The organism is Litorihabitans aurantiacus (assembly GCF_030161595.1).
GTDB classification, from domain to species: Bacteria; Actinomycetota; Actinomycetes; order Actinomycetales; family Beutenbergiaceae; genus Litorihabitans; species Litorihabitans aurantiacus.
In genome coordinates this window covers 1,607,708-1,663,705 of record NZ_BSUM01000001.1, presented here as the reverse complement: position 1 = coordinate 1,663,705, position 55,998 = coordinate 1,607,708, and the positions used below count along the sequence as shown (strand labels likewise).

Annotated in this window: 60 protein-coding genes, 1 other RNA gene and 1 pseudogene (1 of these 62 running past the window's edge); 18 read left to right on the top strand and 44 right to left on the bottom strand. The window is 71.3% G+C overall.

All coding sequences use genetic code 11. The features are described 5' to 3' along the window. Positions 1-59 precede the first annotated feature (59 nt). The 4 genes from QQK22_RS07845 to QQK22_RS07830 all read right to left on the bottom strand — a co-directional run bounded on the left by QQK22_RS07845 (position 60) and on the right by QQK22_RS07830 (position 9,262). Positions 60-3,122, bottom strand: a complete 3,063-nt coding sequence (locus tag QQK22_RS07845; protein ID WP_284250429.1) for a S8 family serine peptidase — start codon at positions 3,120-3,122, stop codon at positions 60-62. 397 nt (positions 3,123-3,519) lie between these two features. Next, positions 3,520-7,377, bottom strand: a complete 3,858-nt coding sequence (locus QQK22_RS07840; RefSeq protein WP_284250428.1) for a S8 family serine peptidase — start codon at positions 7,375-7,377, stop codon at positions 3,520-3,522. A gap of 206 nt (positions 7,378-7,583) precedes the next feature. Then, a complete protein-coding gene (locus QQK22_RS07835) occupies positions 7,584-8,318 on the bottom strand; it encodes an ABC transporter permease (RefSeq protein ID WP_284250427.1) in 735 nt (244 codons plus the stop codon). Further along, the gene (locus tag QQK22_RS07830; protein ID WP_284250426.1) at positions 8,315-9,262 is read right to left on the bottom strand and encodes an ABC transporter ATP-binding protein; all 948 of its coding nucleotides are present in this window, start codon (positions 9,260-9,262) and stop codon (positions 8,315-8,317) included. The genes QQK22_RS07835 and QQK22_RS07830 overlap by 4 nt, the downstream gene beginning before the upstream one ends. A gap of 157 nt (positions 9,263-9,419) precedes the next feature. Here QQK22_RS07830 and QQK22_RS07825 point away from each other — a divergent pair, with 157 nt between their 5' ends. The 10 genes from QQK22_RS07825 (at position 9,420) to QQK22_RS07780 (ending at position 17,802) form a co-directional block, all read left to right on the top strand. Then, on the top strand, positions 9,420-10,151 hold the full coding sequence (locus QQK22_RS07825; RefSeq protein ID WP_284250425.1) for a helix-turn-helix transcriptional regulator: 732 nt from the start codon (positions 9,420-9,422) through the stop codon (positions 10,149-10,151). Next, the gene (gene sufB / locus QQK22_RS07820) at positions 10,148-11,584 is read left to right on the top strand and encodes a Fe-S cluster assembly protein SufB (protein ID WP_284250424.1); all 1,437 of its coding nucleotides are present in this window, start codon (positions 10,148-10,150) and stop codon (positions 11,582-11,584) included. Before QQK22_RS07825 ends, sufB begins: the two co-directional genes overlap by 4 nt. After that, positions 11,584-12,795: a Fe-S cluster assembly protein SufD gene (gene sufD / locus QQK22_RS07815; RefSeq protein WP_284250423.1), complete on the top strand. Its 1,212-nt coding sequence runs from the start codon at positions 11,584-11,586 to the stop codon at positions 12,793-12,795. The genes sufB and sufD overlap by 1 nt, the downstream gene beginning before the upstream one ends. A gap of 31 nt (positions 12,796-12,826) precedes the next feature. Beyond that, positions 12,827-13,174, top strand: a complete 348-nt coding sequence (locus tag QQK22_RS07810) for a non-heme iron oxygenase ferredoxin subunit (RefSeq protein WP_284250422.1) — start codon at positions 12,827-12,829, stop codon at positions 13,172-13,174. Positions 13,175-13,203: 29 nt separating this feature from the next. Next, complete coding sequence (sufC, locus tag QQK22_RS07805) at positions 13,204-13,962, top strand: Fe-S cluster assembly ATPase SufC (RefSeq protein ID WP_284250421.1); 759 nt, start codon at positions 13,204-13,206, stop codon at positions 13,960-13,962. A gap of 63 nt (positions 13,963-14,025) precedes the next feature. Beyond that, positions 14,026-15,333 (top strand): SufS family cysteine desulfurase, encoded by a 1,308-nt coding sequence (locus QQK22_RS07800; protein WP_284250420.1) that lies wholly within the window; start codon positions 14,026-14,028, stop codon positions 15,331-15,333. Continuing rightward, positions 15,330-15,818: a Fe-S cluster assembly sulfur transfer protein SufU gene (gene sufU, locus QQK22_RS07795; protein ID WP_284250419.1), complete on the top strand. Its 489-nt coding sequence runs from the start codon at positions 15,330-15,332 to the stop codon at positions 15,816-15,818. Before QQK22_RS07800 ends, sufU begins: the two co-directional genes overlap by 4 nt. A 20-nt stretch (positions 15,819-15,838) precedes the next feature. Further along, positions 15,839-16,168, top strand: coding sequence for a metal-sulfur cluster assembly factor (locus tag QQK22_RS07790; protein ID WP_284250418.1), 330 nt, complete (start codon positions 15,839-15,841; stop codon positions 16,166-16,168). A 5-nt stretch (positions 16,169-16,173) separates the two neighbouring features. Next, on the top strand, positions 16,174-17,058 hold the full coding sequence (locus QQK22_RS07785) for a Nif3-like dinuclear metal center hexameric protein (RefSeq protein ID WP_348525536.1): 885 nt from the start codon (positions 16,174-16,176) through the stop codon (positions 17,056-17,058). Between the two features lie 9 nt (positions 17,059-17,067). Next, complete coding sequence (locus tag QQK22_RS07780; protein WP_284250417.1) at positions 17,068-17,802, top strand: zinc ribbon domain-containing protein; 735 nt, start codon at positions 17,068-17,070, stop codon at positions 17,800-17,802. Between the two features lie 298 nt (positions 17,803-18,100). Here QQK22_RS07780 and QQK22_RS07775 read toward each other — a convergent pair whose 3' ends face one another. Continuing rightward, positions 18,101-18,910, bottom strand: a complete 810-nt coding sequence (locus QQK22_RS07775) for a YaaA family protein (protein WP_284250416.1) — start codon at positions 18,908-18,910, stop codon at positions 18,101-18,103. Positions 18,911-19,040: 130 nt separating this feature from the next. Then, positions 19,041-19,319 (bottom strand): annotated as a pseudogene (locus tag QQK22_RS07770) (OsmC family protein); the annotation flags it as partial. Positions 19,320-19,364: 45 nt separating this feature from the next. Here QQK22_RS07770 and rnpB point away from each other — a divergent pair. After that, positions 19,365-19,750: RNase P RNA component class A (gene rnpB, locus QQK22_RS07765), an RNA gene on the top strand. A gap of 697 nt (positions 19,751-20,447) precedes the next feature. Here the strand turns inward: rnpB and QQK22_RS07760 are convergent. The 13 genes from QQK22_RS07760 to QQK22_RS07700 all read right to left on the bottom strand — a co-directional run bounded on the left by QQK22_RS07760 (position 20,448) and on the right by QQK22_RS07700 (position 33,772). Further along, positions 20,448-21,644 (bottom strand): chymotrypsin family serine protease, encoded by a 1,197-nt coding sequence (locus QQK22_RS07760; RefSeq protein ID WP_284250415.1) that lies wholly within the window; start codon positions 21,642-21,644, stop codon positions 20,448-20,450. 165 nt (positions 21,645-21,809) lie between these two features. Further along, positions 21,810-22,163 (bottom strand): hypothetical protein, encoded by a 354-nt coding sequence (locus QQK22_RS07755; protein ID WP_284250414.1) that lies wholly within the window; start codon positions 22,161-22,163, stop codon positions 21,810-21,812. Between the two features lie 6 nt (positions 22,164-22,169). Next, complete coding sequence (locus tag QQK22_RS07750; RefSeq protein ID WP_284250413.1) at positions 22,170-22,442, bottom strand: hypothetical protein; 273 nt, start codon at positions 22,440-22,442, stop codon at positions 22,170-22,172. 20 nt (positions 22,443-22,462) lie between these two features. Continuing rightward, positions 22,463-22,894, bottom strand: a complete 432-nt coding sequence (locus tag QQK22_RS07745) for a hypothetical protein (RefSeq protein WP_284250412.1) — start codon at positions 22,892-22,894, stop codon at positions 22,463-22,465. 3 nt (positions 22,895-22,897) lie between these two features. Continuing rightward, positions 22,898-23,848 carry an N-acetylmuramoyl-L-alanine amidase gene (locus QQK22_RS07740; RefSeq protein ID WP_284250411.1) on the bottom strand — a complete coding sequence of 317 codons (951 nt, stop codon included), beginning with the start codon at positions 23,846-23,848 and terminating at the stop codon, positions 22,898-22,900. Further along, on the bottom strand, positions 23,848-24,069 hold the full coding sequence (locus QQK22_RS07735; RefSeq protein WP_284250410.1) for a hypothetical protein: 222 nt from the start codon (positions 24,067-24,069) through the stop codon (positions 23,848-23,850). Before QQK22_RS07735 ends, QQK22_RS07740 begins: the two co-directional genes overlap by 1 nt. An 11-nt stretch (positions 24,070-24,080) precedes the next feature. Continuing rightward, positions 24,081-26,342, bottom strand: a complete 2,262-nt coding sequence (locus tag QQK22_RS07730; protein WP_284250409.1) for an SGNH/GDSL hydrolase family protein — start codon at positions 26,340-26,342, stop codon at positions 24,081-24,083. Positions 26,343-26,420: 78 nt separating this feature from the next. Further along, positions 26,421-27,170 (bottom strand): hypothetical protein, encoded by a 750-nt coding sequence (locus QQK22_RS07725; protein ID WP_284250408.1) that lies wholly within the window; start codon positions 27,168-27,170, stop codon positions 26,421-26,423. 181 nt (positions 27,171-27,351) lie between these two features. Further along, positions 27,352-27,801 (bottom strand): hypothetical protein, encoded by a 450-nt coding sequence (locus QQK22_RS07720; protein WP_284250407.1) that lies wholly within the window; start codon positions 27,799-27,801, stop codon positions 27,352-27,354. A 16-nt stretch (positions 27,802-27,817) separates the two neighbouring features. Beyond that, a complete protein-coding gene (locus QQK22_RS07715; protein ID WP_284250406.1) occupies positions 27,818-28,945 on the bottom strand; it encodes a hypothetical protein in 1,128 nt (375 codons plus the stop codon). Further along, positions 28,945-29,748 carry a hypothetical protein gene (locus QQK22_RS07710; RefSeq protein WP_284250405.1) on the bottom strand — a complete coding sequence of 268 codons (804 nt, stop codon included), beginning with the start codon at positions 29,746-29,748 and terminating at the stop codon, positions 28,945-28,947. The genes QQK22_RS07715 and QQK22_RS07710 overlap by 1 nt, the downstream gene beginning before the upstream one ends. A gap of 347 nt (positions 29,749-30,095) precedes the next feature. Beyond that, positions 30,096-30,761, bottom strand: coding sequence for a hypothetical protein (locus tag QQK22_RS07705; protein WP_284250404.1), 666 nt, complete (start codon positions 30,759-30,761; stop codon positions 30,096-30,098). After that, positions 30,761-33,772, bottom strand: coding sequence for a tape measure protein (locus QQK22_RS07700; RefSeq protein ID WP_284250403.1), 3,012 nt, complete (start codon positions 33,770-33,772; stop codon positions 30,761-30,763). The genes QQK22_RS07705 and QQK22_RS07700 overlap by 1 nt, the downstream gene beginning before the upstream one ends. Positions 33,773-33,797: 25 nt before the next feature. Between QQK22_RS07700 and QQK22_RS07695 the strand changes: the two genes are divergently transcribed. Continuing rightward, positions 33,798-34,106 carry a hypothetical protein gene (locus tag QQK22_RS07695; protein WP_284250402.1) on the top strand — a complete coding sequence of 103 codons (309 nt, stop codon included), beginning with the start codon at positions 33,798-33,800 and terminating at the stop codon, positions 34,104-34,106. Here the strand turns inward: QQK22_RS07695 and QQK22_RS07690 are convergent. The 18 genes from QQK22_RS07690 to QQK22_RS07605 form a co-directional block, all read right to left on the bottom strand. Further along, a complete protein-coding gene (locus QQK22_RS07690) occupies positions 34,087-34,293 on the bottom strand; it encodes a hypothetical protein (RefSeq protein WP_284250401.1) in 207 nt (68 codons plus the stop codon). The two genes, QQK22_RS07695 and QQK22_RS07690, sit on opposite strands and share 20 nt — an antisense overlap. A 35-nt stretch (positions 34,294-34,328) precedes the next feature. Beyond that, positions 34,329-34,853, bottom strand: coding sequence for a DUF7426 family protein (locus QQK22_RS07685; RefSeq protein WP_284250400.1), 525 nt, complete (start codon positions 34,851-34,853; stop codon positions 34,329-34,331). Between the two features lie 108 nt (positions 34,854-34,961). After that, positions 34,962-35,633: a phage tail tube protein gene (locus QQK22_RS19245; RefSeq protein WP_431310145.1), complete on the bottom strand. Its 672-nt coding sequence runs from the start codon at positions 35,631-35,633 to the stop codon at positions 34,962-34,964. Then, positions 35,519-35,938, bottom strand: coding sequence for a minor capsid protein (locus QQK22_RS07675; RefSeq protein WP_284250398.1), 420 nt, complete (start codon positions 35,936-35,938; stop codon positions 35,519-35,521). The genes QQK22_RS19245 and QQK22_RS07675 overlap by 115 nt, the downstream gene beginning before the upstream one ends. After that, positions 35,935-36,279 (bottom strand): hypothetical protein, encoded by a 345-nt coding sequence (locus tag QQK22_RS07670; RefSeq protein WP_284250397.1) that lies wholly within the window; start codon positions 36,277-36,279, stop codon positions 35,935-35,937. Before QQK22_RS07670 ends, QQK22_RS07675 begins: the two co-directional genes overlap by 4 nt. Before the next feature lie 25 nt (positions 36,280-36,304). Then, positions 36,305-36,499, bottom strand: coding sequence for a hypothetical protein (locus QQK22_RS07665; protein WP_284250395.1), 195 nt, complete (start codon positions 36,497-36,499; stop codon positions 36,305-36,307). A 128-nt stretch (positions 36,500-36,627) separates the two neighbouring features. Further along, positions 36,628-37,035 (bottom strand): hypothetical protein, encoded by a 408-nt coding sequence (locus QQK22_RS07660; RefSeq protein ID WP_284250394.1) that lies wholly within the window; start codon positions 37,033-37,035, stop codon positions 36,628-36,630. A gap of 200 nt (positions 37,036-37,235) precedes the next feature. After that, complete coding sequence (locus QQK22_RS07655; RefSeq protein WP_284250393.1) at positions 37,236-37,544, bottom strand: hypothetical protein; 309 nt, start codon at positions 37,542-37,544, stop codon at positions 37,236-37,238. Beyond that, complete coding sequence (locus tag QQK22_RS07650) at positions 37,541-37,975, bottom strand: hypothetical protein (RefSeq protein ID WP_284250392.1); 435 nt, start codon at positions 37,973-37,975, stop codon at positions 37,541-37,543. Before QQK22_RS07650 ends, QQK22_RS07655 begins: the two co-directional genes overlap by 4 nt. Before the next feature lie 87 nt (positions 37,976-38,062). After that, a complete protein-coding gene (locus QQK22_RS07645; protein WP_284250391.1) occupies positions 38,063-39,010 on the bottom strand; it encodes a major capsid protein in 948 nt (315 codons plus the stop codon). Between the two features lie 15 nt (positions 39,011-39,025). Beyond that, positions 39,026-39,781 carry a hypothetical protein gene (locus QQK22_RS07640; RefSeq protein WP_284250390.1) on the bottom strand — a complete coding sequence of 252 codons (756 nt, stop codon included), beginning with the start codon at positions 39,779-39,781 and terminating at the stop codon, positions 39,026-39,028. Between the two features lie 296 nt (positions 39,782-40,077). After that, positions 40,078-41,154: a phage minor capsid protein gene (locus QQK22_RS07635; protein ID WP_284250389.1), complete on the bottom strand. Its 1,077-nt coding sequence runs from the start codon at positions 41,152-41,154 to the stop codon at positions 40,078-40,080. 125 nt (positions 41,155-41,279) lie between these two features. Then, positions 41,280-41,765 (bottom strand): hypothetical protein, encoded by a 486-nt coding sequence (locus QQK22_RS07630; RefSeq protein ID WP_284250388.1) that lies wholly within the window; start codon positions 41,763-41,765, stop codon positions 41,280-41,282. Next, positions 41,762-42,868, bottom strand: a complete 1,107-nt coding sequence (locus tag QQK22_RS07625; protein WP_284250387.1) for a hypothetical protein — start codon at positions 42,866-42,868, stop codon at positions 41,762-41,764. The genes QQK22_RS07630 and QQK22_RS07625 overlap by 4 nt, the downstream gene beginning before the upstream one ends. Positions 42,869-42,885: 17 nt before the next feature. Then, entirely contained in the window at positions 42,886-44,124 is a 1,239-nt protein-coding gene (locus QQK22_RS07620) for a PBSX family phage terminase large subunit (RefSeq protein ID WP_284250386.1), read from the bottom strand. After that, positions 44,121-44,624, bottom strand: a complete 504-nt coding sequence (locus QQK22_RS07615; RefSeq protein ID WP_284250385.1) for a hypothetical protein — start codon at positions 44,622-44,624, stop codon at positions 44,121-44,123. Before QQK22_RS07615 ends, QQK22_RS07620 begins: the two co-directional genes overlap by 4 nt. Positions 44,625-44,649: 25 nt before the next feature. Next, on the bottom strand, positions 44,650-45,168 hold the full coding sequence (locus QQK22_RS07610) for a hypothetical protein (protein WP_284250384.1): 519 nt from the start codon (positions 45,166-45,168) through the stop codon (positions 44,650-44,652). Positions 45,169-45,282: 114 nt separating this feature from the next. Continuing rightward, positions 45,283-46,236: a hypothetical protein gene (locus tag QQK22_RS07605; protein WP_284250383.1), complete on the bottom strand. Its 954-nt coding sequence runs from the start codon at positions 46,234-46,236 to the stop codon at positions 45,283-45,285. A gap of 46 nt (positions 46,237-46,282) precedes the next feature. On the opposite strand from QQK22_RS07605, the gene QQK22_RS07600 reads away from it, so the two are divergent. Then, positions 46,283-46,993, top strand: a complete 711-nt coding sequence (locus tag QQK22_RS07600) for a DUF8453 domain-containing protein (RefSeq protein WP_284250382.1) — start codon at positions 46,283-46,285, stop codon at positions 46,991-46,993. Between the two features lie 32 nt (positions 46,994-47,025). On the opposite strand, the gene QQK22_RS07595 is transcribed toward QQK22_RS07600, so the two are convergent. Then, the gene (locus tag QQK22_RS07595) at positions 47,026-48,144 is read right to left on the bottom strand and encodes a crossover junction endodeoxyribonuclease RuvC (protein WP_284250381.1); all 1,119 of its coding nucleotides are present in this window, start codon (positions 48,142-48,144) and stop codon (positions 47,026-47,028) included. Continuing rightward, entirely contained in the window at positions 48,141-49,241 is a 1,101-nt protein-coding gene (locus QQK22_RS07590) for an AAA family ATPase (RefSeq protein WP_348525535.1), read from the bottom strand. The genes QQK22_RS07595 and QQK22_RS07590 overlap by 4 nt, the downstream gene beginning before the upstream one ends. Before the next feature lie 57 nt (positions 49,242-49,298). Between QQK22_RS07590 and QQK22_RS18680 the strand changes: the two genes are divergently transcribed. Continuing rightward, the gene (locus tag QQK22_RS18680) at positions 49,299-49,592 is read left to right on the top strand and encodes a hypothetical protein (RefSeq protein WP_348525534.1); all 294 of its coding nucleotides are present in this window, start codon (positions 49,299-49,301) and stop codon (positions 49,590-49,592) included. Positions 49,593-50,058: 466 nt separating this feature from the next. On the opposite strand, the gene QQK22_RS07585 is transcribed toward QQK22_RS18680, so the two are convergent. Continuing rightward, positions 50,059-50,595 (bottom strand): bifunctional DNA primase/polymerase, encoded by a 537-nt coding sequence (locus QQK22_RS07585; protein WP_284250380.1) that lies wholly within the window; start codon positions 50,593-50,595, stop codon positions 50,059-50,061. Then, complete coding sequence (locus QQK22_RS07580; protein ID WP_284250379.1) at positions 50,592-51,389, bottom strand: DNA-methyltransferase; 798 nt, start codon at positions 51,387-51,389, stop codon at positions 50,592-50,594. Before QQK22_RS07580 ends, QQK22_RS07585 begins: the two co-directional genes overlap by 4 nt. A 63-nt stretch (positions 51,390-51,452) precedes the next feature. On the opposite strand from QQK22_RS07580, the gene QQK22_RS07575 reads away from it, so the two are divergent. The 4 genes from QQK22_RS07575 to QQK22_RS07560 all read left to right on the top strand — a co-directional run bounded on the left by QQK22_RS07575 (position 51,453) and on the right by QQK22_RS07560 (position 54,008). After that, complete coding sequence (locus tag QQK22_RS07575) at positions 51,453-52,223, top strand: hypothetical protein (protein WP_284250378.1); 771 nt, start codon at positions 51,453-51,455, stop codon at positions 52,221-52,223. Beyond that, entirely contained in the window at positions 52,223-53,125 is a 903-nt protein-coding gene (locus QQK22_RS07570; RefSeq protein WP_284252619.1) for a YDG/SRA domain-containing protein, read from the top strand. The genes QQK22_RS07575 and QQK22_RS07570 overlap by 1 nt, the downstream gene beginning before the upstream one ends. Positions 53,126-53,128: 3 nt before the next feature. Next, complete coding sequence (locus QQK22_RS07565; RefSeq protein ID WP_284250377.1) at positions 53,129-53,575, top strand: hypothetical protein; 447 nt, start codon at positions 53,129-53,131, stop codon at positions 53,573-53,575. Between the two features lie 211 nt (positions 53,576-53,786). After that, positions 53,787-54,008 carry a hypothetical protein gene (locus tag QQK22_RS07560; protein WP_284250376.1) on the top strand — a complete coding sequence of 74 codons (222 nt, stop codon included), beginning with the start codon at positions 53,787-53,789 and terminating at the stop codon, positions 54,006-54,008. A 134-nt stretch (positions 54,009-54,142) separates the two neighbouring features. Here the strand turns inward: QQK22_RS07560 and QQK22_RS07555 are convergent, their stop codons facing one another. The 3 genes in view from QQK22_RS07555 to QQK22_RS07545 are tightly spaced (each overlapping or abutting the next) and all read right to left on the bottom strand, a layout consistent with a single transcriptional unit that may run on beyond the window. Next, complete coding sequence (locus tag QQK22_RS07555; RefSeq protein ID WP_284250375.1) at positions 54,143-54,817, bottom strand: hypothetical protein; 675 nt, start codon at positions 54,815-54,817, stop codon at positions 54,143-54,145. Continuing rightward, entirely contained in the window at positions 54,787-55,689 is a 903-nt protein-coding gene (locus QQK22_RS07550; RefSeq protein WP_284250374.1) for a hypothetical protein, read from the bottom strand. Before QQK22_RS07550 ends, QQK22_RS07555 begins: the two co-directional genes overlap by 31 nt. Further along, on the bottom strand, positions 55,689-55,998 hold the 3' portion of the coding sequence (locus tag QQK22_RS07545) for a hypothetical protein (RefSeq protein WP_284250373.1). It continues 44 nt past the right edge of the window; 310 of the gene's 354 nt are visible here — the last part of the coding sequence; its start codon lies beyond the right edge, outside the window — the gene reads right to left on this strand; it ends in the stop codon at positions 55,689-55,691. The genes QQK22_RS07550 and QQK22_RS07545 overlap by 1 nt, the downstream gene beginning before the upstream one ends.

The window sequence follows — 55,998 nt, the reverse complement described above, 5'->3', positions numbered from 1 at the left end:
GAAGTCCAGGTCGGCGACGGTGTCGTACACACCGCCGTCGGCCAGGAAGGAGGTGCCGCTCACGCTGTAGGTGAACGAAATGTCCCCCGCCGCGATCTGCGCCGGTGTGAAGCCCAGCGACTCGGCCGACACGGGCAGCAGGGCCGCCGCCGAGTCGAAGGAGTTGGTGTCGATCGACGCCGGGACGTCGTTGATGAACTCCAGACCGGTGTTGGCCCCCGCCTCGTTGTAGACGAGCACGAGAGAGAGGTCGTACCGGTCGATCCCGTCGTAGTACTTCTGCACGACGACCTCGTACGGACCCTGGGGGTGTCGACCTCGATCAGCAGCGAGTTCGAGGCTCCGAGAGTCGCCCACGGGCCGTGGGTCTCGACGCCGAAACCGATGTACGGGGTGTCCGCGTCGAGGTAGTACTGCGAGGTGCCGACAGCCTTGATGTCGGCGGCCTGGAGGCTGGCGTCCGCGTCGGCGTCGAGCAGCGGGGACTCCGCCGCGAGGTTGAGCGGGACGGTGGCGGAGAGGTAGCCCTCCTGGTCCACACCACGACCGGCGAGGCCGACGTGGGTGGAGGTGGCGACGTCGGACCCGAAGACGATCGGACCGGCGGCGACGGCGCTGGAGGGCTTGACCGCGGCGCTGACCGGAACGCGCAGCGTCTCGACCTCGGGGGCACCCGTGAGCTCGATCCAGCCCTGCGGGATGGTCAGGAACTCGCGCGGCAGGCCGGCGACCTGGGACGGCGCCATGGACGGGTCCAGCGTGCGCGCGACGGCGGCGGGGTCAGCCACCGACAGCGTGACGTCGACCTCGGCGGTGCCGCCGGCCGGGACGGTGACGGAGGACGCGGACAGCGTGTACTCCACCCCGGGCACCGTGGTCTGCGCGGTGTAGCCGACGCCGAGCGTGACCTCGGCGTCGCCGGTGTTGAGCATCTCGACGGTGCGCGTGATCGAGGTCGCGCGCGTCGGGTCGAGCTCGACGACGCCGAAGCCGACCGAGACGCCGTCGGAGTTGCCCTTGTCGTAGGCGATGACGGTGTTGTTGACCGAGTCGAACGCGTCGACCCGGCCGCTGCCGACCCGCTGCGGGCCGAAGGCGACGTCACCGATGGTGACGTCGTGCGTGGCGGTGTTCATGACGCCCGCCTTGACCTGGGCGGCGCTCCAGTCGGGGTGCGCGGCGCGGGTCAGAGCAGCGACGCCGGCGGCGTGCGGGGCAGCCATCGACGTGCCGGACTTGTTGGTCCAGCCGTTGCCGGAGCCGACGGCGACCGAGGCGATGGTCGTGCCGGGCGCGGCGACGTCGGGCTTGGTCGAGCCGAGCGACCCGTGCACGCCTCGCGAAGAGGAGTCGTTGAGCGTGTCGGCCACGCTGGGGGCGGCGACGCTCAGGACCGACAGGGAGTTGTCGTAGGTGATCTCCAGCGGCTCGGGGATGGTGATGACGCCCGTGGCGGGCGTGTAGTCGAGCAGCTCGGCGGTCACCGGGCCGGTGAACTGGAACGTCGGGATGCGCTCGTCACCGGACAGGCCGGCCGCGAACACCTCGCTCAGACCCGTGAACACGATGCCCGAGGCGCCGGCGACGGCGGCGTTCCCCGCGCGGGCGGCGGAACCGCAGGGCAGGCCCACGGTGTCGTCCCACGCGACGACGACGGTCTTGCCGGCGACGTTCGCGGCGTCCTCGGGGGAGTACGGGAAGCAGCCCGAGTAGTAGTCGAGCTCGCTCGGCTCCGGGAACTGCGCCGACGGAGCGGGCAGCAGCGGCGTCTCGAGCGTGACGACCTCGGACGGCCCGACGGGTCCGTTCGGGAAGGTGTAGGCGATCGAGTACTGACCGGGGACGGTCTCGGACTCGCCGTCGCCGACCGTCACGGCCGCGCCCTCGAAGTTGAAGGTGTCGGCGACCGAGTTGGCGACCGAGAGGCTCGAGTTGGCGTTGCCCGGGGAACCGCCGATGTCGTGGGTGTCGCCCGAGTTGCCGGCCGAGGTGACCACGACGACGCCCTCGTCGACCAGCTGGTCGATCAGCGCGTTCTCGGGGTCGTCGACCGTGGAGAAGGTCGACCCGATCGACATGTTGACGACGGTGACCTGCTGGGCGAGCTCGTTGGTCGGGTCGAGCAGCCAGTCGAGTGCGGCGCCCGTCACGGAGCTGCTGCCGGCGCAGCCGAAGATTTTGAGCGCGACGAGGTCGGCATCGGGTGCGGAGCCGGGACCGACCTGCATGGCGAGCAGCTCCTCCTCGCCCAGGGTGGTGTAGTCGCCCTCGAACGTCGTGCCGTCCGCCTCGACGCCCCAACCGGCGGCCGTACCCGCGACGTGCGAGCCGTGACCGTCGCTGCGCGGCGAGGTGGGAGGAACCTCGCCGCACAGGCCGGGGGCCTCGTCCAGCGGGTTGGCGTCCGGCTCGGGGAGCTGGCCGGCGGCCGCGGTGTAATTCAGACCGGCGAAGTCGTACCCGCCCAGCACCTTGCCCTGCGGCCACTCGGGCTCGGTGGCCAGCAGGGTCTTCGTGGCGTCGTTCAGCTCGGCCGGGTAGGCGTACTGGGGATCGGCGTTGAAGGACGCGTGGGTGAAGTCGATGCCGGAGTCGATGACGGCGATCGTCTGGCCCTCGCCGGTGACACCGGCGTTCTGCCAGGAGGCGGCCGAACCCGTGAAGAGGTCGATGCCAGCGTTGGACTGACGCTCCTTCGGGATGATCGGCTTGACGGAGACGACGTCGTCGCGGTCCGCGAGGGCGCGGAGCGCGTCGGCGTCGGCGCTGACCGCGACGCCGGCGAGGCCGTTCGTCGCGGTGTACAGCACGGTGACGTCACCGAGGTCGTCGACGACCTCGTCCGCCGTGCTCTCGATCTGCTGCTGCGCGGTGTCGGCGACCGCCTGCGGCGAGGCGGAGCGCGACTGCGCCACGGCCTCTCGGGTGGTGGAGTCGGTGAACTCGACGAAGGCCTCGGTCGGTCCGCTGAGACCTGCCAGGGACTGCACCTTCAGGGCGGTCGTGTCGGCGTCGGTGCCGGTCAGCGCCTCCGCCGAGGGCAGGGTGGCGGGGTCGACCTCGTCTCCCGGCTCGGCCGTCGCTCCGACGGCGGACGTGATCAGCAACGCTGCTGCGGCCACGGTTGCAGCGGGGTACCGCCACCGTGGGTGCTGGGGGTGTGGTGACACGCGAATCTCCAGGTGTTGGGCGAACCTGTGGGTACACAGGTGGGGTCGACGTTAAGGTTCCGTCCCGTCGACAGTAAAGGCCTCATGTTTCACCGACGTTGACGATCAGGGTGCGGTCAAGAACGTGCATCACGGCCTTGGTGTCTGTGATCCGCGCCACCGTGCGGATCGCGGCCCCGCACACAGCGCTGCGGGCGCCCGGTGGTTCGGGCGCCCGCAGCGGTGGTGCTGGGTGGAGCGTGTGCGTCCTAGGACAGCACGTTGGTGTTCAGGCGGTAGAGGAAGGCGGCCATGGCGTCGCGCTGGACGGGGCTGAGCGGCTCGAACCGGTGGGTGGTGCCGTCGGGGTTCAGCCATCCGGTGGTGATGCCGTTGTCGGCGAGCCAGCTGACCTCGCGGAAGTACTGCGTGGTGGTGGTGAGGTCGGTGAACTCGGCTGTCGAGGGTGTGGTGTAGCTGTCGACGTCGATGCCGGCGTGGTCGGCGTAGCGGTAGACGAAGGCTGCGATCGCGTCGCGGTTGATGTTGGCCAGCGGGCGGAACTCCTTGCCGGCCGGTGTGTCCCAACCGGTGGTGATGCCTGCCTGGAAGGCCCAGGCGATCTCCGTGAAGTACTGGTTGTCGGTGGGGACGTCGATGAACGGTGACGTCGTGGGCGGGGTGTAGTTCTCGGGCTTGGCCAGGCGGTAGAGGAATGCGGCCATGGCGTCGCGTGCGATGGGTGCCAGGGGTCGGAACTCCTTGCCGGCGGGGGTGTCCCACCCGGTCGTGATCTCCTGGTTCGCCAGCCAGGTGATGTCGGGGTGGAACTGGTTGGTGGCCGGGACGTCGATGAAGCGTTGGTCGGCGGGGACCTGTGGCACGATGTTGCCGACGTCGATGATCTGGCCCTGCTTGCCTGCCTGGTTGTGCAGGTGGAGCAGGAGGACCTTCTCTCCGGAGGGTGTGGTCTCCACGCGTTCGCCGGCGGCGTCGGGTCCCACGGTCCCGGCGTCGGGGGCGGGGGAGTGGCGGGTGCGGGTGCCGATCGTGTGACGTCGATCGACGTCCCCGGCAGGCCCTCGAAGACCGCCGACGACCCGCCACCGAAGGTCAGACCCGACCCCGTGCGGAACGACAGGTTGGAGATCTGCTCCTGCGGCGAGGCGACGATCAGTCGCAGATCGACCCCGGCGGCCACCTGTGCCGGGGTGTATCCGAGAGCTGTCAGCGAGACGGGCAGGACGGCGACGGTGGAGTCGAACGTGTTGGTGTCCACCGTGGCCGGCACGCCGTTGACGAACTCCGTGCGGATGTCCGTGGTCGAGTTGGGTGCTCGCAGCGTCACGACGCTCCGATCACCGAAGGTGGGGTTGGACCCGGCCTTCCGCAGCGTCACGATGTAGAGGCCGCGCGGGGTCTGGACGCCGACGAGGAACGTCGAGCTGGAAGCCCCCAGCGTCGCCCAGGGGCCCCAGGTCTCGATCCCCAGGGCGAGGTAGGGCTCCTCACCGACGCGGTACTGCGAGACACCCACGGACCTGAGGTCGGCGGACTGCGCTGCGGCGGGCCCGTCGGGGTCGATCTGCGGCGAGGTCGCAAGGAGGTTGAACGGCGCCACCATCGAGGTGTACCCGCCGGTGTCGACACCTCGTCCGGCGATCCCGAAGGCGGTGGAGGTGGTCTGCGCCGTCCCGAAGGTGATCGGTCCGGCGACGGTCTCGCTGGCCGGCTTGACGGCGGCGCTGACGGGCAGGCGCAGCGTCTCGACCTCTGGTGCCCCCGTGAGCTCGATCCACCCCTGCGGCACGGTGAGGTACTCGCGAGGGGTGTTCGTGATGGGATCCGTCGAGCTCATCGTGGGGTCGATGGTGCGCTCGACGGCGTCGAGGTCGGTGACCTCCAGCGTCACGTCCAGGGTCGCGGTACCTCCGGGCGGGACCGTGACGCTCTCCGGCGAGAGCCGGTAGGCGACCCCGGGCACCTCGGTCTGGGCGCGGTAGCTCGCATCGAGGGTCGTGGCCGCGTCGCCGCCGTTGAAGATCTCGACGGTCCGCGTCAGCTCCGTCGGCCCGACCAGCTCGACGACGCCGAAGCCGACCGAGACCCCGTCCCGGTTCTCGCTGTCGTAGGCGATGACGGAGGTGCTCGTGGCCGCCACCGCGTCGACCCGGCCGGAGCCCACGCGCTGCGGGCCGAACGGGGTGCCGTCCACCACGACGTCGTGCACCGCGGTGTTCATCACCCCCGCCTTCACCTGGGCGGCGGTCCACCCCGGATTCGCCTCCCGGGTCAGTGCCACGATCCCCGCCGCGTGCGGTGCGGCCATGGACGTGCCGGACTTGATCGCGGATCCGTTGCCCGTGGCCACGGCCGCCGAGTTGATGCCGGTACCCGGAGCGGCGACATCCGGCTTGGTCGATCCGAAGGAACCGTGCACACCGCGGGACGAGCCCGGGTTGAGGGTGTCGGCGAGATCGGGGACCGCGACGCCCCGCTGGTAGGTCGAGGAGTCGAAGGTGATCGTGAACGGCGTGGAGATGCTGATGACGCCCGTCGTCGGCTCGTAGGCGAGGAGGCTCCGGGTGGCCGAGCCGATCATCTGGAAGGTCGGGACGGCGTCGGTGCCGGCCAGGCCCGCGGAGAAGGTCTCTCTCGTGGCGGTGAAGATCGTCCCGCCCGCACCGGCGTCGGATGCGTTCTGCGCCCGGGCCGCCGAACCGCACGGCAGCGGCGTCGTCGTGTCGTCCCAGGCCAGGACGACAGCCTTCCCGGCGACCCGCTCGCGATCGGCCGCGGTGTAGGGCTCGCACCCGGAGTTGTACGGCAGCGTCCCCGGGGTCAGGGTGACGGCGTCGAGCGGTCCGACCGGGCCGTCGGGGAACGTGAAGGCCTCGGAGTACTGGCCGCCGACGCCCTGCTCCGGTCCGCCGGCGACCGAGACCTTCGCTGCCACGTAGTCGGTCGTGTCGCTGATGGAGTTGGCCACGGACAGGGAGGCGTTCGAGTTCCCGGGCGACCCGCCGACGTCGTGCACGTCGCTCGAGTTGCCGGCGGAGATGACCACGACCTTGCCCGCCTCCGTGAGCTGCTGGACGCGCCTGCTCGTCGTGGCGTCGACCGGGGCGAGCGCCCCACCGAGCGACATGTTGACGACCGTCACGCGCTGGGCGATCTCGTTGGTGGGGTCGAGGAGCCAGTCGAGAGCGTCACCGCTGAAGCTGGTGACGCCGTCGCAGCCGAACACCTTCAGCGCGACGATGTCGGCCCCGGGTGCCGACCCCGGTCCGACGATCATCTGCTTCTGGTCCTCCTCGCCGAGGGCCGCGTAGTCACCCTCGAACGTCGTGCCTCCCGCGGTGACACCCCGGCCCGCGGCCGTCGCCGCCACGTGGGTGCCGTGTCCACCGCCACCGCCGGGACGGCACACCGCGGCGCCCTCGTCGATCGGGTTGCCGTCGGGTGCCGCAGCGGGGCCGCTCGAACCGACGTAGGCGCGCCCGACGAAGTCCCACCCGCCCACGACGTTGCCCTGCGGCCAGGTGGGGGTGGTCGCGAAGTAGCGCTCGGCCTCCTCGTCGAGGGTCGTCGGGTAGGCGGCGGCCGCCGCGGTGTCGGCGTTGAACGTCGCGTGGGTGAAGTCGACGCCGGAGTCGATCACGGCGATCGTCTGGCCCTCACCGGTCAGTCCGTCCAGGCCGTCCACACCCTGCCAGGCGGCGGACGCGCCGGTGAAGAGGTTGGAGCCACCGTTCGAGGTGCGCTCCATGGGGACGATCTCGGTGATCGAGCGCACGTCGTCGCGCTCGGCGAGTTCGCGCAGCGCAGCCGCGTCGGCCGTCAGGGCCACGCCGGCCAGACCGTGGGTGGAGGTGTACAGGACCTGGGTGTCGTCCGGCAGGGCGGCGACGACGGTGTCGGCAGCCTGCTCGACGACGCTCTCCGCGGTGGAGGCCTCGGTGCGTCCCTGGGGGCTCAGGCCATCGAGCTGGGAGACCGCGAGCGCCTCGCGGGTGGTGGGTGCGGTCACCTCGACGAAGACGGTCGTCGGTCCCTCCGCGTCCTGGATGTCGGTCGAGGCGCCCCCGGCGTCCGGGGCGTCCGATCCCGGCTGCGGGGTCACCGGCGCGGCGGGCGGGAGCGTCGTCGGATCGGGGAGGTCGCCCACGTCGGCGGGTTCGGCGGTGGCTCCCACCGCGGTCGTGATGAGCAGTGCTGCGGCGGTCACGGTCGCGGCGGGGTGGCGCCACCGTGGTCGTGGGGAGTGAGAAGGCACGCGTGAACTCCAGGATGTCGGTTCGACTGCGAAGGTGCAGGCGTGAATGACATTAGGGCGCGCCCAGTGCCCAGTAAAGGATTCCTGGAGCATTCCTGAAAATGATCTGTGATGAACGACTAGCGTGGCTGTTCGTTCATTCCTGAACGATTCTGCTGCTACGCCGTCGGGCGGAAGAATCGCCGGGCGAGGAGCGCGAGCAGGAGTGCCCAGCCGGCTGTCACGGCGACCGCGGCGACGTCGGTCCCTCCGCCGTCGAGCGCCTGGCGCAGCGCGTCGCCCATCGCGCCCGAGGGGAGCCACCGCGTGACGGCGCCGAGCGCCTCCGAGGTGGTGGACGCCGGCAGGACGAGGCCGCCCCCCACGAGCAGCAGGACCCACACGAGGTTCGCCAGGGCGAGCACCGCCTCGGCGCGCAGCGTCCCGGCGAGCAGGAGGCCGAGCGAGGTGAAGGCCACCGAGCCGAGGAGGACGACGCCGACGGCCGCGGGTACCCCGGCCGGATCCGGACGCCATCCCAGGGCCAGCGCGAGCGCACCAAGGACGAGCACCTGCACGATCTGGACGGCGAGGACCGAGCAGACCTTGCCCGTCACGATCCCGCGGGCGCCCAGCGGCGTGGTCGCGAGCAGCCGCAGCACGCCCCAGCGACGGTCGAACGCCGTCGCGATGGCCTGCGACGTGAAGGAGGAGGAGAGCACGGCGAGCGCCAGCACGCCGGGCGCGACGACGTCGAGGCGGTTCTGACCCGGGGCGAGGTCGAGCGAGAGGATCTCGCTGCGGCCGAGACCCACGAGCACCAGGGCGGGCAGCACGATCGAGACGAGCAGCTGCTCGCCGTGCCGCAGCGCCGAGACGGCCTCGAAGACCGCGTAGTGCAGGACGCGCCTCATCGGGTCCCTCCCGTCGCCTCGAGGGCCGTCAGCCGGAGGTAGGCGTCCTCGAGGGTGCCGCCCCCGACCTCGAGGGCGGTCAGCCGCACGTCGTGGTCGGCGCACCAGGAGGTGATCCCGGCGAGCACCTCCGGTGCGGGGTCGCGCCGGAGGACGAGCACGTCGTCCGGCATCGCCGGCACGGTCTCGACCCGCGCACCCACGGCGAGCGCGAGATCCTCGGCGGCCTCGTGCGCGAGCGGCGCGGCGGTGCGCAGCCGCACGGTGTCGGGGGCGGCGTGGCGCTCGACCAGCTCGCGGGGCGAGCCGGAGACGACGAGCCGTCCGCGGGCCATCACGTGGACGACGTCGGCCAGGGCCTCCGCCTCCTCCAGGAGGTGCGTGGTGAGCACGACGGCGGTGCCGCCGTCGCGCAGCGCACGCACGAGGTCCCAGACGGCCCGTCGCGAGTGAGGATCCAGACCGGCGCTCGGCTCGTCCAGGAACAGCAGCGCGGGTTCGGACAGCATCGCCGCCCCGAGCGCGACGCGCTGGCGCTGGCCGCCCGAGAGGCGTCGGACACTCGTGCGGGCGACGTCGGCGAGGTCGAGGCGCTCCAGGAGCGCCGGCACCTCGGTGCCGGCGTCGCGCCCGCGCAGGCGGGCGAGCAGGGTCAGGACGTCCCGGGTGGAGCGTCCCATCGGCAGGCCGCCGTCCTGCAGCATCACGCCGACGGCGGCGCGCGCCTCGTCGGAACCGGGCCGGTGGCCCAGGACGGCGATGGTGCCGCGGTCGGGTCGCCGCAGCCCCTCCGCGCACTCGATCGTGGTGGTCTTGCCGGCACCGTTGGGGCCGAGGACCGCGGTGATCCGTCCCGCGCCCGCCGTGAGGCTGAGGCCGTCCACCACTCCTCGTCCGGCGTAGGCGACGTGGAGGTCGTCGATCACGAGGGCGGGGGAGGGCACGGGGGGTGATTCTACGGCGGTGCGTGCGGCGTCGAGACCCGTGGAGCGGTCCGGTGAGGGTGGCCTTGCTTGAGGGAATCGATTTAGGGAACGAGACTGTTACCTAAAGATGCCCGAGGACTGCCGAGTGCCCGGGCGCGGCCGGAGGAGGTGGATCGTGCAGGAGGTGTCCTCCGAGCTCGACGTCGACCCCGGCACCCGTGACCGTGTCCGCGGCCTGGTGGTCGAGCGCGGCCCCGTGGGCGCGTCCGCCCTGGCCGAGGTCCTCGACCTGACGCCCGCCGCGGTGCGCCGCCACCTGGGCGCTCTCGTCGACGCCGGCGAGATCGCCGAGCGCGCCGTGGCCGTCACGGGACCGCGTGGTCGGGGCCGCCCCGCCCGCGAGTACGTCGCCACCCGCGCGGCGCAGCAGCACCTCGCGGACGACTCCTCGGCCCTCGCGTCGGACGTGCTGGCGCACCTGGCCGAGGTCCTCGGACCGGACGCCGTCGCGGACTACGCCGAGGCCCGCGCGACCGCTCTCGAGGAGAAGTTCCGCCCCGCGCTCGAGTCGGCGGGCGACGACGTCGCGGCCCGGGCGCGCGTGCTCGCCGGACTCCTCGGCGACGCCGGCTACGCGGCCTCCACCCGTGAGCTCGGGCCCATGATCCAGCTGTGCCAGGGCCACTGCCCCGTGCAGCGGGTCGCGGCCCAGTTCCCCCAGCTGTGCGAGTCGGAGACGCGGATGATCTCGCGTCTCCTCGGTGTGCACGTGCAGCGCCTCGCCACGATCCCGACCGGCGGTCACGCCTGCACCACGCACGTCCCCACGATCCCCGTCGGTGCTGTCCGCTCCCCGCAGCGGTCCGCCCCGCCCTCTGAGTCCGTCGAGAAGGAAGTAGCGCAATGACGACACAGGTACCCCCGGCCCAGCCGATGACCCAGGACGAGACGATCGCGTCCATCGGCAACTACAACTACGGCTGGCACGACGCGAACGACGCCGGTGCCACCGCGCGCCGCGGCCTGTCGGAGGAGGTCGTGCGCAACATCTCCGAGCTCAAGAACGAGCCGGAGTGGATGCTGCAGCGCCGCCTGCGCGGCCTGAAGCTGTTCGACCGCAAGCCGATGCCGACCTGGGGCTCCGACCTCTCGGGCATCGACTTCGACAACATCAAGTACTTCGTGCGCTCCACCGAGAAGCAGGCCGCCTCGTGGGAGGACCTGCCCGAGGACATCAAGAACACCTACGACCGCCTCGGCATCCCGGAGGCGGAGAAGCAGCGCCTCGTGGCCGGCGTCGCGGCGCAGTACGAGTCCGAGGTGGTCTACCACCAGATCAACGAGGAGCTCGAGAAGCAGGGCGTCCTCTTCCTCGACACCGACACGGGTCTGCGCGAGCACCCGGAGATCTTCGAGGAGTTCTTCGGCTCGGTCATCCCCACGGGCGACAACAAGTTCGCCTCGCTGAACACGGCCGTGTGGTCGGGCGGCTCGTTCGTCTACGTGCCCAAGGGCGTCCACGTGACGATCCCGCTGCAGGCCTACTTCCGGATCAACACCGAGAACATGGGCCAGTTCGAGCGCACGCTGATCATCGCGGACGAGGGCTCGTACGTGCACTACGTCGAGGGCTGCACCGCGCCGATCTACTCCAGCGACTCGCTGCACTCCGCCGTCGTGGAGATCATCGTGAAGAAGGACGCCCGCGTCCGGTACACGACCATCCAGAACTGGTCGAACAACGTCTACAACCTCGTGACCAAGCGCGCCACGGTGGAGCAGGGCGGCACGATGGAGTGGATCGACGGGAACATCGGGTCCAAGGTGACCATGAAGTACCCGGCCGTCTACCTCATGGGTGAGCACGCGCGGGGCGAGACGCTCTCGATCGCGTTCGCGGGTGCCGACCAGCACCAGGACACCGGTTCCAAGATGGTGCACATGGCGCCGCACACGTCGTCCTCGATCGTGAGCAAGTCGGTCGCCCGCGGCGGCGGCCGCGCGTCCTACCGCGGCCTGGTCCAGGTGCTCGACGGCGCGGAGGCGAGCAAGTCCAACGTGCTGTGCGACGCGCTGCTCGTGGACACGATCTCCCGCTCCGACACCTACCCCTACGTCGACGTGCGCGTCGACGACGTCGAGATGGGCCACGAGGCCACCGTCTCGAAGGTGAGCGAGGACCAGCTGTTCTACCTCATGTCGCGAGGCATGACCGAGACCGAGGCCATGGCCATGATCGTGCGCGGGTTCGTCGAGCCCATCGCGCGCGAGCTGCCCATGGAGTACGCCCTCGAGCTCAACCGACTCATCGAGCTGCAGATGGAAGGGGCCGTCGGCTGATGACCGCGACGACACCGGAACTGACCACCGACCACACCCGCGCGACCGCGGACGAGGCCCACAGCCACGGCCTGGTCACCGGCTCGGAGGCTCCCGAGGCCTCGCGCGCCGCCCGCACGACGTCGTTCGACGTCGCGGACTTCCCCGAGATCACCGGCAGCGAGGAGGAGTGGCGGTTCTCCGCCGTCGACCACCTCGCCCCGCTGCTCGCCGACCGTGCGGCCGACGGCCACCTGACCTGGAGCACCGACGGCACCGACCTGCCCGACGGCGTCACGCTGCGCCAGGTCGACGCCGAGGCCGCGCGCGCCGCGAGCGTGCGCGCCCCCGGTGACCGGGCCTCCGCGATCGCCGTCGCCCGCTCCGGCGGGGCCGTCGAGATCGCCGTCGCGGCCAACACCGCGGTCGCCGAGCCGGTCGAGATCACGCTGTCCGGCGACGGCCAGGACGTGCGCGGCCACCTGCTCGTCACGGTGGGCACCAGCGCCGAGGCGACGCTCATCATCGACCGCACCGGCACCGCGACCTACTCCGAGTTCATCTCGGTCGACCTCGCCGACAACGCGCAGCTGAACCTCGTGCTGCTGCAGTCGTGGTCCGACGACGCCGTGCACGCGGGCGAGGTCGTCGCCCGCCTCGGGCGCGACGCCCGGCTGCGCGGGACCGTCGTCAGCCTCGGCGGCAAGGTCGTGCGACTGAACACGTCAGCCGCGCTGTCCGCGCCCGGCGGCGACGTCGAGCTCTACGGCCTGTACTACTCCGACGCCGGCCAGCACCTCGAGCACCAGCTCTTCGTGGACCACGCCGCGCCGAACTGCCGCTCGCGCGTCACCTACAAGGGTGCGCTCCAGGGCACGGACGCGCGCAGCGTCTGGATCGGCGACGTCCTGATCCGCAAGGAGGCCGAGGGCACCGACACCTACGAGCTCAACCGCAACCTCGTGCTGACGCCGGGGGCGCGCGCGGACTCGGTGCCGAACCTCGAGATCGAGACCGGGGAGATCGAGGGTGCCGGTCACGCCAGCGCCACCGGACGGTTCGACGACGAGCAGCTGTTCTACCTGAAGGCTCGCGGCATCCCCGAGGACGTCGCCCGCCGTCTGGTGGTGCGCGGCTTCTTCGCCGAGCTCATCCAGCAGATCGGCGTGCCCGCCGTCGAGAGCCGCCTCGAGGCGGCGATCGAGGCCGAGCTCGAGGTGACCGGCCAGTGACGCGCCCGGCCGGCGCGCGCGGGAGCGTCCGATGACCGCGCAGAGCGCCGCGTTCCTCGACGACCTCGCGCCCGGCACCGCGATGAGCGTGGCCGTCACCGCGCCCGACGGCTCGGACATGACGATCGCGCTCGTGCGTACGCCCGACGGGCAGGTGCACGCGCTGGACGACGAGTGCTCGCACGGCCGGGCCTCGCTCGGCGAGGGCGACGTCGACGCGAGCAGCGTCGAGTGCTGGAAGCACGGTGCGCGCTTCGACGTGCGCACCGGCCGCCCGCTCGGGCTGCCCGCGACGCGTCCCGTGCTCACCTACCCGGTGACGCTGGACGGCGAGGTCATCCTCGTCGACGTCGATGCGGCCGCCACCCCCACCCCCTGACTTCTCACGACCTACCCGAAGGACCACTCATGGCCACCCTTGAGATCAAGAACCTGCACGTCAGCATCGAGACGCCCGACGGCCCCAAGCCGATCCTGCGCGGCGTCGACCTCACCGTCCGCAGCGGTGAGACCCACGCGATCATGGGCCCGAACGGCTCCGGCAAGTCCACGCTCGCCTACACGATCGCGGGTCACCCGCGCTACGAGGTCACCGAGGGCGAGATCCTGCTCGACGGCGAGGACGTGCTCGAGATGAGCGTCGACGAGCGCGCCCGCGCGGGCATGTTCCTCGCGATGCAGTACCCGGTCGAGGTCCCCGGCGTCACCGTCGCGAACTTCCTGCGCACCGCCAAGACCGCGATCGACGGCACCGCCCCGGCGCTGCGCACCTGGACCGGTGAGGTCAAGGGCGCCATGGACGCGCTGCGCATGGACCCCGAGTTCGCGACCCGCAACGTCAACGAGGGCTTCTCCGGCGGCGAGAAGAAGCGCCACGAGATCCTTCAGATGGAGCTCCTGCGCCCGCAGATCGCGGTGCTCGACGAGACCGACTCGGGCCTCGACGTCGACGCGCTGCGCATCGTGTCCGAGGGCGTGAACCGCCTCAAGGACAGCAGCGAGGTCGGCGTGCTGCTGATCACGCACTACACGCGGATCCTGCAGTACATCAAGCCCGACTTCGTCCACGTCTTCGTCGCCGGCCGCGTGGCCGAGCAGGGCGGCCCCGAGCTCGCCGACCGCCTCGAGGCCGAGGGCTACGACCGCTTCCTCGCGCAGACGGTCTGAGACGCAGTTTCTCGACAGCCCCGCCGCCCTCTCGACGTTCCCGCCCACCCAGGAGCACCGCCCATGTCCCTCACCACAGCCCCCGCGAGCGAGCTGGCCTCCGCCGAGCTCGTGCGCGTCCGGTCGGACTTCCCGATCCTGGAGCGCCAGGTGCACGGCAGGGACCTGGTGTACCTGGACTGGGGGGCGACGTCGCAGAAGCCCGAGTGCGTCATCGACGCCGAGCAGGACTTCTACCTGACGACGAACGCCGCGGTGCACCGCGGCGCCCACGCACTGGCCGAGGAGGCGACGGCCGCGTACGAGGACGCGCGCGCCGTCGTCGCCCGGCTGGTGGGGGCCGACACCGACGAGATCGTGTGGACGTCGAACGCGACCGCGGCGATCAACCTGGTCGCGTACGGCATCTCCAACGCGACGGCGGGGCGCGGCGGTGAGCAGGCGCGCCGGTTCGCGCTCGCGCCCGGCGACGAGCTCGTGGTCACCGAGCTCGAGCACCACGCCAACCTCGTGCCGTGGCAGGAGCTCGCGGCCCGCACCGGCGCCGTGCTGCGCGTCATCCCGGCGACCGACGAGGGGCGGCTCGACCTCTCGGGGCTCGCGGAGGTGGTGACGGACCGGGCGCGCGTCGTCGCCGTCACCCACGCCTCGAACGTGACCGGTGCCGTGACCGACCTGGCGCCGATCGTGGCGCGGGCGCACGCCGTCGGAGCGATCGTGGTGCTGGACGCGTGCCAGTCCGTGCCGAACATGCCCGTGGACCTGCACGCGCTGGACGTGGACTTCGCGGCGTTCTCCGGTCACAAGATGCTCGGGCCCACGGGCATCGGTGCGCTGTACGGGCGCCGCGAGCTGCTCGCGGCGCTCCCGCCGGTGACGACGGGCGGGTCGATGGTCGAGATCGTCACGCTCGAGTCCGCGACCTACGCGCCGGCGCCGCAGAAGTTCGAGGCCGGGACGCAGATGGTGGCGCAGACCGTCGGGCTGCGCGCCGCCGCCCAGTTCCTCGACGACCTCGGGATGGCCGGCGTCGCGGAGCACGAGCGCGTGCTGACGCAGCGGCTGCTCGACGGGCTCGCCGCGATCCCGCACGTGCGGGTGCTCGGGCCGCTGACGGCCGACCGGCGTCTCGGCGTCGTCGCGTTCGAGGTCGAGGGTGTCCACCCGCACGACGTCGGTCAGGTGCTCGACGCCGACGGCATTGCCGTGCGCGTGGGTCACCACTGCGCCCAGCCGATCCATCGTCGCCTCGGCGTGCCGTCCTCGACGCGCGCCTCGGTCGGCGTCGCCACGAGCGAGGCCGACGTCGACGCGTTCCTCGCCGCCCTCGCGGGCGTGCGGGCCTACTTCGGTCTGGAGGCGACGGCGTGAGCGCGCTCGAGCAGCTCTACCAGCAGGTCATCCTCGACCACGCGCGCGAGCGTCACGGCGAGGGTCTGATCGAGGTCGGCGAGGGCGCCATGGCGGGGGAGTCCTTCCAGGTCAACCCGACGTGCGGCGACGAGGTCACGCTCCGGCTGCGGCTGGACGAGGCGCCCGACGGCGGAGCCCCCGTGCTCGCCGACCTCGGGTGGGCGGGGGTCGGCTGCTCGATCTCGCGCGCCTCGCTGTCGATCATGACCGACCTGGTGCTCGGCAAGGACGTGCGCGAGGTGGACGCCCTCGCGGAGGACTTCCGCGCACTGATGAGCGCCCGTGGCGAACCGCTCGGTGACGAGCGCGAGGAGCGGCTCGAGGACGCCGCGGCGCTGGTCGGGGTCGCGAAGTTCCCCGCCCGGATCAAGTGCGCGCTGCTGGGGTGGATGGCGCTGCGCGACGCGAGCGCGAAGGCGCTCGTGGGGGAGGCGCCCCGATGAGTGAGGACTACGCTGGAGACATGACCGACACCCCTTCCGCCGTCCCGAACGTGGCCGACGTCGAGGAGGCGCTGCGCGACGTCATCGACCCCGAGCTCGGGATCAACGTCGTCGACCTCGGCCTCATCTACGGCGTGGTGATCGAGCCCGACGGCTCCGCCACGGTCGACATGACGCTCACCTCGGCCGCGTGCCCGCTGACCGACGTCATCGAGGACCAGGCCAACCAGGCCGTCGACGGGCTCGTCACCAGCCTCGCGATCAACTGGGTCTGGATGCCGCCGTGGGGTCCGGACAAGATCACCGACTCCGGGCGCGACCAGCTGCGCGCCATCGGGTTCAACGTCTGAGGCGCGTGAGCACCTCGTCGCTGCAGGACCTGCTGGGCGATCTCGAGCGCCGCTACCCACGCTCGACAGCCCAGGAGTGGGACGCCGTCGGGCTGATCGCGGGTGATCCGCAGCAGCCGGTGCGCCGGGTGCTCTGCGCCGTCGAGGCGACCGAGGCGACGGCGCGCGAGGCTGTCGAGATCGGCGCCGACCTGCTGCTCGTGCACCACCCGCTGCTGCTGCGCGGCGTTACGAGCATCGCCGAGACGACCGCGAAGGGCCGCATCCTGACGACGCTGGTTCGAGCCGGCGTCGCGCTCTACGCCGCGCACACGAACGCCGACGACGCCCCGGGCGGGGTCTCGGCGTCGCTGGCCGAGGCCGTGGGTATGGTGGACGTGGAGCCGCTCGTGCCCGCCACGCACCCGGACGCCGCAGCAGGTGCGGGCACGGGGCGGGTCGGCCGGCTGGCCGAGCCCGTCACGCTGACCGCGTTCGCGCGCCGCGTGGCGGAGGTCCTCCCGGCGACGACGCAGGGGATCCGGGTGGCGGGCGACGGCGACGCGCTGGTGGAGCGGGTCGCGGTGTGCGGCGGCAGCGGTGACAGTTACCTCGCGGTCGCGCGGGACAGCGGCGCCGACGTGTACCTGACCGCGGACCTGCGTCACCACCCCGCGACCGACTTCCGCGCGGCGGGGAGCGGCCGTTCCTCCTGGACGCCGCGCACTGGGCGAGCGAGTGGGTGTGGCTGCCACCGCTCGCCGATCAGCTGCGGCAGGACGCCGCGGCGCGGGGCACTACGGTGGAGGTCCACGTCTCCACCGCGCGCACCGATGCCTGGACCGACGTCGCCGTGCAGGAACCTCTGCCCGAGCACCCCGCCTGAGCACCCGCTCGAGCACCCCGCCTGAGGAGGCCCCGTGACCACCGCCCCCGCCACCGACCAGCGGCGTCTGCTCGACGTGCAGGCGCTCGACACGCAGCTCGCGAAGGTCGCGCACGCGCGCCGCAGCCACCCGACGCTCGCGACGCTCACCGAGCTCGCGGGCCGGGCCGAGGACTTGCGCCGCTCCTCCGTGCTGGCCGAGTCCGTGGTCAACGACCACCGGCGGGCCGTGGCGAAGGCGGAGGCCGACGTCGAGCAGGTGCGCACGCGCGCCCAGCGCGACCAGGGCCGCCTGGACTCCGGGGCTTTCGGCGCGAAGGACTCGGTCGCGGTGATGGCGGAGCTCGAGCAGCTCGCGCGCCGCCAGTCGGTGCTGGAGGACGTCGAGATCGAGGCGATGGAGGGGCTCGAGGGCGCGGAGGGCGAGCTGTCGGCGATTCGCGAGCAGATCGCGGCGATCGAGACCCAGGTCGCGGCGGCGACGGCGGAGCGCGATGCCGCGTTCACCGAGCTGGACGCGCAGCTGGAGGATGTGACGGCTCGCCGCGGTGTCGCGGCGACGGGCATCGACGAGGCGCTGCTGGCGCTGTACGAGAAGGTGCGCGCCAGCAACGGCGGGCTGGCCGTGCTCGGGCTGCGCGGCATCCGGACCGAGCCGCTGCAGCTCGACCTCAGCCTGTCGGAGGTCTCGGCGATCAAGGCCGCCCCGAAGGACGCCGTGCTGCGCGACGAGGAGAACGGCTACATCCTGGTCCGCCTCGACGACTGACCCACCCGTCGCGATGTACTTGTGGGGGCTCCCGAGGTACTTGTGGGGGACGGCGAGGTACTTTTGGCGCACCGCGAGGTACCTGTGGGGCCCGCGAGGGGTACGAGACGGGCCGCGAGGTGATTGCCGGGCCCATCGCCGCAAATGCCGACCCCTCGCTGACGACGGCACCGCCCTCGCCCACGACGGCAGTCTGCGTCCGGGGCCATGCTGCAGCCGCGTGTCGCGGCCGACACGCCGTCCGGCCAGCGGGAGCGCCGTCGTGGGCGAGGGGTTCGCCGTCGTCAGCGAGGCCGGGTCAGGCGGAGACGAGGGTGAGGGTGTCGGGCTTCGACGCCGACGACGACGGCGCCACCTCGACCCCGAGGATCTGACCGCTGCGCTCCAGCCCCCGCGCCGCACGCGCCAGCGACCGCAGATCGCTCGGTTCCGCGCCCCGGCGCCGCAGCAGGTGCCGCACCAGCACGCCGCGCAGGTGCTTGGCGAAGTGGCTGACCACGCGCCGCTCGCCGTCGACCTCCTGCTCGATCCGCACCGTCACCCAGGTGGCGGACGCCGGCGGACGCCACAGGGGCGCGAACTCGCTGGAGCGGACGTCGACGACGAGCTCGCCGTCGGCCCGCTGCGCCAGCGCCTCCTCGATGGCCGGCCGCCAGAACGGCCCGAGACCGCCGACGCCGGGCACCGTCCCCATCGCGAGTCGGCTGGCGGGTACGGGATCGGCGGGACCGACCATGCCGAGCAGCGGCGAGGCGATCAGCACGTCGGCGCGGGTGCGGTCGGCGGCCGCACCCGGGCGGGCGAGCAGCCCGGGCAGGTCCGCCGCGGCGTAGAGCACGCCGGTGAGGACGTCGGCCGCGCGTGCCGTCGGGGCCGCGGCAGGGTCGTGCTCGGTCTCGGCCAGCGCCGAGATCAGGGTGCTCCGCCGGTCGTTCAGGCCGGGCAGGCTCAGCCGGTCGACGTCGAGGGGTGCGGCCCCCGCGGGGCCGGCGGTCTGACCGCGGGACGGGGGAGCACGAGGAGCACCGCACGAGTCTAGGCGTCGGGGCGGAGCACGACCTCGGCGTGCAGGTGCACCGGGGTGACCAGCGAGTTGGCGATGTAGCACTGCTCGTGCGCCTGCGCGAGGAGCGCGTGGGTGCGCGCGACGGCGTCGGGGACTCGCCGTCGGGCGCGAGGATCGTGACCACCGGGCGCAGGTCGATCGAGGTCAGGCGCGGGGGATCGGCGGCGAGGTCCATGACGGCGGTCGCGTCGTCGCGGTAGTCCACGACGTCGAGCCCCGCCCGGGCGGCGACGGCCAGGAACGACAGCAGCTGGCAGGAGCTCGCGGCCGCGACCACGAGCTGCTCGGGGTTGAGGCGTGCCGGGTCGCCGCGGAAGGCGGGGTCGGCCGAGAGGGCGACGACCTGGGTGGCGTGCGGTGCGGCGACGTCGTGGTCGCGGGTGTAGGCGGCGTAGCCCGCCCCGGTCGAACCCTGCCAGGTGAGGGCGGTGGCGTAGGAGTGCGTGGCCATGCAGCGAATCTAGACCCGCGCGGCGCGGCTAGACTCGGGGGCGGATGAGTCGGCCAGGCGGCCGCGTTCCCCGGGGCGACCCGGGGGCCGAGGAACGTCCGGGCTCCACAGGGCAGGGTGGTGGCTAACGGCCACCTGGGGTGACCCACGGGACAGTGCCACAGAGAGAAGACCGCCGCGCATCTCCCTTCGGGGAGCGGCGCGGTCAGGGTGAAAGGGTGCGGTAAGAGCGCACCAGCGTGCCGGGTGACCGGTGCGGCTAGGTAAACCCCACCCGGAGCAAGGCCAGACAGGGAGCGAGCTGCCCGCTCGACGCTCCCGGGTAGGCCGCTGGAGGCGCACGGCAACGTGCGTCGTAGATGGATGGTCGCCACCCGTCGTCGGGAGACCGACGGCGGGGACAGAACCCGGCGTATCGGCCGACTCATCCCACGAACGGGCTGTGACCTGCGGCGATGGCGCCGCCGGGGCCTCTGGCCAGGGTGTTCGCACCCGTTGCTATGTTGCGGCTTGTTGGAGCGTGTGCGGGCGCGGAGCAAACAGGGAGCAAATAGCCCCGGCGCGCTCAGCCAGCCGGCAGCCGGCGCCGCACGTCGCACACTTCGAGCCAGATCCCGTTGAGCTCGAGCCTGGCGTCGAGCACCTCCACGAGCACGAGCCGCCGTGTCCATGCCATCGCGCGCCCGTCGACCCACTCGACCCCGTCGCGCTCCCACACGAGCCGCGCCCGCACCGGGATGGGCCCGCGCGGCCACCGGCACGGCGTGAACCTGCTGGGGACGGCCCACCGATTGCGGAGTGCTGCCGCTCGTGGTCCCACGAGGGGACGTCCATGAAAATGCCGGGCACGGGCGCAGCATCGCACCTGGGTATGACGAAGCGCCCCCGCCCAGCCATCACGGCTGGGCGGGGCGCTGCCGTGGAAGGCTCGTGCCTTGAGCGAGGCGGCGTCCGAGCGCTGCCGCTCGCTTCCGGTGGCGGGTGGGTGGATCTGGGCCTACGCTCGCAAGCGCCGTCGTAGGCACTGTCCCCCCTAGGCCTGCGACGGCACCTAGACGCCAAAACGCCCCGCCCACCCGTGAAGGGTGAGCGGGGCGCTTCGGGCTCGTTGGTGGTGGCTGTTCGGCTCTAGCAGCCGGGGGCCGTGCAAACCCGGGTACCCGTGAGGGACTCCGCGTGCTTGATGCGGGTCGCCCACATCCTCGCGCCGTCGCCATAAACCGGAACGTCGGTGTTGCTCACGAAGCGGCCGGCAGAATTTAGTCCGAGCGCAACCGCGTTCTGACCCACGCTCCCGCTGGTGAAGACCGGCCCGCCGCTGTCGCCCTTGCGGCTGAACGTGTTGACCGAGAAGACGCCCCCGATAGTGGTACTGGTGCCGTCGCTGTTTCGCCGGGTCCAGGACGTGTGCGTGGCTAGTACCTTCCCGCAGGAGTATGTTTCCGAGACCCGGCCAAACCGGCAGACGGTCTCGTCCCTTACAGGGTCGCGGACTAGGCGAACAGGGGCTCCGCTTGAGTAGTCGTAGTGGTACCACGCGTCCATCATGCGCGGCGAGCGGAAAAAAGCCGCGTCGCCGACGCTGGCAAACGTCGAACTGAAAAACTCGAGGTTGTAGCTCTCATGCGACCCGAACGGTTTGTAGTACTTGACCGGGAAGGTGGGCGAGGTCTGGCAGTGTCCCGCCGTCAGGACCCCCACCGGCGCGCTGTTGACGCGCTTGGCGACGAAGCTCGACGTGCAGAACCCGTTACCCGAGTTTGCGTTAACCAGCCAGGTCCCGCCGGCCCGGTCCCACGAAGTGGGCTCGATGTCGCCCTCGCTCGTTTGAACATCGACCCGGAAGCCAGCGACCGGGCTGCTCGATCGCTGGGTCGTGGCCGCGTCGAGGGTCCGCTCGACCTCGTCAAGCCGCGTCGAGTCGAGGTCTTCGTCGTAGACCGTCACGATGAACGATTGGAGGTCGGGCCTCGCCTCAACGTCATTGGCAAGCCCGAGCGACCGGTAGGCCTCTTGGCCGAGCGCCAGCACCGGTGCTTCGAGGTCAGATTCGATGAAGCCCGTATCGGTGACGATGGTGACGCCCAACCCCGAGGACTCCAAGATCTCGCGGGCCCCCTCGGGCTCGCTACCAGCGAAGGCGACCACGATGTCGCCGCTCTCGGTGAACTTCGAGTAGGAGAAGTCGCTAGGGAACTCCTCGACGATCCGGCCGATCTCGTCGGCTCCGGGGGTGACCGGCGCGCCGTCAACCCTTTGGATCTGACCAGGGGCGTCACCCGGCTCCGCAGACGTCGGCGATGCGAGCCCCGCCATCGCGACCACGACTACTGTGAACGCACCTAGCACCCGTGCATGTTTTACCCTTGTTTTCGCCATGCAGGAAGCATGGTTCTCCCGTGAAGCGCTGTCAACGCCAACTTTCCGCTTCGTGGTCGACTGCGCCCCGCCCACCACGAGGTGAGCGGGGCGCTGTCGGGAATTCCCGTCTCAGTCGATACGGTGCTGGGCGCGGTACTCGCGGCGCGTCATCCTCGGAGCGCCGACGCGCTGCACGGCGGTGGACGCACCGACCGGCTTCCACAGGCCGTAGTGCATCGCGACGGAGACGACGAACACCGGCAGCGCGAGGAGCAGCCCGAGTCCGACGTCGTAGGGCTGGTCGGCGGCGATCGCGGAGCCGAGCTCGGTCAGGAGCGACGTCACCAGCGCGAGCCCCGCGAGCAGGGTCGCCTTGCGGCCGCCGCTCGTGACCCTGGTGGTGACGAGCCCGACGAGCACGGGCAGGACGGTGGAGACCAGCAGCGCGATGACGAGCGCCGGGTCGATCGAGAACGTGAGCATGAGGGGTCACTCCTTGGTGGTGTGGTAGTCCGGCCACGGCGCGACGTCGTCCTCGCCGGGTCCTTCCTTCGCGCCGCGCCGGAACAGGTTGCGGCGCAGCTTGTGGGCGTACTCCTCGAGGATTCGCCGAGCGCGCGCCTCGCGGTCGCGCTCCTCCCACGCCTTGCCCTGCGACTCGCGCTGTTCGCGGCGGCGGGTGGTGGCGTAGTCGATGAGCTTGGTGATGATGGCTCCGAGGCCGAGTGTTGCCAGGCCCTGGATGATGTCGCCGACTTCCACGCCGGGACTCCTTCCCGGCGCTACGCCTCGACCGTGTGGGGACGGGGTCGGAAGGGGCGGTCCTTGATCCGCACCCACCTCACGCCCTGATGGAGCAGCACCACCGCGACGAACCCGGCCTGCAGCAGCCGGTTCCCCGACGAGGTCGCGTGCAGCCCGACGATGACGATCACGTAGATCAGCGACGCGAGCGCCACACCGATGACGGCCAGGCGCTCGAGCTCGTACTTCCCGGGCAGGACGGCGATGGCGCCGATGAGCCCGCCCACGACGAGCAGCGCAGCGAGGGTGAGCATCGCGCCGGCGCCGTAGGCGCCCTCGATCGAGGACGGCGGCCGCCACAGGGCGTAGCCGCCGGCGGCGGTCAAGGTCAGGTACTGCACGAGGTACAGGACGCTGATCGCGCGCGGCTCGTGCACACGCCGCCAGAGGCGCACGACGAGGGCGGCCACGCGTCAGTCCTTGGTGTGCTCGGGCAGGTCGAGCACGACCTTCGCGGTCATTCCCGAGAGGGCCTCACTGATCCGCGACACCGCCTCGTCGCCGGCGCGCTCGATCGCGGCAGCGTCCACGCCCGGGACCGCCTTGATCCCCGCGAGCACCTGACCGACGGCGGCCGCGGCGACGTGATCGAGGTAGCGACCGACCTCGTCGCGTCGCTTGAACGACTCACGGTGCAGATCGGTGACGCGGCGGTCGGTGTACCGGGTGATGTTCCCGCCGGCACGGTCGACCTCCTCGGCCACGATCTGCCGCAGCGTCTGCGTCCCGAACAGGTCCTTGATGCGCTGGTCGAGGTAGTCGTTGACCTGCTCGACGTCGGCCTGACTCATGTCGTCCTCCTCGGACGGGTTGGTGCCGCTCTCGAGGCGGCGGAAGTAGGTGAGGAACTGCTCCCAGGGGAAGTGCTTGCCCGGGTCGGAGCGGCGGCCGGGGTCCATCTCGCCGTGCTCGATGAAGCCGGCCTCGCGGCGCATGGCCTGCTCGCGAGTGATGCGCCGTGCGGGCACCGGGGCCAGGCCCTGGGAGACGCGCCAGCGCGAGTAGCGGTGCGCCCCGAGTGCTGCGCCGTGCACGAGGTGGTCGCGCTGCTCGTCGGTCAGGTCGGGCCAGTCCGCGGCGCGGGTCATCATGCTGATCCCGACCGACCAGTTGTTCGAGGCCGTGTCGTGCCACGTCTCGGCCGACCAGGGCGCGAGCTGCAGCGCGCCGCCGAGCGCGTCGCACAGGTAGTGGTACGAAGCCGGGTTGTCGCGGGTGAGGAAGTAGTCCGCGCCCTGCCTCGCTGTCCGGCCGGCCGGGGCCTCGTAGGTGTGGATCACCGTCGTGCCCGACGCCGTCGCCCCGTTGCGGCGCTTCGGCTGCCACTGGGCACGCTTCTGGCTGTGGTCCTGGAAGAACGTCATCAGGAGGCCTCGGCGGGCGGGTCGTCGACGACCGTGAGGACGTCGTCGGTGATGTGGAACTGGCCGTACACGAGGTCCGCGCGGCCGTCCTCGCCGGTCACGATCGTGCGAACCGACACGCTCGTGCCCGACACGACGAGCTGGCTCACGGTGTGCGGGTTCAGGCCCAGCGCCTCGAGCGCTTCGACGTACTGGGAACGGGTGATGGTCTTCGAGGCCATGAGGGGTTCTCCTACTCGGTGAGGGACTGGGCGGCGAAACGATGGAACCGAGGGGTCCCGTTCTGCGGGGCACGGACCCCGACCATCGACCGGGACCGGGACGCCGACAGGTCGGTGGACGTCATCGTGTGATCGACGAGGCAGCGGCCATCGACGTAGCCGCGAACCCGGCCGCCCAGGACGGTGGCGCGCACGATGTGACGCGTCCCGGCCGGGTTGGCCACGTTCGCGGTCGCGATCTGCGTGGAGGAACCGGCCTCGGTGCGCCACAGGGCGACGTCGTTGGTTCCCATCACGAGCGACCACCGGTTGGAGTCGTCCGCGCCCCGGAAGATGACCCCGGCGGTGGCGGTGTCCGACAGGGTCACCTCGGCGGCGACGTCGATGTCCGGCACCCACACCTGCCGCATGAGGGACCCGCCCGCCGACGGTGCCAGGACGCCCCCGGTCAGGGTCCAGGTGACGCCTCCGTAGGCGGTCCAGTTGTTGCCCACGGCACCATCGGCCCGGTTGAGGAGGTCGACCGTCTCGTACTGGGTGCCGCGTGGGTCGCGTGGCCGCAGCCCGAGCGCGTCGACGATGGTGCCTGCGAGGATCCGGTGGCCCATGTCGCGGGTGTGGATCTGGTCCGGCTCCATCAGCAGCCCCCCGTAGGGGTTCCCGGCCGTGATCGCGGCCCGGTCGAACGCCTGGGAGGCGTCCAAGTAGGCGATGCGGTCGGGGTGCTCGCGGGCCAGGGACTGCATCTGCGCCCCGTACTGCTCCCACGTGTAGGTGGGGTTGGTCAGGTCGAGGCGGGGGAACTGGTGCACGAGGAGGTGCATCGGCTTGACCGGGCCGGTGGAGGCGGCGTCGATCGCGTTGATGACCGTGAGGAGCTGGGAGCGGTAGGTGGTCGGGTTGACGTTGCTGGACCAGTCGTTCGACCCCACGATGTGAATGACGAGGAGCGGGTTCAGCGCGCCGGCCTGGGGCCGGGTCGTCGCGGTCAGGTAGTTGCTGGCGGTCGACCCGGGGACGGCCGAGTTGACCACGTGGATGCCGCCCGTGGTCGCCTGGGCGCGGTTGGCGTGCGACCACACCGGGTTGTAGCCGGGGATGCCGACGCTGCGGGCAGCGTCCTGCAGGGCGCGGCCGACGACGCCGGCGACGCTGATCCCCGGCTCGGACGCGCCACCGCCCGACATCGTCGAGGAACCCGCGCCGACGACACGGACGCACGAGACCGCGGCAGCACCGAGCATCATCTGCACGTGCCGTCGCAGGACCGCGTGCGGGTCGTGCTCGGCGCGGGGCAGCAGCGAGTCAGTGACGGCCTTGACCCCGGCGGGCGTGACAGCCCGGACCGTGTCTGTGCCGGTGGTCGTCTCGGTCGTGGTGGCGAGCTCGACTGCGCCGACCGTCGTGTCGGTCGCTGCGGGGAGGCGGGCTGCCGAGATCGTGCCCGAGGAGATCGCGGTGCCGGGGATGCCGGTGGTGTGGGTGTGGTTCCCGGCCGCCGCCGTCGACGCTGTGGTCCCGATGGTCGGGGCGAACGTAGACGGCTTGTCCGTGATCCCCGACCAGGTCGTGGTCCCGGGAGCCCCAGGCGCGCCCGGAGCGCCCGGAGCGCCCGGAGCGCCCGGAGCGCCGGCGGGGATACCGAACTCGAACGTCCGGTCCGTCTCGGTCCCGCCAGCGACGACGGTCGGTGCCGCACCCGCCGCGAGCCCCACGACGGTCGCGCCGGCGATCCTGGCCGAGGTGCCGGGCGGTCCGGGAACCGTCGAGTCAGCACCCGGCTGTCCCGGGTCGCCCTTCACCGGCTGCACCTGCGCCGCCAGGCTCGCGACCTGGTCGCGCAGCCCTTCAACCTGACGCACCACGGCCACCCACCGGGCGATCTCGGCGCCCGGGTTCGGCGGCACCGGCGCGGAAGACGCCAGGTCCACCATCGCCCCCGCAGGAGCCACGATCGACCACTCCGGCAACGCGACACCGGCGCCCGTGACCTTCACCCGGTAGGTGAAGTTCGTCGGCGTCAGCTTCGAGTCGTCCGTCGCCACCACGCGGACCCCGGGGGCGCCGTCGGCCGGCGACACGATGTGCCCGTACGCGTCCGTGCGGGCCTGGATCGGGCGCAGCTGGATCATCACGGGCGGGTCGGCGGTCGCGTGCCGAACCCACTCCACCGACGGGGTCAGCGTGATGGTGGCGTCCGCGATCGGGACGCCGTCGGGGTTCCGGCCCGCGTCGGCGGAGTCGATGACTGCTCGGAGGAACCGGCCTCGCACGAGTGCGGTGCCGACGTTCCCGGGGAGGTCGAGGCCGATGGGGGAGTGGTCATGCGCGGGGCCTCCTGGGCGGTGGTGTCATCCGGAGATGCGGGGCTGGAAGCGGTTGTCCGCCCACTCGCGCACGGCGGTGATGGCGGCGGCGTAGTCGGCTCGGACGCTGCGGATCTCCGCGGCGAGCGTGGAGGCGTCGGCCTTGCCCGTCTCGAGGTTTCCGACGCGGGTGTTGGTGCCGTCCAGCGCGGACTGGTTGGCCTTGAGGTTCACGGCGGACTGGTCGGCCTTGGCGTTGATCCGTGACGACGCCGAAGCGAGGTCGGAGTCGTGGCCGCCGAGCCGTGACTCGGCCGAGGACAGGCGAGCCCCGACCCCCGTGGAGGGGTTCACGAGCGGACCCATCTGGCCCTCGAGCGTGGACAGCCGTCCACCGGCCGAGGCCAGATCGGACTGCGCCGAGGAGCGGAAACCTTCGAGGGATGAGAGCCGGCCGCCGGCGCTGGTCAGGTCGCCCTGCGCCGAGGTGCGCCAGTTCTCCAGCGACCCCAGGCGGGCGCCCGCGCCCGTGGTCGGATGCGTCAGGCCCGCCAGCTGCGGTTGCGCCGTCGCCTGCCACTGCTCGAGTGGGAACAGGCGCGCCCCGACACCGGTCGTCGGGTTCGTGAGCGACGCGAGCTGCGGCTGCGCGGTCGCCTGCCAGGACTCCAACGGCAGGAGCCGCTCATTTGCCGAAGCGATCAGCGTGTGTGCCGTGTCCGCCCGGCTCTGCGCCGCACCGACGTCGCCCACGATCTTGACGACCTCAGGAGCGTCCTCGGTCAGGAGCGGCATCAGGTCCCCGCCCGGACGCCGCGACGCGGCCCCCGGGGCGCGTCCGGCCCGAGAACGACCCGGCCACCATCAGGAGCCTGGGCCACCTGGGTCCCGGTCGGACGCGTGACCGACGACCGTCCAGGCTGCGTCAACACCCCCAGCACCGCCCCCAGCTGGGGTGTCAGGTCGCGGTGCTGCATCAGGGAAGCAGGTAGGAGAACGACAGGATCAGCCGCGTGGTCTGCCCCGTCGTCCCGATGTACTTGTCGAAGCAGATCGAGTCCCGGTACAGGCCATCCGCGCGCCCGAGCGACACCCCACCGAGCGGGATGACGCCGGCCGACTGGTTCTCGTCCTGCGTCAGCAGGGACGCCGTGACCGCGGTCCGCGCCGTCGGCTGCGGGATGCCCGACGCGAGGATCGCTCCCCGGAAGCCCGGTTCGATCCGGCGCCCGAGGCTCGTCAGGACGCCCTCGCCGTAGACCGTCTTCCCGACGATCCGGGTCGACAGGCCACCAAACCCGAACGCGCCACCGACGTCCCACTGCGCAGCCCCACCCGCAGGGACCGGGGGGTGAGCCGTCATGGGTCGCCAGCCGGTGGACTGGCCCGCACCGAGCTCGCGCAGCAGGGAAACGACACCAGGCATAGGGGTACCTCCAGGGTCAGTAGATGGCGGGGGTCGCGTCGAACTTCAGACGCACGAGCTCGGAGGTGTCGCCCGACATCTCCATGACGCGGACCTGGTAGCGGCCGTCCTCGATCGTGGGGAAGCCGGCGACGTCGAGGGTGACGAGGTCACCGGGCCAGATCGTGGTGGGCGGGATCGGCCCGCCGGCGTTGATGGTCGCTTCCCACTGCTGCAGCGGCGCCTTGTGCGCGGCCAGGTGAGCGGCCGCGACGGCGTCAACCTGGGCCTGCGTGTCCGCGCTGGTGTCGGACGCGACCGTCTCCATCAGCGGCCACCCACCCCGGACCGCGTCGAGGTCCTGGATGCGGGACAGGAGCGTGCCCTCGCCCGTGCCGGACCCGGTGCCGTAGACCCGGTGCGCAACCTGGGCGCCGGACACGACCTGGCGCAGGTCCAGCAGCATCCCCTCGGTGATCGCGTGCACGGTCACCTGACGGATGTGGGGGTAGGCGTCCCGGCCGGTGTACAGGTGCCAGGCCAGCGTCCCGTCACCGGTGAGGTAGGGGCGCAGGTCGACGTCGGGTCCGCCGTCCTCGTGGCTGATCTTGCGGATCAGGTCCGAGACGCGGGCGTTGGCGAGGTCGTAGCCGGCGACGGTCAGCGAGTGCGGCCCGGCCTCGTCCTCGTCGAACGTGATTGGCAGGCCGCCCCGCTCGAGCCCAGCCTGGACGACGCGCTTCACGAGCGTGCCGCGGCCCAGCCCTGACCACCCCCGCGTCGATGTCGCGAGTCCATCCGTGAGGTCCGGGGACGCCAGGCGCCGGGACAGGACCGAGGACGTGAGGCTCTCGACCGGGAACGCGATCTCCTCGCGCGAGTCGGAACGATCCCCGATCAGGCCAGCCACCCAGGGCCGGTCCGCCCACATCAGGACGACGCCCCGCTCGACGGGCATGAGGGTCGAGTGCAGATCGACCGGGTGAGGCCGCTGCCCCTCGACGTCGAACACACCGACCGGGAACGTCAGCTTCGCTCCCTGCGAGCCCTGGCCGCCGCCGAGGATGGTGGAGTCACCGATCGTGCGCGTCCACGACAGTGCGGGGAGGGGAAGCTGTCGGCCGAGCCTGCCCGAGGTGGTGTCGAACAGGAACAGCGACCACATCAGGCGACCACACCACCGTCGGTGATCGTCAGCGCCGTCCCCTGCCGCAGCCCACCGTCGTAGACCCCGTGCGGGATCGCCTGCCCCCACGCCCGCCCGTAGTAGAGGCCGACGGTGTGACGCCCCGGGTCGACTTCTCTGCGCCACGTGAACGACGGCGAGTAGAAGTTGGCCGAGAGCGACGTGATCGGGTCGCTGAAGGACTCAGCGAACGCCTCGTCGTCCAGGACGGGGCGCATGACCATCTGCAGCTCCTCCGGGTCCGCGCCGGACGTTCCCGCGACAACACGGATCTTCATGTCGGCGGTGTACACGAGCAGCCGCTTCGTCGGCACCTCGATCTCGCCCTGAATCCAGACGCCACCCGTGGTGCCGTAGGAGCCGTTGTTCGGGTCGACCTTCTGGAACAGGACACCCGCGGCCGAGTCGATCAGGACCGACTTACGCCCCGTGGAATACGCCGTCGCCTGCCCGGTCGCCGTGGCGCCCGCCGGCATCAGGTACGAGCCGAGCTCCACACCGCCCACGGGCAGGACCGGCCAGCGCGGGTTCGACGACGGCGTCCCGTGAGCGATCCGCACGACCAGGTCGTTCGTCGCGTCGCCGTGCTCGGGGTTGAGCTGCAGCGCGTAGATCGTGTCCACACGCGGCAGCGGCCCACCCGCCGGGACGTTCTCGATCACGCCGCCGCCCTGCCACCCGACGGTGAGCCCGTCCGCGGTCGAGCGCGAGGCCGCGACCGCGCCCGCGTGGTAGTAGTAGCGCAGCGCGACCTGGTCAGGGTCGACCTTGCAGCCCACCACGATCCCGGGGTGCGCTCGCCCGCCAGGATCCGGCGGTGCTCGAGCGCCGACAGCCCCGACTTCACCCCGTTGATCAGGCGGGTCGAGACTCCGAGGGCACCGGTCATGTTCGCCTCCAGGGCAGCAGAGCGCGCCCCGACACGTCGGGGTCACGGAAAGGGGGTGGGTGGGGTCAGAGCCAGGTGTCGCGCCACTCGACGTCAACCCAGCCTCGCGAGTCGGTCCCGCCGTCCTGCATCACGTTCAGGCGCAGCGACCCCCGGGTGGGATCGACGACCAGCCGCGGCGCGTGAGGTACTGCGACTGGTCCACGCCACCCAGCGACGCGGTCCGGGACCTCGAGTCGATCACGACCGCCTGGCCGGCGTAGATCGTCTGCTGGTAGCGGACGATCTGCCCGTTCTCCGCGAGGATCTGCAGACCCCCGGCCAGGGGCCGTGAGCCACGAACACAGGCCAGGAGTCCTCGTCGCCGGCGTTGACCAGGGACGCCGACGACTGCTGGTCCAGCGGCGTCGCGTAGTCGAGGTCGTACTCCAGCGGGTACTCCAACCCGCCCGCAGCGGACGGGGCCTTGAGCACGGTGCGCTGCAGCGCCCCGTAGATGCACGGGTCTGTCGCGAGGAGCTGCAGCGACACCGTCGCGGCAATGTCGGAGTGCCAGGTCACCATGACCTCGCCGTCACGCCGCGCCGTAGCCAGCTTCGACCCGGCGGGCGTCTCGACCTCGAACGTCGTGTCGGTTCGCGTCGCCAGGCTCTTGAGCCGCCCGAGCGCCGCCACCACGAGCGAATGCTCCGGCCCCAGCAGCAGCCCAGACACGACCAGCACCCGTGGCGCCAGGGTCGTGAGACCAGCCCACGAACCGTGACCGGCGGCGCGTCTCGTGACGGTGTGCTGCGCCGTCGGCGACCCCCACCAGCCTTCGATGTTCGGGCGAACCCGGAACTCGACGCCGTCCGTGCCGGTGCCGCTGACCGTGACCCCTCCGAGCCGGAGGCGCTGGTAGGTCATCAGGTGGCCCTCCCCAGCTCGGTCGTGGTCCGGTCGAGCACCCTCGCGACCGTGTACCCGGTCGAGAGCGCGTGGGAGGCGTCCGAGATGTGCACGTCGACCTTCGTCCCGTACCCGGCCGCTGGGGCCTGCGCGGCCGCGGTGGAACGTCCGGAGGTGACGCCGCCGTCGTGCATCGGCAGGACGACTTTCCCGAGTCGCCGCGCGGTCTCGTCGAGGATCGCGAGCGACCGCGAGGAGTGGTTGATCGGGATGTACGCCTCGTCGTCGACCGCACGGTCACCCACGACCCGCCAGGAGTTCGGGGCGACCATCTGCGCGATCGGCGACATCGGCGTCAGGCGCCGGCCACGGACCCCGCCGTTGTGCATCATCTCCAGCAGGTTGCCGTCGTGGCTCATCGTGAGGCCGCTGCCGGGGAAGTACTGGGACCGGGTGTTGCCCTGCTGGTCCACGCGGGCGATCGCCGTGTACGTCTTCCCGTCGAAGGCCTGAAGCTGCCGCACGATCGTGGACAGGTTGCTGGTGACGTAGTCCTCGAGCTCGACGGTCGTCACGACCGACTCCGGGATGAGGCCGTAGGAGTCGGCGAGCGCGACGGCCTCCTCCTGCGTGTCACCCATCGCGATCCTCTGGGCGATGAACGACTCACGGGCCGCGTACACGGCTGCGACGAGGTCGCTGGTGGAGGCGTTCTGCTTCTGCTTCGCGTCGATGTCGCTGAACGCCGACCGCACCTGGTCACGGATCGCGGAGTCGGCGTCGCGGGTGGCCTTCTCGAAGTTCTCCGTGGCCTCGGTGCGCTGCTCCTCGGTGGAGTTGGCGTCCTCCATGACCCGGGTGTGCTCGGCCTCGGCGTCCTTTTTCGCCTGGACCGCGGTGGTCGCACGGTCCTGCGCCTCGACGTACCGGGCAGCTGCCTCGGCGGCCGACAGGTTGGCGTCGCCGGCGTTGCGCAGCTCGTTCGTGTTCTCGCGCAGAGCGGCCGTGTGCGCGTCGGTCGCGACGATGCCGGCGCGCTGCTTGTCTGCGAACGCCTCCTGCGCCTGACCGGCCTCATCCTGTACGACGCCGATCTCGATCATCAGGTCCACCAGCGCCTGGTACTTCGTGGCGCTGTCACCGAAGAGCGCGTCGTAGCTGTCCGCGCCCTCGGTGTCGATGATGTCGGTGTACGCCTCCTGGAGCTCCGCGAGCTGCGTCTTCAGACGTTCAGCCGCTTCGGACTGAGGGTCGAGCGAGGCTGAGACGACGTCCGCTAGATCGACGCCCGCGGCCTTCGCCTTCTCGATCGCGCCAGCGGCCTCGAGCATGTTGTACGTCGTCTCGCGCGCGTTCTCGCCCCACGCACCGGTGTTCTCGTCGATCGCGTCCGTGAGCTCGCGCACGCGGGCCTTGGACTCCGAGGTCTTCGTCATCCAGACGGTGAGCGCGGTCGTGACCGCGGCGATCGCGATGCCGACCGGGCCGCCGAAGGCCGACAGCAGTCCTGTCCCGATGGACGAGAACGACAGGCCCTTGACCGTCGTGGCGAGTCCGCGCACGGAGGTCCAGACGGCCTCGACCGCGCCGACGGCGCCCATCGTCCGCAGCGCGAGGAACGCGCCCACCGCGAGCAGGACGGGGGTCGGCAGGTCGGCGATGCCGGAGACGACGTCGGCGACGAGCCCCGCGATCGGGACGAGAGACTCCGCGACCGCGATCGCGGCGGGTCCGAGCGAGTCCCCGAACGTGACCGCCAGGTCCGCACCGGCCAGGAGGATGTCCCGGACGGCCGGCGTGAGTTCGTTGACCGCCCCGAGGAGCGACTGCGCGAGCGTGACGGCGAGATCGCTCGCGACGGGCAGGAGCGGGGCGAGCGCGTCGAAGAAGTCACGGCCGGCCGCGCGCAGCTCGGGCGAGGCCGCGACGAGACCGACGATCCCGGCGACGACCGGGTTCAGCGCGAGGCCGAGGCGTCCGAGCCCGAGCGTGTTCCCGCCGAGCGCGAGGAGCCCGGCAGCGACAGGAGCGATCAGGGGCCCGTACTCGGTCAGGGTGTCGAGCTGGCCGTTGATCTTCGACAGGTCCCACCCGTTGATCCCGGACCGCACCCGGTCAAGCAGGGGCGTGACCTTCGCGAACGAGGGGCCGAGACGGTCGACGAGAAGGTCGACGAGCGGCTTGATCTTGGCCTCTGCGGCGCGCATCGTGTCGGCGACCTTGTTGACCCACTCGACGGCCATGCCGCCGCCCTTGGGGTCGACGAACGGGGCTGCGAGGGCGGACCCGATGTCGCGGCGGGCGCCCTTGACGCGGTCGAGTGCGCCGTCCATCTGCTGCTTGATGTTGGCGGTCGCGCCACCGAACCGCTCCATGAGCCCGTCGACGAGCGGGTCCCAGATCTTGTCGACCGCGATCCCGCCGGGCTTGGACGCGAGCTCGCGGATCTCGGCACCGGTCTTGCCCATCTCCTTGCCGAGGATGCCGGCGGCGTCGATGCCGTACTGCCCGAGCTGGTTCAGGGTCTCGCCGGTGAGCTTGCCCTGGCCCTGCATCTGGGCGAGGGCGTAGGTCACCTGGGACACCTGGTCGTTGCTGCCTCCGACGGCGGCGACGGCGTTCTGGACGGCGTCCATGATCGGCAGGACACGGCTGGCTTCGACACCGAATCCGAGCAGCTGCTGCTGGGCGGTGATGAACACCTGCTTCGCGAACGGGCTGTTGCGCGCGAAGTCGTCGAGCTTGTCCATCTGCTCGTTCGCGGCCTCCGCGCCACCGAGGAGGGTGGAGAGCGCGGCACGCGAGGACTGCTGGAGCCGGTTGTAGTCGGCGCCGACCTTGAAGACAGACACCCCGAGGGCGGTGACGGCGCCCGTGGTGGCGGTGAACGCGGACGCGATCGCCTTCGTCCCGCCGGTGACGATGGTGCCGAGAGCAGTGAACTTCTGGCCGGAGCGGTCGACCTGCTGATCGAACTGGGTGCCGTCCGCGCGGATGTACGCGACGAGCTCGCCGACGGTGAGCGCCATGCGTGAGCCCCCTTCTCGTGGTTGGGTGGCTCGCATGGACGAGCAGTGGGACTACCGCGTCGTGAAGGCGCCGATGAACAACCCGCGTGGGCGGCAGCGGACCCTGAACCGGGAGGCGCGCGACGGGTGGGAAGTCGTGGAGACGACCCGGGGCCCGCTGCTGCGCGCGAGCGACCAGGTGACGCTGCGGCGCCGGAAGGGCTACAAGGCGGAGCAGCGGGCCGCGGCGGCGGCGCGTCAGGCGGCGAAGACGCCGGAGGAGCGCAGGCGCGAGTGGGTCATCGCGGGCGTCGTGGCGGTGGCCGCGCTGGTGTTCATCCTCGTCGTGCTGTAGCCGGCGGCGGGGTGAGCTCGCGGCGCAACCGCGAACGCTCCGATCCGAGCAGCCCCCAGATCCGGGCGCGCCACCACGGCCACGCCCGGACCAGGCCGGGGTCGTCCCAGTCGGCGCCGTAGACCTCGTGCAGGTCGACCATCACGGTGGACCAGCGCTCGAGGATGTCGCCCCACCCGACGCGCACACCGGCCGCTGACGGGGCGGCTGCGGCGGGTGGCTTCAGCGACGCCGGAGTGCCCCGGTAGCGCGGGTAGACACCCGTCTCGTCGGGTTCGCCGATGCCGTACGGGGCCCAGGCCTCGGGGTCGAAGTCCGGCCCGAAACCGCGGCTTCCCCCGACGCACCACCACCGGTCAGCTGCGCCTCGAAGATCGCGTCGGCCGTCGCCTCACCGAGCGTCCAGTAGTAGAGGGCGTAGAGCCCGAACTTGTCGATGTGCGGGCCCGGAACGCGGTCGGCGAGCATCTGGTCGTAGACGTCCTGGCCGAGCGCGAGCGGGGCGACCTCGGCCTCGCCCATCGACTCCAGCAGCTCGCGCGTGGAGTTGGGGAGCTCGGGGGAGCCGGAGTGGCCGCAGGTGGGGCACGCCTGGATCACGGAGGCGTAGGTGGCGACGCCGGCGGCGTTGATCGCGGCGAGCTTGAGCCCGGTGTCCTTGCTCGGCGGCTGCACCTCGTAGGTCGTCCCGGCGTAGGGGATGTGCAGCGGGGGGACGAGGTGTGCGGTGAGGTCCTTCAGCGTCATGGTCGGGCGCTCCTGTCGGGGTTCGTCGGGTGGGTGTCGGGTGGTGACCCGTGGGCGGCGTCGACCCGACGACGGCGCCGCCCACGGGCGATCAGGACGCGAGGACGGTCAGTCGTCCAGCGCGGGGTTCTCGATGCGGGTCGGGCGGCCCTGGCCAGCGATGTTGACCGTCCACCCGGCGACCTGGTCGTTCCCGGTGTTCTGCCGGGTCACGGTCGCGATGCCGAAGCCCTCGTGCGCGTCGGACGGGTTCGGGGACCCCTCGGCCGGGTTGTCGTACCAGCGGAAGTGGCCGACCGCGGCGTCACCGACGGCGTTCTCGAGCTCGAGGAGCTTCTCGATCTCGGGACGGTAGGACCCGGACGCGAGACGGCGGCCCTGGGCGGTGAACCCGAGCGTGAACGACACGGACACCTTCTTGCTGTTCGGGGCGCCACGGTCGTCGTAGGTGGCGGCCTCGACCGACACCGGCGGCTTCTGCGGGTCGACGGCGCTGATGCCGCGGAACTGCTGCCAGATCGGGTCGGTGAGGGTGCCGAGGTTGATGTCGACGGCGTACTCGTAGGAGAACGTGAGGTCCTCGGCGGCCGGCGCGACGGGGGAGTGGTCATGGGGTGCCTCCAGGCAGGGAGTGGTGGGTGGTGTGCTGGTGCCCCGCCTGGGGGTCAGCGGGTCAGGGTGAGGTGCAGGTTGTCCGTCCGCTCCTGGCGGCGGTTCTGGTCGGCGCCGAGCTGCGCGCTGCTGATCCGGTAGGACCGGGACACGTACAGGCCCGGCCACACGGCGCGGTGCCCGGACAGGGCCGCGACGGCGGCTTCGGCGAGGTCGTCGACGTCGGTCGGCGGGTAGGCGATGCCGCGGGTTCGCAGCTGCAGCATGACCGTCTCGACCGGGTCGTTCGGGTCGGGGGTGCCGCCGGGCTGGTAGGCGTTCAGGACGACGACACGGTCGGGCCCGGTGGGCATGTTCTTCAGCACGACCCCGGTCGCTCCCGACGGGTAGACGCCGTCGGGTTCGTAGTCGGCGACGCCGGCGGCCGCGAGCCTGCCTGCGGCTGCGGTGAGGACGAGGGTGAGGTCGATCATCCGAGGCCGCCCTGGAGCGCCTGCGCGATCGCTGCCTGCTGCTGCGCGCGCGTGGCCAGGAGCGGGGCCTCGAGGTACTTCGCGGTGCGGCCGGCGTCGTGGCGGAAGTCGGTGCGCTCGTGCTGGATGACGGCGTACGGGGTGTCGTAGGAGACGGCGGCGACCATCTCGGCCTCGTCGACGCTGGACGCGCCGGAGCGGGACAGGGTCGCTTCCTCGATCGGGACGACCTCACGCGAGGCCGCGAGGACGACCTCGGCGGCGTTGGCGAGCCCGCGGCCGGTGGCGCGGCGCGCGGCGGCCTTCGCCTCGGGCCCGTTCCAAGTGATCTTCGCGGTCACGGCGGCACCACCTCCAAGCGGCGGGTCAGGTGAGGGCGTGGTCGTAGTGCTCAGGTGCCGGCGGCGTGTACTGGTGGGCGGCGCTGATGACGGTCGCCCACCGCTCCAACGCAGTGCCCTCGTCGAGGAGGACGAGGGAGCCGGGTGGAACGGGGCCGTGCTCGGGCCGGGTGAACAGGCGCGCCGTCGACGTCGTCTCCGCACCGGTGCGGTCACGCACGAGACGCGTGGTCGCTTCGACCCGGACCCGGCGCAGTGTGACGGGGCCAGCGTGGACCGGTCCGTGCGCGCCCTCACCCGTCAGACGGCGGACGGTCACGGCGTGTGGGGTCAGGATCGCGGGGAGGCTCACCACGAGCGGGCACCGCCCTGGGTCAGGCCCGCGTTCTGCAGGATCGAGACGGCCTCGGGGCTGAACTGCGCGGTCGCCGCGGTCGTGTTCGCGCCGGACCCGGTGCCGCCGCCGGACAGGGACGCGGACCCGAGGCTCATGGTGTTGTAGCGGCCGGCGGCGCCGGACCCGGTGTCGCCGGTCTCGTCGAACCAGGCCGCCTGCGCGCAGGTCGCGTCCCGCAGCGCGTCGACGACGGCGGGGTCGCTCGCGCGACCATCGGGGTCGGTGGCGTAGACGGCGGTGAGGGTGAGCTGGCGGACCTTGACCGTGGCGCGGGTCAGGAGGGCGTGCGCGGCCCGTTCGTCGAGGTCGAGGTTCCAGGGGGCGGAGGCGAGGTCCGTGGTGGTGGCGTAGACGTTCACGGGGCCTCCAGGTGGGGTGTGGTGGTGGGCGCAGGACGCGCTGCTACAGGGAGCGAAAGGCCCGGCGGGAAACCCCCAAGCGGCCTTCACGGCAGGTTCGCGATGGCGTTGCCGGGACCGTGTTGACGCCCACCACCGTGGCCGGGTCGCACCCACGTGATGGGTGGGTGCGGCCCGGCCGGCTCAGAGGTCGACGCTGGTCACAGCGCCGGGCCGTCGCCGTCGGGCACCGCGGTCTGCGGCTGGTCGGCCTGCAGCTGCCCGTGCTCCTCGCTCGACTGCGTCGCAGGGTCGCCGGACACGAGCCCGGGCCGGATGGACCGGACGGACTCGTCGCCGTGCAGCCCGGGGGACACGACCGTGGGGCCGTGAGGGTTCCCGAGCTCCCCGGCTGCGCCGGCGTTTGACGGCGCCAGGAAGTCGCCCGAGCGGGGGTCGACGGCGGCGTCGCGCAGCCGCGTCCCGATCTGCTCGGGCTCGAGAGTGCGGGGGTCGATGGGGGTGCTCACGCGCCGTCACCGCCCTGGGCGTCGAGGGAGGCCTGGGCGGCGGCTGCCTTCGCGGCGGCCTCCTCCTGCTCCTTCGCCTCGGCGGCCGCGGCGTCGGCCTCGGCCTTCTCGATCGCCTTGAGGACGCCGGCACGCGGCTTCTCGCTGGCGCGCTCCGCAGCGGCCACCCGGTCGAACTCCGCGCGCCCGGCCTCGTCGGAACGGTCGAGACCGGCGAGGTAGTCGATGACGTCGTCGGCCTTGTGCTTGGCGGGGTCGAACGGCCCCACCTCCACGCCCTCGATCGTGTACCCCTTCGTCTCGAGGTACGCGCGCAGCGGCGTGGACAGGTCCTCGAGCTCGGCCACGCCCTTGTCGAAGGTGACGGTGGTGGGGCCGAAGACGCTCTTGCCGGTGAAGCCCTCGATGGGGCTGGTGATCTTGATGCTCATGGTGACCCTCCCAGGTCCGTTTCGTGCCGTGGGGTGCTGGCGGCGCCACAGGGGTGCGGCGCCGCCAGCTGGTGACCAGGGGCCGGGTCAGGCGACCTTGACCGAGCGGGCGACCGCCGCGGCCTTGGTCTTCTTGAGGACGACCGCGACGGGGCCCATCTCGACCTCACCGGTCTTCACGGCGCCGGCCTTGGAGAAGTCGGGCAGCCACGTCTGGACCAGGGGAGCGCCGGCCATCGAGACGCCGTGGAAGGCGTCCAGGCCGAACCGGACCGCGTACAGCTCGGTCAGGCCCCCGGAGCGGACCGGGACGACGTCGGCGTTCTGGCCGGCGCGCTTTCCGGCGTCGACGAGGCGGATGCCGCCGTACTGGCGGATGCGCGTGGAGCGGGGGCCGACCTGCTCGACGTACATGTTGGCGCGGCGGGCGGCCGAGGCGATCTTGGCGATCGCGCGGCGGTTGGTGATGATCGCGCCGGGGTCGCCGTCGAGGACCGCGAGGATGTCGTCGAGGGCCTCGAGGATCGCGAACGACTGGGCCTCGTCGGTCGTGCCGGACCAGTCGAAGGTGTCGGTGATCTCGGTGGTGGACCCGGCGAGGGCCTTGGACAGGCCGTCGAAGGAGTCCTCGTCCGCGCTGCTGTCGCCGTTGATGACGGCGTTGCCGAACTCGGCCTGCGTCGCGCGGATCTTCTGGCCCATCTGCAGGGCGACCTCGCCGGTGGCGCCGGGGCCCATGCGGGACAGGACGCGGTCGACCTGGAACGCGCCGCCGAGCGGCTTGAGGTCGACGCTGTGCCGCGTGGTGGAGACCTCGGTCGGGGCGTACTCGGCGTTGATGGCGCGGAACGCGGCGGTGCCGAGCTCGGCGAGGCGCCGGTAGCCGTAGGTGAGGGTTCCGCCGCCGCCGGCGGGGTTGACGACGTCGTCGAAGGTGACGAGGTCGAGGATGTCGTTGGTGCGGAACTCGTCGATGACCGAGAGGTCGAGGTCGTCGGTGGCGTTCTGCTGAGCCTGGGCGACGGTGACGGGCATGTGTGCTCCTGGTGGCTAGTCGCCGTACGCGTTCGCGACGGCGTCGGTGAGGGACTTCGGGGTGCGGCTCTTGCCTTCGCCGGTCCCGCCGGCCAGGTCGCTTCCGCTACGGGCCGCCACCTGGACGGCCTTGAGCTTGGGGTTGGCGTCGACGGCGGCCTTGATGGCGGCGTCGACCTTGGTCTGGAACGCCTGGTCGGCGGGGTCCAGGTCCGACACCTTCGCCAGGAAGGAGCGGGAGTCGAGGAGGGCGCCGGGGTCGCCGTGGTGGGTGGCGGCGGCGCGGTATACGGCGAGCTCGACCTGCGCGGCACGCGCGGCCTCAGTGGCCGTGGCGCTGACGGTCGTGGCCTCGGTGAGCTGCTGGGTGAGGGACTCGACGGTCGGGGCGCCGTCGCCGTCCTTCACGAGGCCCAGTGCCTTCCCGATCGCCTGGAGCTGGTCGTTGGCCTTGGTCCGGTGGCCGGCGGCCTCGGAGCGGGTGTCGCGGATGAGCTTCTGCGCCCACGCGGGGAGCTGCTCGACGTTCTCCGCCTCCGCGGGGTCCGCGCCCGCGGGATCGCTACTCGCCGCCGGGTCGGCGGGGTCGTCGCCGGCAGGGTCCGTGCCCGCGGGGTCCGACCCTCCCGCGGGATCGCCGCCGTCGCCGTCGGCCATCATGGTGGCGTCACCGAAGCGCGCGCGCTGGAACGCGAGCAGCGCCTCGATTCCACCCGGGGCGGTGATGTCGATGACGCTCGTGGCGGGAACGTAGCTGCTGGGTCGGGTCATGGCGGCCTCCTGGACCGTTCGGGGTGTGGATGTCGGCGGCCGCCGATACGGTCGCCGAGGACGCCTACGACGTCGTGTCGCGGGCGCGAGAGGGAAGGGGCAGGCTCGGTGAAGATGAAGCAGACGCCGCATGCGAAGCGATGCGACCGGTGCGGGTCGCGAGTCGTGCAGAACTGGCTGCTCGATGAGCCCTTCGACGGGTCCGACACATGGATCAGGACGACTGCGCAGTGCACGAACGTGAGGTGCGACCGTGCGCACCCCGCTCTCGGTATCCGTTGGGAGGGGTACGACGACTAGATCGCGCCGGTGATCCGCTCACGCCGGGGGAGCCGCTTCAGGTCATGCGCAGCCGTGTGCTCGCGCACCCGGCCCTGCCACTCACGCACCCGAGCCTGAGCGGCACGCTTCGCCTCCGGCGTGAGCGCCAGCACCTCTCGACGCTTCCACGCCCGCACTCCACGCTCGAGCCGACGCTGCTCCTGCCCGGCCTCGTACCCGGCCGGGTCCGGCCGCTCGGTGTTCGGGGTCGTCACACCGGGCAGGTACAGCCCCGTGCTGCAGCGGCAGTTCGGACCGAACAGGTGCCCCGACCCGCGCGCGACGTCGAGCGACGTCACCCCGACCCGGCGGCCGTCGGCGATCGCGTCACCGGTCGCCCCGCTGATCGACAGGACCCGCCCCGACCACTGGTCACAGTCGGGACAGGCGCGCGGGCCCGGGATGACGTAGACGAGGTCCTGGCCGGACGCGGCGAGCGTGTCCAGGTGGCCTTGCACGGCAGCGCGCCCGGTACCGGTCCGGACGGCCACCTCGAGGTAGGACTCCAGACGCCAGTTCCGGCCCGCGCTGTCGCGGAAGCCGGTGACGCCGTCGCCGAGCAGCCGGTCGAGCGCGGACTGCGCAGCATCGACACGCGTCGCGGCGCCGGTCAGGACGGTCGCTGACACTTCGGCGACGACGGCCTGGTAGGCGTCCGCGACCGAACGCAGCGCTACAGGCGCGGCCCCGCGGGCGACGGCGAGAACGTCGGCAGCGATCCGCTGCACGGCGGCGAACTGCGCCGGCGGCAACGACGGCCGGACCCGGACGTCGTCGAGGTCACCGACCGCGAGGGCGGTCCCGGTCGTGTACGCCCGGCCGACGACCTCCTCGACCGTCGCAACGACCGACGCGTCCAGCGCGGCGAGGTCCGCCGTGAGCGCCCGTCGGAGCCGCTGCAGCTCCAGCAGCTTCGCCTCAGCCCACGCCGGCGCCTCGAGGCCCTGCGCGAGCGCGTCGCGGACGCGGCGGAGCATGACGAGCTCGGCCTCCACCACCAGGTCCACCACCTGGGCGGCGAGGCGCGCACCGTACTCGGGGCCACCAGGCATCCCCCGAGGCTACTTCTCGTCCGCGGGCCGCGAAGTGACCGGGCGCTCACCCGTCCACCTCACCTTGCCGATGTCGCCCGTCCGGATGGCCTCCTGGGCCGACTCGGGCGTCGCGGTCGACCGGATCAGGATGCCGGCGTCGTTGGCCTGGCCCGGAGGCAGCCCCCGACGTCGTCGACACCGGGGCGGAACGTGGCCGGGTCCGCCAGGCTCGTCTCGGCCTTGATGCGGCCGACCTCTGCGTTGACGGTGTCACCGTCCCACTCCGGGTGGACCAGGCGGACACGCTGCTCGATGCTCGCCGCCTCCGCGTTGCGCAGCGCGAGGGCGGTCTGCGCGAGCTCGAGCGTGTCCTCCTGGACCTTCGGCGGGAACCGCGTCTCGGGCACCTCCACGCCGGCGCCCTTGCCGCGGAACACGACGGCGTCGATGTCGAGCATCGTCCGCGCGAGCGGGGACAGGGCCGCCGCCCAGTAGCGGGCCTTCTTGTCCCGCGTCCGCTCCGAGAGCCGCTCGCGGGCCTTGACCTCGGTCGCGGTGGACGAGATCGACATGGCGTCGTCCCCGAACGTCTGCGGTGAGTAGCCGGCCGCGCGCAGGATCGCCTTCACGATCTCGATGCTGGTGTCGCGGTGATCGGCGGTGCGGATCTCGAACTGCTCGGCCTGCGCGATCGACCCGTCCTTGAGCGAGCCGGCGATGCCGGGGACCGCGGTGAAGAGCTCCTGGTCGACGTCGAACGTCGCGCCACGCCCCTCGCCGAGGGGGTGAAGGCGTTCTGGTCGACGATGAGGCGCGCCTTGGCCAGGCGGACGTCGCGCATCCACGAGGAGTACGTCTCGTCGAGCGCGTCGAACAGGCCCTCGATCCCGTCGAAATCGGACCGGCCCAGCGGGGACAGCTCCGGCGACGTGCGCCACTGGCGGGAGGGGCGCACGTTGGGGACGTAGGCGGCGGTCAGGCCGGGCACGCCGGTCACGATCGCGTCCTCGCCGTTGACGAGGGTCGCGGCCCACTCGGTGGACGGGTGGTCGCGCAGGTCGAGGCGCGTGCCGAGGCTGTCGTCGGTGCCGCGGTAGAGGCCGTGGAGAATGCGTCCGCCCTCGTGCGACTCCAGGTGCCGCACGACGGACTGGCCGTCGCGTCCGACGACGGTCCAGAAGACGACGGAATCGAGGCGGCCCCACTTCCAGGTGGGGATCGCGCCGTCGGCGTGCACCGCTGTCAGGAACGGCATCTGCTGCTCGGACGCGGTGTCCCACACGACGCGCAGGTACGTGCCGCCGAGGGCTGCTGCGAGCTCGGCGGCTTCGAGGAGGCCGGAATGGTTCTCCGGGGTGTTGAAGATCTGCTCGAGCCGCTCCTGCGCCGGCCGCCGCGTGGTGTCCTTCGTGTCGCCGGGCAGGACGAGGCGGGGCGGCTCGGAGAACAGGAGGTCGGCGCTGGTGGTGGCGAGGTCGGCGGCGACGGGGATGTGCAGGCGGGTGCGGTCCTGGCCGTCGGGGATGGGGCGGCCCCAGAAGAACCGGGACATCGCGCCGACGACGCCGCCGCGGTGCTGCGACGGGCGGGTGCGGGGACGACTGCCGTTGGCGTAGGTGGACTGGAGCGTGCCGGGGTCGCCGACGTACCAGGCGTCCCACTCGCGCATGGTCTGGAAGGCGGAGTCGAACGGCTTCGGGGGCCAGGCGGTCTTGGCGTCGGGGAGCGGCACAGGGACTCCCTTCGGGGTCAGGCGGCGAGGGCTGCGGGTGGGGCGAGCGCGGGTCGCCAGAGTCGTTCGGTGGTCACGAGGCCGTACCGCCACGCGTCGAGGGCGTGGTCGGCGACCTTGATCGGCGCGTCCTCGCCCTTCTCGGTCTTCTTCGGGTCCCAGGAGTAGCCGGGGATCTCGCGGATCAGGTTCGTGCACGCGTCGGACACGACGAGGTGCCCCTGGCCGAGGAGGGATGCGACGAGCGGGATGCCGTAGGCGACGTCGTTGTCCGCGTTCACCAGGCCGGTGACGCCGTCCTGGGACAGCTGCACCCGGAGGGCGGCGGCGGCGGGGTCGACGACGACGTGACGGACGCGGCGGCCGTTGAGCCATGCGCGCAGGTGCGTGGACTGGGTGGCGACGGTGACGCCGCCGGGGATGGTGGAGGCGTCGAGCCACCACTCGTCCACGGTGTAGAGGCGACGGTCCTCGCCGAGCCCGATCAGCAGCCCCGCGGACGGGTTCGTCATGCCGTGGTCGACGCCGACGCTGATGAGCTCGATCATCGCCGGGAGGTCGGCGGCGCGGATGACGTGGCGTGCGGGGTTCCAGCCTGCGTAGATGGCGCCCTCGGCCGCGACCCACTCGCCCAGGATGAAGCGGCGGTACCAGAGGCCGGTGAACTCGAGCTTCTTCTGTTCGACGTACTCGCGGGTGAGCGAGGGGTTGTCGTCCATCGTGAAGTGGAAGACGCGCCAGTGCGGCAGGTCGGGGCCGCGGTCGATGAACTTCCGCTTGAGCCAGTGGGCGGGGTTGTCGGGGTTCGTCGTCCCGAACATCTTCGCGCCGCGGACGCTCATGCGGCCGAGGAGCTGGGTGAAGAACTGCTCGGGGAGCGTGGTGACCTCGTCGACGTAGACGCCGGCGACGGTCATGCCGCGGATGACGAGCTCGGCCTTCGCGTCGGACGCGCCGAGGACGTGGACGCGGCGGCCGAACATCGTGACGGTCGGGGCGCCGTAGTTCCCGACGACGTACGCGGCCGCCGCGCCGGTGATGGCGGGGTCCTGGAGGGGGCCAATGACGTTGCGCCAGACGGCGTCGCGGGTACGTCCGACCATGACGAGCTCGCCACCGGTGGGGGCGTTGGCGACGAACAGGGACCAGCGGATGAGAGACCCGATGGTCTTGCCGGCGCGGATGGAGCCGTGCCAGAGGTTGACGGTGCCGGTGGCGTCGCGGACGGATGCGAGCTGCTTGGTGGAGAGGGTCACGGCTGGGTGTCGTCGTGGTCGGTGATGCCGAGGGCGGCGGCGGTCTGCTGGAGGAGGCCGACGACGGCGGTGGCTCCGGCGGCGGAGTCGTGGAGGTCGAGCTTGAGGGAGCGGTCGATCGCGATGCCGGTGGCCTGGACGATCTTGAGCTTGTCGGCGAACGTCGGCTGGTCGAGGCGAGTCTCGGCGTAGGTGTTGTCCTTGCCGCCGAAGTTGAACGCGACGGTGGGCTCCCACAGCTGCTCGCGCAGGCGTTCGGCGTCGGCGAGGAGGTCGAGCTGGAGCTGCGCGCGGCGACCCTTGGCGTCGAGCACCTTGGCTTCGGTGGCAGCGGCGGTGGCGGTGCGGTCCCAGGTGAGGCCGAGGCGGGCGGCGTGCTTGGAGACGGTGGCCTTGCCGCGTCCCATCTGGCGGGCGGCGGCGGTGAGGGTGGCGCCGTCGTCGTGGAGCGCGGTGAGGGTGGCGTCGTCGTCGGCGGTCCAGGTGCGTGCGGCAGGCATCGTGGGTCACCTGCCCCCGAGTCCGTCAGGGGATCTGGATTTCCCAGCGAGCCTCGCTGTCGCGCCAGGGCCGGATCGTGATCGACGTCGTCTCGTTGGGGACGTCGACGATGATCGGGCCGGCCCAGGACTCACCGGGCTGCAGGGAGATGATCTCGTCGCCGAAGCATTGGTACGCCGTGCTGATGGCGCTGAACGGCAGGCGGCCGTCAACGCGTCCGGCGAACATCCCGTCGCCGACGCGGAGGGGGCCGTGCGTGAAGACGTCCCACTCGGCACGGGCGGTAGCGCCGATTGTGACCTGGATGTACTTCCCGAATCCGGGGATCTGAGAATCGGTGCTCGGGCGACAGGTGGGGTTCTCGTCGATCGCGTTGACCGTCATGGTCGCGACTGTCGTGCCGCTGTCATCGCGGATCACGAGCTGCTCGCCGAGCTCGAGCGGGAGCGTCTCGGGAGCGACGACGGGTGCCATCGTGAGGGTGGTCCCGTCGGCGCTGCCGGTGGGGCTCTCGGTCGGCTGGGCGGTGACGGTCTCGGTCACTGACTGGTCGGGCTCGCCGGTGCACGCGGTGAATGCCACGAGGGCCGTGACGGCAGCGACAGTCAGAAGGCTTCTGCGCACGCCGAACACGGCCCAAGTGTGACACTCGCGCGGTCAGGTCGCAACCACGTCCGCGCTGGTCGTGGCGGCGTGTCGCGGCCGCGCGAGGACCGCGATGTCGCCGACCCGGTACGTGGCCGACCCTGACCTGCTGCCGGCGGCGTGGAGTCGGCCGCGCTGGACCCACTTCCGGATGGTGGCCGGCGCGAGCTCGGCGAAGATCCGGCGCGCCTCGGGCTCGGTCACCAACGCATCGGGCGCCTGGTCCGGCGACGTCGCGATCCGGGCGCGCAGGGTGCGGGCGGTTGCGGCGACGTCGTAGGCGAGGCTGCAGCGCTGGCAGGTGGCGAGGTCGTCGAGGACGCCGACGGCTCGCACGTGCGCGAGGGGGCCGTCGCATGCGAGGCAGCGGGCGCCGCCGACGGTCTCGGTGCCGTCGCCGTGGAGGGTGCGGAGGCGGGCGCGGACGGTGCGGGCCTCGGTGCGGTAGTCGGTGAAGCCGGACCGGGTCGGGTTGGTGGCGGCCCAGACGAGGCGGGAGCGGAGGTAGGCGACGACGTCGTGCGGGTCGTCGACGCTGTGACCGCCGGCGCCGGCGTCGACCCACGCGCGCCGCCACTCCTCAAGGAGCTCCAGCGCGCCGCCGGTGGTGCGGACACCGGCGGCGTGGTGGAACCAGTCGTCGGTGACGGCGTCGAGCCCGAACGGCAGCCGCGCCTTGTCGTCCACGGACGTGACGCCGCTGATGTCGTAGGCGACCGCGGTCAGGATCTCTCGGATCGGCTCCGGCCACGCGGCGACGATGCGGGCGATCTCGTCGAGCACCTCACGCTCAGTCGCGAGGCAGCCGTCGTGGATCGGGACGCTGGTGGGCGTCGGCGCGGAGCAGACCGCGCACAGCACCGGCTCGACACCACACACCGTGCACGGCGACCAGGACCGCGGCCCCGCGACGTCGTCGAACGTCGCCACCGCGGCGTAGACGTGCTCGTGCTCGTGCTCAAACATGACGGCTCCTTGCGCTCGCGAGTCGTTGCGTCGATACATTCGTGCGATGGGAAACGTTCAGGAAATCAGCGCGTGGGCGCTCGACTGGAACGCAGTTGGGGCGATCGCCGGCGCCTCTGCGGCTGTAGCAGCGGTCTGGGCCCTCTTCTCGGCGGCGAGGGATTCGCGAGAACGGTCGCGTCCCGACGTCATCGTTGAGTACCGGATCCCTCCTGCGGGCCACGACGCGCTCCTGTTCGTAGTGAGAAACGTCGGGGTCACCGCGGCCCGGAACGTCCGACTCACCTTCGATCCGTCGATCGCCGTCGTTGGTGCGGGGCAACCGGTGCGCGCGTTTGTTCGTGACCGGTACTCCGAACCCATCCCGGTGCTTGGCCCAGGGCAGGAGCTGACGAACGCCGTTCACTACGACGCCGATGACCCGGAGAACACTGATCTGCCAGAAGATTTGCGCGTCAGTGTGGTCTACAACGGGTACCCAAGCCTGATCCTTCGGCGTTCGAAGTACGAGAGCGAGTTCGAGCTCAAGGCAGCCGTCTACGGCAAGCACACGTACGTCAAGAGCACCGACTCCGTGGAAGGGCGACTCGACCAGATCGCGTCGGCGGCAGACAGCATCGATGCCTCCCTAAAGCACGTGGCGAAAATCGCTCACCGGGTGAGTAACCAGGACGAAGCCGACGCCCGCGATGCGACTTCCGCGTATGAGGCGTGGAAGCGGATTACGCGACGCTTCGGGTTCGGCGGGGCGGAGTAGCCCCAGCCGCGACACCGAGGCCACCGCCGCGTTCATGCCGACACCACCCCACGCGCGCGAACGGAATCCCGAACGTTCGCGCCGTCGTTCGCGGTGGGGAGTCGGAGCTTGGTCAGCGACGTCGAGCATGCGGCCGGGATAGTGGCCTCGAGGTGGTAGCCGGTGAGGCGTGCGCCGATCGCGGCGAGGGTGAGGGCGTCGGCGATGTCGTTGCCGGTGACGTCGACGTCGGGGTGGCGGCGGATGACGGCGGCGAGTACTTCGTCCTTGCCGGCGTTGCCGCGGCCGGTGGCGTACTTCGCTCGCGTGGTGGGCGGGACCTCGAGGACGGGGATGCCCTGGGAGCGGAGCTCGTTGACGAGGAGCCACCAGAGGCCGGAGCGGTCGTGCATGGAGCCGAGTGAGTTGGAGTAGGCGGGGGACTCGATGACGACGAGGGCGGTGATGCCGGCGGTGGTGATCGTGATGACGTCGTCGGCCAGGTGACGCAGGCGGCGTGCACGTTCGGCGAGGGTGGCGTCCTTCGCACCCTTGGACCGAACGCGGTGGGTGGTGATGCCGCGGACGGTGTCGACGACGGCGATGCCGGTGGAGGTGAGGCTCGGGTCGATGCCGACGATGCGGGGTGGTCGCTGGGTGTTCACGGGTGCTCCTGTCAGAAGGGGGTGGGCCGTCGAAGTTGGGGGTGGGGGTGGGTGGAGGGGGATGGGGTTGTGGGTGAGGGGTGGGGTGCCGCAGTGGTGGGTGGCGAGGACGGTGGTGGTGTTGGCGGGGCGGATGGTGGTGGCGTGGAAGCCGGGGCAGTCGGTGCAGTAGGTGGCGGTGCAGTCGGGTGTGGGCCATGCGCGGAGGCTGACTTCGAAGCGGGGTGGGCCGCCGTGGAGGGTGTAGGTGCGACGTCCGAGGAGGAGTGCGGCGAGTTCGAGCTGGGGGGTGGGGAGGGGGTGGGGGTCGAGGTCGGCGTGGGTGGTGAGGGCGGTGGTGATGACCCAGGTGCCGCAGCGTGGGCAGGTGCGTGCTGCGGCGTCGCCGGGGCGGCCGTGGTAGAGGCGGGTGGGGATGCGGCTGGTGTCGACGTCAGGGGCGGGGGTGGGTGCGGGGAAGAGGCTGGCCTGGGTGGGTGTGGCCGCGGCGGGGTGGAGGGGGCTCATGTGTCCACCAGCTCGCCGGTGGCGATGTCGAACATCTGGCCGGTGCGGTAGTCCATCTGGAGTCGCTGTCTGGGTGGTTCCCGGTCGGGAACCACCGGGGCTGTTCCGGAGGCGTTAGGTGGTTCCGGTGCCCCTACGGGGGGCGCACCGGTGGGAACCACCCGGGAAGTGGTTCCGGGAACCACCTGGGAACCACCGGGAACCACCTGTGTGGTGGGCTCCTCGGACGGGGTGATGAGGCCGTGCAGCGGGGGCTCGTACCCGTCGGCTTCGGGGTCGGTGCGCTGGCGGTAGACGCTGCTCGAGCGCAGGAGACGGGAGCGGTTGGGGCCGGTTGATTCGGTGACGTGGCCGCCGTCGACGAGGAGGTTGATGGCGTCGAGGGTGTTCTGCTTGCGGCCGCGGCCACCGTCCGCCTGGTACATCGTGAGGAGCTTGTTCTGGCTGACGGGCTCGCGGGATGCCTCGAGGAGGCGGGAGAGCTTCTCCATGATCCCGGTGGGCTTCCAGGGGCGGCCGTCGCCGTCGGGGCTGTCGCCGACGTTGGTGGCGGGTGGCTCGGCGGTGAACCGGATAAGGCCGTCGTCGGTGGTGGAGTCGATGGTGATGCGGGTGGCTTCTTGGGTGCGGTCGGTTGGTCGCCAGGTGCCGCAGTGGGGGCGGATGCTGCCTGGTCGGTCCTTCGCGATGCGGAGGGTGACGGTGCCGCGCAGGCCCTTGCCGATGGGTTCGGTGACTTCGACGACGTAGGAGGCGCCGTCGATGGCGGCCATCTTGGCTTGGCCGCCGAGGGCGAACCGTCCGCGGGTGTCGCCGTTCTTGACGACGTGGTCGATGAGGACGACGGCGGCTCGGGTGCGGGTGGCGAGGAGGCGTGGGACGGCGCGGTGCCAGGTGGCGATGTCGTCGTTCTCCTTGGTGCCGGCTCCGAACTGGCCGAGTGCGTCGGTGACGCCGTCGAGGACGACGACGGTGAAGGTGCGGGCGAGGAGGTTCTTCCAGGCGGGGGCTTCGGTGAAGGCGTAGGGGGAGGACTCGGGGCGGATGTAGGTGAGGTGGGTGCGGATTTGGGTGGGGGTGGCGCCGAACGCGATCATGCGGGCGACGACCTGCCCGGCGTCGGATTCGAAGTCGACGTAGGCGACGTCCTCGTCGTGCTGCAGCTGGGCGGCGCATTCGGCCTGGACGACGAGGCTCTTGCCGGATTCGGATTCGCCGTGGAAGTCGTGGACGAGGCCGGGGTAGAGGAGGGCCTGTCCGTCGGTGCGGGCGAGGAGTGTGGGGGTGGGGGCGGTGTAGGTGCCGTCGAGGTAGGGGCCGAGGTCGATGGGGGTCCACGACGGCGTCGGCTCCTCGTCCTCGCTGTCGTCGTCGTTGGCGGGTTCGGGGAGGGTGGCGGTCGGCTGCTGGTGCTGTTCGGGGGTGTTGGCGAGGAGCTGGGCGGGTGAGGGGGCGGGTTGAGGAGGAGGCCGGCGAGGTCGCTGGTGGGGTGGAGGAGGTCGCGCTGTTCGCCGTAGCCGTCTCGTGCGAGCTGGCGGGCGGCGGCGGAGTGGTCGCCGTCGTGCTCGAGGACGGCGAGGGCGCCGAGCTTGGTGTAGGGCACCTCCTGCTCGAACACGGTGGAGGACGTGAAGACGTAGAGGCGGTCGCGGTCCTCGGCGTGGCCGGTGGTGGCGGAGAAGCCGGTGTTCTTGCCTGGTCGCCGCCAGTACCGGGTCGAACCGCGGGTGAGGACGTGGCCCCAGCCGTGCGGGCCGAGGATGTCAGCCCAGTCGACCCGGTTCTCGTAGTCGTCGCCGGGGGTGAGGCCGTCGTGGACGCGGGCGGGGCCGGCTGGTCGCTCGGGCGCGGTACGGGCGGGTGTGCGGTCGAGGGTGGCGATGAGGGCGTGGAGCGCTTCGCGCTCGTCGACGGTCAGGAGCGCGGCGGTGGTGGGGCCGCCGGACAGGCGCATCCAGGGGCGGCCGGTGTCGTGGTGGGTGGAGGGGGCGACGACGACGTAGCCCCCTCGCCGCGAGTCTCGGCGAGCACGAGGCGGTCTTCGGCCTTCGCGAGTTTGGTGTTCCCGGGGACGGGGGCGCCGTCGAGCCTGGCGTGGAAGTGGAAGCCGCCCGACGGGGAGGTTTCGGTCCAGCCGGTGACGATGCGGGACCAGAGGTCGCCGAGGCCGGTGTCGACAGCGAGAGCGCGGAGGGTGGCGAGCTCACTGACCGCGCGCCCCTCCAGCTCGGTCAACTCCGCGCCGCCGGAGACGGCGCCCTGAACGACGGCGAGGTCGTAGCCGGGCTGGTCGAACCAGGCGTGCACCTGGGCGAGGGTGGCGCGCTGCTGCGTGTAGGGCTTCCACGCGACGGCGGGTGACTTGGTGCCGTCGGCGCGGATGGGGAGGACGCTGTAGCCGGCGTCGTGGAGCTCGAGCGCGGTGTCGAGGATTGGGTTCGGGGTGGTCACGCGCGGAGCCCCTCGAGGTCGAGGGAGTCCTGGTCGCCGTGGTCGACGTTGAGTCCGGCGGCCGCGCGGATCCGTCGCTCGGCGACCTGCAGGTGCTCTTCTACGAGTTCGGACCCGACGAATCGTCGGCCCTCGTTCATGGCGGCAACGCCGGTCGTTCCGCTTCCCATGAACGGGTCGAGCACGATCGAGCCCTCGGGGGCGATTTTGACGAGCGAACGCATCACATCGAGAGGCTTCTGCGTCTGGTGCTCGCGATCGCGCGGAGCGCTCGCCTGGTAGAAACCGGGGAAGGTCTTCATGGAGCCGTCGAACGCGACGGGGAGCGGACCGTTCGAGCCCCACACCACGTACTCGCAGGCCGCGGTGAATCGTCCGGGCATTGGTCGCGCGGTGGGCTTGTACCAAGGGACGATGCCGCGCCAGACCCAGCCGCCGGCCTGCAGGGCATCGGTTGTGGCGGGGAGCTGACGCCAGTCGGTGAACAGGACGGCGATGCCGCCAGGCTTCACGATGCGGAGGCACTCGGAGAGCCAGAGGGAGCACCAGTAGGCGTAGGCGCGCTGATCGCGGCTGTCACCGGTGAAGTCGGCGATCGCCTGGTTGGAGCTGTCGCTATTGATGTACTTCCGGCCGGTGCCAACCATTCGGTCGCCGCGGATCATGCCGCCGGAGGAGTAGGGCGGGTCGGTGATGAGGGCGTCGACGCTGGCGGGTGCGAGGTCGCGGAGGACGGCGAGTGCGTCACCCTGCCAGAGGGTGGAGTACTCGTCTTGGTAGCGGCGGGTCACCACGAGGTGAGTTCCTTCCTTCGGGCTGCGACGACGGGGTCGGGTGTAGGCGGTGTCGAGGTCGGCGTGGTCGGGGACGACGAGCCACTGGGTGTGGCCGTTGTTCGCGACGGTGCGGACGCGCCTCACGAACGGACCGGCCAGTCGGAAAGGGCTAGTACGGTCGTCGACATGGACCGACCATGGAACCCGGACTTGACAAGGTTGCCGGGATGGCTCGTACTGCTCTCGGCTTTCGCAGGTGGCATGCTCGCCACCCTGCTGATACAAGAGTTGTCAACCGAGATGACGCGAGAAGCACTTAAAGAAGAGGTTGCTTGGCAGGGGTGGGTCGGCGCTCTCCTCGGGGCTGCAGGTTCCTTCGCAGCGGCTATGTTCGTCCTGTTCCGACAACGCGGGATCGACGATGCGAGATTTGAGAAACAGCGGCTGGACTTTTCCCGGCAAATCGCAGCCGGACGTGAGACGGCGAGGCAGGAACGGGTCCATGCGGCATGGGCGAAGGTGGTGAGCGCCGCGAGACATCTACGCGATTTGGACGTCGTCGACCAAGAGGCTATGTCTGCGAGCTCCCAGATGTTTGAGGCCTGGGAGCTTTGGTGTCTGCACCTCCGTCGCGAGAATGACCGGTTTGCCAACGACGTCAGCGACCTTCTAGCCGACCTAATGCAAGCCTTCTTAGAAAACCCAACAGATCGCGAGAAATTAGGAAAAATTACGGCCGAGATATCCGCTTTCGGAGTTGCCTGGCATCGTGACGACGGAGGTCGGGAGAGTGCTGAAGCGATGATCAGCGTTAAGGCGGCGGCGGCGAGATCGCGAAAGGCGGATAAGTGATGGCGGGAGTTTCTGGCGGTCGGGTAGCCAGGAGTGTCTTTGGCGGCATCGCGCCGCACGCAGCTGGTTCGCACTTCCCGAGTCGGCAGGCGGTCCGCCTTGCAGGACTTCACCGCCATGAGATGGGCGGAATCTCGGGCAGCTACGCGGAGGGCGCCGACGCGATCGTAGTGTCGGGCGGGTATCGCGATGACGAGGATCATGGCGATTGGATTCTGTACACCGGTCAGGGCGGCAACGTCGGACGCCGGCAGGTGGCCGACCAGGAGCTGACGCGAGGGAATCTTGCTCTTGCTCTCTCGGAGGAGCGTGGGTTGCCTGTCCGTGTCATCCGAGGGGCCGGCGGTGACCCTAAGCTCTCGCCGACCACCGGATACCGCTACGACGGCCTCTACGTTGTCGTCCGACACTGGCAGGAGGCGAGCGTCGACGGTCCGTTGATCTGGCGCTTTGTGCTCGAACGCGAAGGCGCACCGGGCTCCTCGATCGCCGCGGTAGCCGATCCGAGTGACGCTTCGGCACAACGCCGCGAGTCCACGCAGCAGCGGATAGTGCGGAACAGCGCGGTCACGCAGTGGGTAAAAGACCTCTACGGCGGTCGCTGCCAGTTCTGTGGCATCGTGCTCGAGACCGCGGCCGGCGCTTACTCCGAGGGAGCTCACGTGCGCGCGCTGGGGTCCCCCAATGATGGGCCGGATACGGTCGACAACGTGCTGTGCCTCTGCCCGAACGATCACGTCCTGTTCGACAAGGGGGCGTTGTACGTCGCAGATGGCAAGATCGTCCGCTCGCATGATGGGTTCGTGCTCGGCGAGCTCACCGTGCGGGCTGGCCACACTGTGCGAGAAGAGCATTTTGCGTACCACCGGGAACACTTCGCGGGTGTCAGGCGAGGGGCATAACCGGTGATTCTCGGAGTAGAGGATTCCTACCTCCACCGGATCGATACCATCGGCCGCGAGGTAGTCGACGCTGCAACTGCGGCGGCGGAGAGGGACGACGACATTACTTTCCCGGGTGCGGCGTGCTCTTGGATCTCGGCCATAGCCGGAGAGATCATGCGAGACGCCGGCCTCGGTACATGGACGCTCGTCAACCACTACAACCGGGACGGTCTCCCGGGGCACGATTGGATCGTGCAGGGCGAAATCTTCGCTGACCTGTCTGTGCAGCAGTTCTCGCGACGACCCTGGTTCGATACGCGATGGTCGGAGCACATCGTGGGCCGGGGCGAGAATCCGGTTACCTTGGCCTACCCGATCGAGATCAAGCGTCTCGAGACGCGACCGCTGGCGGAGCAGTACTCCCGCTACCGCGCCGCAGTCGAGCGAGAACTGGCCGCCAGGCAGTGAGGTCATCATGGTCGGCGGTCCTTCCTGGCGTGGTCGGCGGTGTGTCGGTGGTGGGCGGCGGTGGCGGCGTTGAGGAAGCGGTGGTGCTGCTCCCATCCGCAGCGGGTGCAGGTGGTGATCCAGCCGGTGGGGGTCTGCTCGTAGCTAACGAGGTCATCTCCAGCTGCCGGTCCGACGGGCGTCGTCGGCTGCCGTGCGGCAGGCTCGATCCATGACCACCGACTTCCCTCGCCGCATCGGCGGCTTCAAGCGGACGACGTTGTGGACCGCGGGTCTGGTCCTGGCGGCGCTCTTCTTCGGCCTGTCGCTCTACTCGTGGATCGCTGGGAGCGGGTGGCGCTTCGGCCTGTTCGCGCTCGGCTGGCTGGTGGCTGGGGTCATCTACGCCGTCATGCTTCGAAGCGAGCGGAGAGACTTCCCCGAGCGACGGTGACGCCGTCGGCGAGGAGGTCGCGGGCGGGGAGACGGTGGAGTCCACGGTGGGGCCTCGCTTTCGGGTCAGTTGGTGTGCGTTCCGGTGCCCGCCCGGGACTCGCACCCGGGGGTCTGCTGGACGGGCTGGCCGCGTTAGGCGGCCTGGTTGAGGAACATCTGGACGACGTCGACGTCGAGCCCGACCTGGGGCGCGATCGCGGCGGCGTCCATCCCGAGGGCCGCGAGCTGACGGACCTTGGTGGCCTTGTCCTCACCCGACGGCGCCGCGGGCGCGGCCGGCGCGGCGGGGGCCTGCTGCTGGGCGGGTGCCTGCGGGGCGGGCTGCTGCGGCGCCGTCGCGGGCGACTGCTGGTCGTCGCCCATGAGGGCGACGTTCGTCGGCCGCACGTACTGCGCGGTGAAGTTCTTCCCCGAGCGCGGGTCACCCGGGACCTCGTCGTGCGTGTAGCTCACCGTGACCCGGGCGCCGACCTCGAGGCCCTGGGCGCCCGTGGCGCGGATCGCGTTGCGCAGCGCGTCCTGCATCCGCCAGGAGTTCACGTCCACGACGCGGGTGCCGTCGTCGTCGGGGTCCTCGGGCTTGCGCTCGTCCGTCGACAGGGTGAGGTGGAAGGCGTAGACGGGCTTGCCGGCCTTGGTGTACTTCGGCGGGCCGTCGGACCGCTGGGTCGTCTGGTTGTACTCGCGGACGTGGTACGGCTCGCCGACGTCGAGGATCGTGCCGGTGATCGTGTCGCCGTGGCTCTTGAACGAGGCGTACGAGCCGCCGCCCGACATCAGGATGCTGTTCGCGGTGGGGGTGGACATGGTGGTGCTCCTTCGGGGGTTGGGGGGTTGCTATCTGGTGGTCCCGCCCGTGTGGGCGGGGTCAGGAGGCCGCCGAGCGTCGCGTCGGCAGCGGGGGTGGGGAAGTCGGGGTAGCGGGCGCAGGAGTAGCAGCCGGCGGCGCGGGGCAGGGAGCTGATCCACGCGTCTCGTGCCTGGTCGCCGAGGCCGGCCTGCAGGGCGGTCATGTTCGTGTGGAGCCGGTCGGCGCGGGCGAGAGCGTCGAGAGCGATCTGCTCCTGGTAGGGCTCGGACCACAGGACGGCGTCGGCCCAGCCGCCCGCGCTGTTGCGGGGGAGGTAGACGATGGAGACGTGCTTGACGGTGTGGCCGGCGGCGGCGAGTCCGCGCCCGTAGAGGTGGGCCTGGACGCGGTAGACGGGGCTGGGGCCGGAGCGGGCGCTGCGGAGCGTGGTCGCTCCCGTGATCTTCCAATCCACGGTGGTGCCGGTGGCGATGTCGAACAGGTCGCACGAGCCGGAGATCTCGACGCCGCCGATGGTGCCGACGTTGACGCGCTCCTCGACGAGGTAGCGGCGTGAGCCGGTGGTGTTCCCGCAGGTGCGCCGGTTCTCGTGCTCGATGACGAGGCGCTCGTGCTCGGCGTGGACCGCGGTGCCGACGAACGGGAGCCACGCGACGCCCTCGCGGGTCTGCTCCCAGCCGGCGATCTTGGCCGCGAGGCAGTGCTCGCAGTCGGTCCCGATCTCGGAGGGGCCGATGGTGCGCTGCAGGGAGCGGGGCGCGTTGACGATCGCGTCCTCGAGGAGTGCGCGGAGGTCGCGGTGGGTGTCGGCCGCGGTCCCGCCCTCGTAGGACTGCCGCAGCGGCGGTAGGACCGCCAACGCGTTCATCAGACGACCTCGACCTTCGTCGACGGGCGCGAGGGGGTCTTGACGAGCTCGGGGTCGACGACGCCGAGCTCGATGGCGGCGTTGATCTTGGCCGTGTCGGGCTGGACCTTGTAGAGGGTCGGGTGGTCGGCGAAGGGGTAGTGGGTCTGGACGAGGGCGGGCTTCACGAGCATGGACGGCTTGGGTGTGGTGACCTTGACCTTGAAGATGCCGGCGGCGTGGGCGCCCTCGCCGAGGCCCTTGAAGATGGCGTCGATCTCGGTGAGGCGGTCGCCGAGGCCGGCGAGGTGCTTCTCGATGTCGGCTTTC

Bases quoted from the DNA above. Each gene is read 5' to 3' on its own strand.
- QQK22_RS07755 (WP_284250414.1), bottom strand. From the start codon at position 22,163: ATGCTCACGTTCTCGATCGACCCGGCGCTCGTCATCGCGCTGCTGGTC.
- QQK22_RS07735 (WP_284250410.1), bottom strand. From the start codon at position 24,069: ATGGCCTCGAAGACCATCACCCGTTCCCAGTACGTCGAAGCGCTCGAG.
- QQK22_RS07740 (WP_284250411.1), bottom strand. From the start codon at position 23,848: ATGACGTTCTTCCAGGACCACAGCCAGAAGCGTGCCCAGTGGCAGCCG.
- QQK22_RS07560 (WP_284250376.1), top strand. From the start codon at position 53,787: ATGACCACCGACTTCCCTCGCCGCATCGGCGGCTTCAAGCGGACGACG.
- sufD (WP_284250423.1), top strand. From the start codon at position 11,584: ATGACCGCGACGACACCGGAACTGACCACCGACCACACCCGCGCGACC.
- QQK22_RS07810 (WP_284250422.1), top strand. From the start codon at position 12,827: ATGACCGCGCAGAGCGCCGCGTTCCTCGACGACCTCGCGCCCGGCACC.
- QQK22_RS07650 (WP_284250392.1), bottom strand. From the start codon at position 37,975: ATGAGCATCAAGATCACCAGCCCCATCGAGGGCTTCACCGGCAAGAGC.
- QQK22_RS07550 (WP_284250374.1), bottom strand. From the start codon at position 55,689: ATGAACGCGTTGGCGGTCCTACCGCCGCTGCGGCAGTCCTACGAGGGC.
- QQK22_RS07645 (WP_284250391.1), bottom strand. From the start codon at position 39,010: ATGCCCGTCACCGTCGCCCAGGCTCAGCAGAACGCCACCGACGACCTC.
- QQK22_RS07835 (WP_284250427.1), bottom strand. From the start codon at position 8,318: ATGAGGCGCGTCCTGCACTACGCGGTCTTCGAGGCCGTCTCGGCGCTG.
- QQK22_RS07715 (WP_284250406.1), bottom strand. From the start codon at position 28,945: ATGTGGTCGCTGTTCCTGTTCGACACCACCTCGGGCAGGCTCGGCCGA.
- QQK22_RS07705 (WP_284250404.1), bottom strand. From the start codon at position 30,761: ATGACCTACCAGCGCCTCCGGCTCGGAGGGGTCACGGTCAGCGGCACC.
- QQK22_RS07725 (WP_284250408.1), bottom strand. From the start codon at position 27,170: ATGCCGCTCCTGACCGAGGACGCTCCTGAGGTCGTCAAGATCGTGGGC.
- QQK22_RS07595 (WP_284250381.1), bottom strand. From the start codon at position 48,144: ATGAGCCCCCTCCACCCCGCCGCGGCCACACCCACCCAGGCCAGCCTC.
- QQK22_RS07605 (WP_284250383.1), bottom strand. From the start codon at position 46,236: ATGTTTGAGCACGAGCACGAGCACGTCTACGCCGCGGTGGCGACGTTC.
- QQK22_RS07570 (WP_284252619.1), top strand. From the start codon at position 52,223: ATGGCGGGAGTTTCTGGCGGTCGGGTAGCCAGGAGTGTCTTTGGCGGC.
- QQK22_RS07790 (WP_284250418.1), top strand. From the start codon at position 15,839: ATGACCGACACCCCTTCCGCCGTCCCGAACGTGGCCGACGTCGAGGAG.
- QQK22_RS07700 (WP_284250403.1), bottom strand. From the start codon at position 33,772: ATGGCGCTCACCGTCGGCGAGCTCGTCGCGTACATCCGCGCGGACGGC.
- QQK22_RS07800 (WP_284250420.1), top strand. From the start codon at position 14,026: ATGTCCCTCACCACAGCCCCCGCGAGCGAGCTGGCCTCCGCCGAGCTC.
- QQK22_RS07640 (WP_284250390.1), bottom strand. From the start codon at position 39,781: ATGACCCGACCCAGCAGCTACGTTCCCGCCACGAGCGTCATCGACATC.
- sufC (WP_284250421.1), top strand. From the start codon at position 13,204: ATGGCCACCCTTGAGATCAAGAACCTGCACGTCAGCATCGAGACGCCC.
- QQK22_RS07685 (WP_284250400.1), bottom strand. From the start codon at position 34,853: ATGACGCTGAAGGACCTCACCGCACACCTCGTCCCCCCGCTGCACATC.
- QQK22_RS07590 (WP_348525535.1), bottom strand. From the start codon at position 49,241: ATGATCGCGTTCGGCGCCACCCCCACCCAAATCCGCACCCACCTCACC.
- QQK22_RS07615 (WP_284250385.1), bottom strand. From the start codon at position 44,624: ATGCCTGCCGCACGCACCTGGACCGCCGACGACGACGCCACCCTCACC.
- QQK22_RS07555 (WP_284250375.1), bottom strand. From the start codon at position 54,817: ATGTCCACCCCCACCGCGAACAGCATCCTGATGTCGGGCGGCGGCTCG.
- QQK22_RS07635 (WP_284250389.1), bottom strand. From the start codon at position 41,154: ATGCCTGGTGGCCCCGAGTACGGTGCGCGCCTCGCCGCCCAGGTGGTG.
- QQK22_RS07600 (WP_284250382.1), top strand. From the start codon at position 46,283: ATGGGAAACGTTCAGGAAATCAGCGCGTGGGCGCTCGACTGGAACGCA.
- QQK22_RS07675 (WP_284250398.1), bottom strand. From the start codon at position 35,938: ATGATCGACCTCACCCTCGTCCTCACCGCAGCCGCAGGCAGGCTCGCG.
- sufB (WP_284250424.1), top strand. From the start codon at position 10,148: ATGACGACACAGGTACCCCCGGCCCAGCCGATGACCCAGGACGAGACG.
- QQK22_RS07720 (WP_284250407.1), bottom strand. From the start codon at position 27,801: ATGCCTGGTGTCGTTTCCCTGCTGCGCGAGCTCGGTGCGGGCCAGTCC.